Annotated in this window: 47 protein-coding genes (1 of these 47 running past the window's edge); 25 read left to right on the top strand and 22 right to left on the bottom strand. The window is 72.8% G+C overall.

Translation table 11 applies throughout. The features are described 5' to 3' along the window. Together AF1_RS06100 and rfbB are read left to right on the top strand one after the other, a co-directional pair. Positions 1–28 carry the 3' end of a glucose-1-phosphate thymidylyltransferase gene (locus tag AF1_RS06100; protein WP_067794010.1) on the top strand. 1,040 nt of this gene lie to the left of the window's left edge, so only the last 28 of its 1,068 coding nucleotides appear in the window; the start codon falls outside the window, past its left edge; its stop codon occupies positions 26–28. Next, positions 25–1,011 carry a dTDP-glucose 4,6-dehydratase gene (rfbB, locus tag AF1_RS06095; protein ID WP_067794009.1) on the top strand — a complete coding sequence of 329 codons (987 nt, stop codon included), beginning with the start codon at positions 25–27 and terminating at the stop codon, positions 1,009–1,011. Before AF1_RS06100 ends, rfbB begins: the two co-directional genes overlap by 4 nt. Here the strand turns inward: rfbB and AF1_RS06090 are convergent. Continuing rightward, positions 989–1,741: an SDR family NAD(P)-dependent oxidoreductase gene (locus AF1_RS06090; RefSeq protein WP_067794008.1), complete on the bottom strand. Its 753-nt coding sequence runs from the start codon at positions 1,739–1,741 to the stop codon at positions 989–991. The genes rfbB and AF1_RS06090 overlap by 23 nt on opposite strands. A gap of 61 nt (positions 1,742–1,802) precedes the next feature. Then, a complete protein-coding gene (locus AF1_RS06085) occupies positions 1,803–2,966 on the bottom strand; it encodes a sensor histidine kinase (protein WP_131732570.1) in 1,164 nt (387 codons plus the stop codon). 242 nt (positions 2,967–3,208) lie between these two features. On the opposite strand from AF1_RS06085, the gene AF1_RS06080 reads away from it, so the two are divergent. Next, complete coding sequence (locus AF1_RS06080; RefSeq protein ID WP_067794006.1) at positions 3,209–4,237, top strand: methyltransferase domain-containing protein; 1,029 nt, start codon at positions 3,209–3,211, stop codon at positions 4,235–4,237. Positions 4,238–4,293: 56 nt separating this feature from the next. Here AF1_RS06080 and AF1_RS06075 read toward each other — a convergent pair whose 3' ends face one another. From AF1_RS06075 to AF1_RS06055, 5 genes are all read right to left on the bottom strand, one after another. After that, positions 4,294–9,387, bottom strand: coding sequence for a type I polyketide synthase (locus AF1_RS06075; RefSeq protein ID WP_084262495.1), 5,094 nt, complete (start codon positions 9,385–9,387; stop codon positions 4,294–4,296). Positions 9,388–9,428: 41 nt separating this feature from the next. After that, positions 9,429–9,722: an antibiotic biosynthesis monooxygenase family protein gene (locus AF1_RS06070; RefSeq protein WP_067794005.1), complete on the bottom strand. Its 294-nt coding sequence runs from the start codon at positions 9,720–9,722 to the stop codon at positions 9,429–9,431. 95 nt (positions 9,723–9,817) lie between these two features. Beyond that, on the bottom strand, positions 9,818–10,441 hold the full coding sequence (locus AF1_RS06065) for a response regulator (protein WP_242608766.1): 624 nt from the start codon (positions 10,439–10,441) through the stop codon (positions 9,818–9,820). A 236-nt stretch (positions 10,442–10,677) separates the two neighbouring features. Next, complete coding sequence (locus AF1_RS06060) at positions 10,678–11,904, bottom strand: nucleotide disphospho-sugar-binding domain-containing protein (protein WP_242608770.1); 1,227 nt, start codon at positions 11,902–11,904, stop codon at positions 10,678–10,680. A gap of 116 nt (positions 11,905–12,020) precedes the next feature. Then, positions 12,021–13,625 carry an MDR family MFS transporter gene (locus AF1_RS06055; RefSeq protein ID WP_165488363.1) on the bottom strand — a complete coding sequence of 535 codons (1,605 nt, stop codon included), beginning with the start codon at positions 13,623–13,625 and terminating at the stop codon, positions 12,021–12,023. Positions 13,626–13,726: 101 nt separating this feature from the next. Between AF1_RS06055 and AF1_RS06050 the strand changes: the two genes are divergently transcribed. The 3 genes from AF1_RS06050 (at position 13,727) to AF1_RS06040 (ending at position 16,763) form a co-directional block, all read left to right on the top strand. Next, entirely contained in the window at positions 13,727–14,380 is a 654-nt protein-coding gene (locus AF1_RS06050) for a TetR/AcrR family transcriptional regulator (RefSeq protein ID WP_067794001.1), read from the top strand. 68 nt (positions 14,381–14,448) lie between these two features. Next, positions 14,449–15,516, top strand: coding sequence for a ketoacyl-ACP synthase III family protein (locus AF1_RS06045; RefSeq protein ID WP_242608767.1), 1,068 nt, complete (start codon positions 14,449–14,451; stop codon positions 15,514–15,516). Positions 15,517–15,518: 2 nt separating this feature from the next. Then, positions 15,519–16,763, top strand: a complete 1,245-nt coding sequence (locus AF1_RS06040) for a nucleotide disphospho-sugar-binding domain-containing protein (protein WP_067794000.1) — start codon at positions 15,519–15,521, stop codon at positions 16,761–16,763. Between the two features lie 6 nt (positions 16,764–16,769). On the opposite strand, the gene AF1_RS06035 is transcribed toward AF1_RS06040, so the two are convergent. Next, entirely contained in the window at positions 16,770–17,369 is a 600-nt protein-coding gene (locus AF1_RS06035) for a dTDP-4-dehydrorhamnose 3,5-epimerase family protein (protein ID WP_067793999.1), read from the bottom strand. Positions 17,370–17,487: 118 nt separating this feature from the next. On the opposite strand from AF1_RS06035, the gene AF1_RS06030 reads away from it, so the two are divergent. Next, a complete protein-coding gene (locus AF1_RS06030; RefSeq protein ID WP_067793998.1) occupies positions 17,488–18,426 on the top strand; it encodes an NAD-dependent epimerase/dehydratase family protein in 939 nt (312 codons plus the stop codon). Next, the gene (locus tag AF1_RS06025) at positions 18,423–19,400 is read left to right on the top strand and encodes a Gfo/Idh/MocA family protein (RefSeq protein WP_067793997.1); all 978 of its coding nucleotides are present in this window, start codon (positions 18,423–18,425) and stop codon (positions 19,398–19,400) included. Before AF1_RS06030 ends, AF1_RS06025 begins: the two co-directional genes overlap by 4 nt. A gap of 3 nt (positions 19,401–19,403) precedes the next feature. On the opposite strand, the gene AF1_RS06020 is transcribed toward AF1_RS06025, so the two are convergent. Continuing rightward, positions 19,404–20,738, bottom strand: coding sequence for an NDP-hexose 2,3-dehydratase family protein (locus AF1_RS06020; RefSeq protein ID WP_067793996.1), 1,335 nt, complete (start codon positions 20,736–20,738; stop codon positions 19,404–19,406). A 269-nt stretch (positions 20,739–21,007) separates the two neighbouring features. Between AF1_RS06020 and AF1_RS06015 the strand changes: the two genes are divergently transcribed. The 4 genes from AF1_RS06015 to AF1_RS06000 are packed head-to-tail and all read left to right on the top strand — an operon-like array spanning position 21,008 to position 28,713. Next, the gene (locus AF1_RS06015; protein WP_131732571.1) at positions 21,008–23,914 is read left to right on the top strand and encodes a peroxidase family protein; all 2,907 of its coding nucleotides are present in this window, start codon (positions 21,008–21,010) and stop codon (positions 23,912–23,914) included. Between the two features lie 10 nt (positions 23,915–23,924). Next, a complete protein-coding gene (locus AF1_RS06010; RefSeq protein WP_067794028.1) occupies positions 23,925–25,337 on the top strand; it encodes a hypothetical protein in 1,413 nt (470 codons plus the stop codon). Next, on the top strand, positions 25,334–27,043 hold the full coding sequence (locus tag AF1_RS06005; RefSeq protein ID WP_067793995.1) for a thiamine pyrophosphate-binding protein: 1,710 nt from the start codon (positions 25,334–25,336) through the stop codon (positions 27,041–27,043). The genes AF1_RS06010 and AF1_RS06005 overlap by 4 nt, the downstream gene beginning before the upstream one ends. Before the next feature lie 20 nt (positions 27,044–27,063). Further along, positions 27,064–28,713, top strand: a complete 1,650-nt coding sequence (locus AF1_RS06000; protein WP_084262492.1) for a DUF2235 domain-containing protein — start codon at positions 27,064–27,066, stop codon at positions 28,711–28,713. 21 nt (positions 28,714–28,734) lie between these two features. Here the strand turns inward: AF1_RS06000 and AF1_RS05995 are convergent, their stop codons facing one another. Continuing rightward, the gene (locus AF1_RS05995; protein WP_067793994.1) at positions 28,735–29,196 is read right to left on the bottom strand and encodes a hypothetical protein; all 462 of its coding nucleotides are present in this window, start codon (positions 29,194–29,196) and stop codon (positions 28,735–28,737) included. A 111-nt stretch (positions 29,197–29,307) separates the two neighbouring features. Next, positions 29,308–29,901, bottom strand: coding sequence for a dihydrofolate reductase family protein (locus AF1_RS05990; protein ID WP_067793993.1), 594 nt, complete (start codon positions 29,899–29,901; stop codon positions 29,308–29,310). 172 nt (positions 29,902–30,073) lie between these two features. Here AF1_RS05990 and AF1_RS05985 point away from each other — a divergent pair, with 172 nt between their 5' ends. Continuing rightward, the gene (locus AF1_RS05985) at positions 30,074–31,771 is read left to right on the top strand and encodes an alkaline phosphatase family protein (RefSeq protein WP_084262498.1); all 1,698 of its coding nucleotides are present in this window, start codon (positions 30,074–30,076) and stop codon (positions 31,769–31,771) included. Positions 31,772–31,792: 21 nt separating this feature from the next. Next, entirely contained in the window at positions 31,793–33,475 is a 1,683-nt protein-coding gene (locus AF1_RS05980) for an ArnT family glycosyltransferase (RefSeq protein ID WP_084262491.1), read from the top strand. A gap of 46 nt (positions 33,476–33,521) precedes the next feature. Here the strand turns inward: AF1_RS05980 and AF1_RS05975 are convergent, their stop codons facing one another. From AF1_RS05975 to AF1_RS05960, 4 genes are all read right to left on the bottom strand, one after another. After that, on the bottom strand, positions 33,522–34,070 hold the full coding sequence (locus AF1_RS05975) for a carboxymuconolactone decarboxylase family protein (protein ID WP_067793992.1): 549 nt from the start codon (positions 34,068–34,070) through the stop codon (positions 33,522–33,524). Positions 34,071–34,129: 59 nt separating this feature from the next. Further along, entirely contained in the window at positions 34,130–34,945 is an 816-nt protein-coding gene (locus AF1_RS05970; RefSeq protein WP_067793991.1) for an SAM-dependent methyltransferase, read from the bottom strand. Between the two features lie 116 nt (positions 34,946–35,061). Further along, a complete protein-coding gene (locus tag AF1_RS05965; RefSeq protein ID WP_067793990.1) occupies positions 35,062–35,559 on the bottom strand; it encodes an inorganic diphosphatase in 498 nt (165 codons plus the stop codon). A gap of 145 nt (positions 35,560–35,704) precedes the next feature. Next, a complete protein-coding gene (locus AF1_RS05960; protein ID WP_084262490.1) occupies positions 35,705–37,219 on the bottom strand; it encodes a M20/M25/M40 family metallo-hydrolase in 1,515 nt (504 codons plus the stop codon). Between the two features lie 500 nt (positions 37,220–37,719). Between AF1_RS05960 and AF1_RS05955 the strand changes: the two genes are divergently transcribed. Genes AF1_RS05955 through AF1_RS05940 form a run of 4 tightly spaced genes read left to right on the top strand, consistent with a single transcriptional unit; the run spans position 37,720 to position 41,461 of the window. Beyond that, complete coding sequence (locus tag AF1_RS05955) at positions 37,720–40,059, top strand: sensor histidine kinase (protein WP_067793989.1); 2,340 nt, start codon at positions 37,720–37,722, stop codon at positions 40,057–40,059. After that, complete coding sequence (locus tag AF1_RS05950; protein ID WP_067793988.1) at positions 40,056–40,496, top strand: roadblock/LC7 domain-containing protein; 441 nt, start codon at positions 40,056–40,058, stop codon at positions 40,494–40,496. Before AF1_RS05955 ends, AF1_RS05950 begins: the two co-directional genes overlap by 4 nt. A 7-nt stretch (positions 40,497–40,503) precedes the next feature. Beyond that, on the top strand, positions 40,504–40,881 hold the full coding sequence (locus tag AF1_RS05945) for a DUF742 domain-containing protein (protein ID WP_067794025.1): 378 nt from the start codon (positions 40,504–40,506) through the stop codon (positions 40,879–40,881). Beyond that, positions 40,862–41,461: a GTP-binding protein gene (locus AF1_RS05940; protein ID WP_067793987.1), complete on the top strand. Its 600-nt coding sequence runs from the start codon at positions 40,862–40,864 to the stop codon at positions 41,459–41,461. Before AF1_RS05945 ends, AF1_RS05940 begins: the two co-directional genes overlap by 20 nt. Here AF1_RS05940 and AF1_RS05935 read toward each other — a convergent pair. Continuing rightward, complete coding sequence (locus tag AF1_RS05935; RefSeq protein WP_067793986.1) at positions 41,458–42,033, bottom strand: TetR/AcrR family transcriptional regulator; 576 nt, start codon at positions 42,031–42,033, stop codon at positions 41,458–41,460. The two genes, AF1_RS05940 and AF1_RS05935, sit on opposite strands and share 4 nt — an antisense overlap. Before the next feature lie 72 nt (positions 42,034–42,105). Between AF1_RS05935 and AF1_RS05930 the strand changes: the two genes are divergently transcribed. Further along, on the top strand, positions 42,106–43,248 hold the full coding sequence (locus tag AF1_RS05930) for an acyl-CoA dehydrogenase family protein (RefSeq protein WP_067793985.1): 1,143 nt from the start codon (positions 42,106–42,108) through the stop codon (positions 43,246–43,248). 18 nt (positions 43,249–43,266) lie between these two features. On the opposite strand, the gene boxB is transcribed toward AF1_RS05930, so the two are convergent. From boxB to AF1_RS05915, 3 genes are all read right to left on the bottom strand, one after another. Continuing rightward, positions 43,267–44,682: a benzoyl-CoA 2,3-epoxidase subunit BoxB gene (gene boxB / locus AF1_RS05925; protein WP_067793984.1), complete on the bottom strand. Its 1,416-nt coding sequence runs from the start codon at positions 44,680–44,682 to the stop codon at positions 43,267–43,269. A 3-nt stretch (positions 44,683–44,685) separates the two neighbouring features. Further along, on the bottom strand, positions 44,686–46,341 hold the full coding sequence (boxC, locus tag AF1_RS05920; protein ID WP_067793983.1) for a 2,3-epoxybenzoyl-CoA dihydrolase: 1,656 nt from the start codon (positions 46,339–46,341) through the stop codon (positions 44,686–44,688). A 120-nt stretch (positions 46,342–46,461) separates the two neighbouring features. Continuing rightward, complete coding sequence (locus tag AF1_RS05915; RefSeq protein ID WP_067793982.1) at positions 46,462–48,066, bottom strand: benzoate-CoA ligase family protein; 1,605 nt, start codon at positions 48,064–48,066, stop codon at positions 46,462–46,464. Positions 48,067–48,226: 160 nt separating this feature from the next. Here AF1_RS05915 and AF1_RS05910 point away from each other — a divergent pair, with 160 nt between their 5' ends. The 5 genes from AF1_RS05910 to qcrB all read left to right on the top strand — a co-directional run bounded on the left by AF1_RS05910 (position 48,227) and on the right by qcrB (position 53,794). Beyond that, positions 48,227–49,087, top strand: coding sequence for a PaaX family transcriptional regulator (locus tag AF1_RS05910; protein ID WP_067793981.1), 861 nt, complete (start codon positions 48,227–48,229; stop codon positions 49,085–49,087). 175 nt (positions 49,088–49,262) lie between these two features. Next, on the top strand, positions 49,263–50,153 hold the full coding sequence (locus AF1_RS05905) for a 4Fe-4S dicluster domain-containing protein (protein ID WP_067793980.1): 891 nt from the start codon (positions 49,263–49,265) through the stop codon (positions 50,151–50,153). Continuing rightward, positions 50,150–51,196 carry an NrfD/PsrC family molybdoenzyme membrane anchor subunit gene (gene nrfD / locus AF1_RS05900; RefSeq protein ID WP_067793979.1) on the top strand — a complete coding sequence of 349 codons (1,047 nt, stop codon included), beginning with the start codon at positions 50,150–50,152 and terminating at the stop codon, positions 51,194–51,196. The genes AF1_RS05905 and nrfD overlap by 4 nt, the downstream gene beginning before the upstream one ends. Positions 51,197–51,353: 157 nt before the next feature. Beyond that, complete coding sequence (locus AF1_RS05895; protein ID WP_067793978.1) at positions 51,354–51,983, top strand: hypothetical protein; 630 nt, start codon at positions 51,354–51,356, stop codon at positions 51,981–51,983. Positions 51,984–52,108: 125 nt separating this feature from the next. Then, positions 52,109–53,794, top strand: coding sequence for a cytochrome bc1 complex cytochrome b subunit (gene qcrB, locus AF1_RS05890; protein ID WP_067793977.1), 1,686 nt, complete (start codon positions 52,109–52,111; stop codon positions 53,792–53,794). Here the strand turns inward: qcrB and AF1_RS05885 are convergent. The 3 genes from AF1_RS05885 to AF1_RS05875 form a co-directional block, all read right to left on the bottom strand. Beyond that, complete coding sequence (locus tag AF1_RS05885; RefSeq protein ID WP_242608772.1) at positions 53,742–54,440, bottom strand: Crp/Fnr family transcriptional regulator; 699 nt, start codon at positions 54,438–54,440, stop codon at positions 53,742–53,744. The genes qcrB and AF1_RS05885 overlap by 53 nt on opposite strands. Positions 54,441–54,596: 156 nt before the next feature. Further along, complete coding sequence (locus AF1_RS05880; RefSeq protein WP_067793975.1) at positions 54,597–55,382, bottom strand: DUF427 domain-containing protein; 786 nt, start codon at positions 55,380–55,382, stop codon at positions 54,597–54,599. Positions 55,383–55,391: 9 nt separating this feature from the next. Next, positions 55,392–56,687 carry an erythromycin esterase family protein gene (locus AF1_RS05875; protein WP_242608768.1) on the bottom strand — a complete coding sequence of 432 codons (1,296 nt, stop codon included), beginning with the start codon at positions 56,685–56,687 and terminating at the stop codon, positions 55,392–55,394. 259 nt (positions 56,688–56,946) lie between these two features. Here AF1_RS05875 and AF1_RS05870 point away from each other — a divergent pair. Further along, a partial coding sequence (locus AF1_RS05870; RefSeq protein ID WP_157419138.1) for a DUF2637 domain-containing protein occupies positions 56,947–57,671 on the top strand: 725 nt, incomplete at its 3' end.

The raw sequence follows: 57,671 nt of genomic DNA, 5'->3' as shown, positions 1-57,671 counted from the left end.
CGCGGGCGTCGAGGTGACGGCCTCATGAGGGTGCTCGTCACCGGCGGCGCCGGCTTCATCGGCTCGCACTTCGTCCGCACCATGCTGGCCGGGGGCTACCCCGGTCACGAGGACGCCGAGGTGACGGTCCTCGATCTGCTCACCTACGCGGGCAACACCGCGAACCTGCCGCCGGCCCACCCGCGGCTCACCTTCGTCCGCGGCGACGTCTGCGACACCGAACTGCTGGCCGGGCTCGTGCCCGGCCACTCCTGCGTCGTGCACTTCGCCGCCGAATCCCACGTCGACCGCTCGATCTCGGGCGGCGCGCAGGACTTCGTCCGGACGAACGTCCTCGGCACCCAGGCCCTGCTGGAGGCGTCGCTGCGCGCGGGCGTCGAGCGGTTCGTGCAGATCTCCACGGACGAGGTGTACGGCTCCATCGCGCAGGGATCCTGGACCGAGGACTGGCCGCTGCGTCCGAACTCCCCGTACGCGGCGTCCAAGGCGTCCGCCGAGCTGATCGCGCGGTCCTACCACCGCACCTACGGGATGGACATCCGCATCACGCGGTGCTCCAACAACTACGGGCCCTACCAGTACGTCGAGAAGCTGATCCCCCTGTTCATCACCAACCTGCTCAGCGGCACGCCGGTGCCGCTCTACGGCGACGGGTCGAACGTGCGGGAATGGCTGCACGTGGACGACCACTGCCGGGCCGTCCACCTGGTGCTCGCGCGAGGGCGCGCCGGGGAGATCTACAACATCGGCGGCGGCCGGGAGCTGACCAACGTCGCGATGACGAAGCTGCTGCTGGAGCTGTGCGGCGCGGACGCCGCCATGGTCCGGCACGTGGCCGACCGCAAGGGCCACGACTTCCGCTACTCGGTGGACGGGTCCAAGATCCGGGACGAGCTGGGCTACCGGCCGCGGATCGGGTTCGAGGAGGGCCTCGCCGACGTCGTCGCCTGGTACCGCGACAATCCGGGCTGGTGGAAGCCGGCCGCCGTCAGCGACCGCCCGACACCGTGACGACCTGGCCGGTGATGTTGCCGTTGGCGGCCGAGCCGAGGAACAGCACGGCGGCGGCGACGTCCTCGGGCGCGCTGAGCCGCCCGCTGGGCGTCGCCGCCGCCTCGCGCTCGGCCGTCCCGGCGGGCAGCCGCGCCGCGACCCGCTCGGTGAGCGTCAGGCCGGGCGCCACCACGTTCACGAGGACGCCGTCCGGGCCGGCGTCCCACATGAGGCTGCGGGCGAACCCGTGCAGGCCCGCCTTGGCCGCCCCGTAGAACTCCATTCCGGGACGGCCGCCGGCCACCAGGTGAGAGGAGATCAGCACGATCCGGCCCCAGCCGCGGCGCCGCATCCCGGCCGCCGCGAGTTGGACGGTGCGGATCGTGCCGGCGAGGTTGTCGGTGAGGAGGCCGCCCCATTCGCTCATCGGGGCCTCGGCGAAGTACCCGGCGTCCGGGCGGCGTCCGCCGAGGCGCGCCGCCGCGGCCACCAGGACGTCGGGTCCCCCGCATTCGGCCTCCACGGCGGCGACGGCCGCGGCGACGGAGTCCGGGTCGGACAGCGAGTAGCCGACGCAGAACGCTCCCCCGCCGAGCCGTTCCGCCAGCTTCCCGGCGGCCTCGGCGTCGTGGTGCCACGTCACCGCGACGCGCGCCCCCGCGTCCGCGTAGGCGCGGGCGACGGCCCGCCCGATGCCGCCGGTGGCACCGGTGACCAGTACGGAACGTCCTTCGAGTCCAAGCCGCATGGCGCCCTCCCCGTGATACCGCCGAGCACGGCCATGGTGCGGAACCGGGTTCGAGGCTCCCTCAAGCCGCCGCCGAGGCGTGCAGCCGCGGGGCGCCGCCGGGCACCGGTGCCCGGACCACGAGCCGGTACCCCCCGCCGTGGACGGCCGCGGCCTGCAGCCCGCCCCCGGCCGCGGCGACGCGCTCGGCGAGCCCCTTCAGCCCGTTGCCGGGCAGGCCGGACGGGCCGCCCCCGGTCCCGTCGTCGGTGATCCGCAGCGTGACGCCGGCGGCGTCGCGCCGCACGAGGATCTCGCACCGGCCGGCCCGGCTGTGCCGGATCACATTGGTCACGCCCTCCCGGACGGCCCAGCCGAGCAGCGTGTCGGTCTCGGCGGGCAGCGGCAGCCGGTCGTGCTCGACGACCACCGCGATGCCCGCCTCCGCGAGCAGCGCCCGCGCCTCGGCCAGTTCGGCGCCGAGGCCCCTCTCCCGGTAGCCGGTCACCGCCTGGCGCAGCTCGGTCAGCGCCCGCCGCCCGGCGGCGTCGATGTCCTGGGCGAGGCCCCGGACGGCGCCGGGATCGCCGCCGGCGGACCGGCGCACCGACTCGGCCTTGATGAGGATGAGCGCCATCGTGTGCCCGAACAGGTCGTGCAGGTCGCGGGCGAACCGCAGCCGTTCCCGCGCGACGGCGATCTCGGCCCGTTCCCGGCCGCCCTCGCGGAGCCTGACCACCTCGGCCAGCAGCCAGCTCAGCAGCCCGGCCACCATCGCGCAGACGAGGGCGGTCACCACCACCTCGGAGGCGTCGAGGACGCTCCCCGAGCGCCACCAGTCGATGCCGCCGCCCGCCCCGGCCACCGCCCCGGCGCCGAGGAGGAGGACCGGCGTGCACCGCCACACGGCGATGGCCGCGAGCAGCGACAGCACCGGGTCGAAGAGATCGAACATGTGCCCGCCGAACGCCGCGCTGAGGGCCACCGTCAGCAGCACGGTCGCGGCGGGGAGGGACAACGCCTTCAGGTGCCCGGTGGAGTGGCGGCGGGCCAGCAGGACCGCGCCCAGATAACAGGCCAGGTAGGCGGCGAGGCCGAGGCCGGCGAGCCAGGCGGGCCGGTCCCGCCCGCCGAGCACGTCGGCCAGCGCGCCGGGAGCGGGCAGCAGCAGCGGCCAGGGGACGAGCACCACCGGGAACAGGCGCCGGCCGATCGGCTCATGGGAACACGCCCCAGCGTGGCGCATCGAAACACCTCCGAGAACGCCCGAGAGGGCTCAAAGAGTGATCATTATGCTCCGCAGGCTAAAGTTTTCCGGCTTTCATATCAAGTACAGTATTTTGTTCAATATAATTTTTGCCCCGGTCTCCGTTGACGACCTGCTCCCCCGCGAATTCTCCGGCCGGTTCAGGACAGCCCGGAACCGCCTCGACCGTGCGTCGAGCCCCGCCCGCGAGCCTGTCGGCGTCGCCGACAGGAGGAGGCACGGTGCCCCACGTTTCGGACGCGGCCCCGCTCACCCGCGCGGAGCTGCTCGATCTCATGCAGGGATTCAAGAAGACCGCGGTGCTGCGCGCCGCCGTCCGGCTGGGCGTGTTCGACGCCCTGGCCGGCGGCCCGGCGAACGCCGCGGAGCTGGCCACACGGCTCGCCGTGCAGGCCCGCGGGCTGCGGCTGCTGCTGAACGCGCTGACCGCGCTGCGGCTGCTGGAATGCGACGGCCACCGGTACCGGCTCGGCCCCGGAACCGGGCCGCTGCTCGTCAGCTCGGAACCCGCCTATTGCGGCGGCAACGTGTACGTCGCGTCGAGCGACCGCGAATGGGCCGCCCTCGGCGACCTCGCCGGCACCGTCAGAAACGGAGGACCGATACCCGGTACCGACGCGACGGCACCGGGCTTCGACTACTGGGTGGATTTCGCCGAGCACACCACGATGGCCACGCACGGCGGGGCGCACATGGTCGCCGACGCGCTGGAGCCGTGGGCCGCGCACCGCACCGGCCTGCGCGTCCTCGACGTCGCCTGCGGGCCGGGCGTCTTCGGCTTCGCGCTGGCCCGGCGGCATCCGGACGCCCGGGTCGTCGCGCTGGACCGGCCGGACGTGCTGGAGAAGGCCGAGGAGCACGCCCGCGCCATGGGCGTCCTCGACCGGGTCGAGTTCCTGCCCGGGGACATGTTCGACATTCCGCTCGGCGGCCCGTACGACGTCGTCCTGGTCGCGAACGTGCTGCTGCACTTCTCCGCGGCCGCGAACGTGCGGCTGCTGCGGCGGCTGAGGGGCGTCCTGAAGCCGGGGGGACGGCTCGTCATCGCCGGGTTCACCGCCGAGATGCCGCCCGATCAGCTCCATCCCCACCTGCTCAGCCTGCTGATGCTGTCATGGACCGCCGAGGGCGAGGTCCCGTCCGCCGCGGACTGCGAGCGGATGCTCGCCGACGCCGGGCTGCCCGGCGCCGAGTCGCACGGCCGGCCGGGGCTGCCGATCCGCGCCTTCGTCGCCGCCGCGCCCGGCTGAGCCCGTCCCGCCGCGCGGCGCGGGCGGTGTCCACGGCCGTGGACACCGCCCGCCCGTCATCCGGCGTCCACCAGTTCGGCCAGGTGGCCGGCGACCGCGAGCACGGTCGGGCGCTGCCACAGCAGGGTGGGCGGCAGCTTCACGCCGAACCGCCGCTCCAGCCGGCGCCGCACCGCCACCGTCATCACCGAGTCGAGCCCCTGGTCGGCGAGCGGGCGCCGCGGGTCAAGGCTCTCCGGCGGCAGCCGCATCTCCGCCGAAATCTGCGCGCCGACGTCCGCGCGGAGCCGCTCGGCCAGCAGTTCGGGGGACAGCCCGGAGAACCCGGCGAGGCCGGACCCGTCCCCGTCCGCCGCGACGTCCTCGGGCTCGGCCGCGCCGACCTCGCTCAGCAGGGGCGCCGCGGCTCCGCCGGCCGGCGGCCGGACGACCGCGTAGCAGCCCGCGCCGTACCGGTGGGCGTGGCCCCACGCCTCCAGCACCTCGTCGGCCGAGACCTCCGACCAGGCGAGGCTCAGCGCGTCCCGGCGCCCGCGGCTCCGGCGGTGCAGGACGAGCGCGTCGTGGGACGCGGCCGTGACCGCGGCCCGCATCCGGCCGGGCGTCCCCGTGAGGTGGTCACCGGGCGCCATCAGGACGAAGAAGTCGACGTCGCCGGGGAACGCCTCGTGCAGCCGCCACGCGGTCGCCGCGCCGGACCCCGCCGGCTCCGGGGCGATGTGGACGATGCCGCGGACGGGCGGCAGGCCCAGCTCGTCCGTATCCGGCGGCTCGCCCCCGGTGGCGGGATCCAGCGTGACGACCCGCACGGTGACGCCGGCGGCCTCCAGCGCCTGTACCGCCGCGACCCGCCTCCGCGTCTCCTCGTCGGTGACGTCCTCCCACTGCGGCCTCTCCGGGAACGGGGCGTCGTCGGCCAGCACCAGCCTCCGGGCGCCCAGCCCGGCCAGATGGCGGGCGGCGCGCAGGCCGATCTCGCCGAAGGCTCCCGACACCAGGTAGGTGCCCGCGGCCGCGCATTCCAGCGGGGCGCCGCCCGGCGCCCCCTCCAGCCGGGCGAGCCGGGCGCGGGACGCGGTGCCGCCGCGCAGGGCGATCACGTCCTCGTGCGCGGCCCCGTCCGCCGGGGCCGCCGCCGCCCGGGCGAGCACGTCCGGGATCAGCGCGGCGGTTCCGTCCAGGTCGTCCGGATCGAGGTCGAGCAGTCCGCCCCACACCGCGGGCGACTCGTTCGCGAGCACCCGGCCCGCGCCCCAGAACGCGAGGTCGGGCACCCGGTCCGGCGCCGCCTCCGCGGCGCCGGCCGTGATTCCCCACAGGCGCGCCTCGCCCGCGGCGAGCCGGCGGGCGATCCCGGTCAGCAGCGCGGCCTCCTCGCCGGGCGCGGCGACGGCCAGCACGTCGGCGGGCCCCGCCGGCACCACCAGGTCGTCGGGGCCGTCGAAGACCGGGCAGGCGAGCCGGCCGCCGACGCGGTCGCGCGGTTCGCCGGGCGGGCCGACCAGCACGACGGGCCGGCCGGGTCCGGCGGCCCGCTCCAGCTCCATCGGACGCCACACCGTCTCATGCACCAGCCGCCGCGGACCGGAACCGGCCGCCGGGTCGCCCACCTCCGCGTACTTCAGGCCGGAGAGGCGGGCCACCACGCGGCCATCGGCGTCGGTGACGACCGCGTCCGCCAGGCCGCCCGCCGCGTCGTCCACCACCACCTCGATGGTCGCCTCCGCCACCGGGTCGCCCCGCGTCCACACCTCGGCGGCCTGAACGACCATCCGCAGCACGGGCGGCCCCGGATAGGCGGCGGGCGCGACCGTCATCACGGCGTCGAAGACCGGCGCCCACGCCGGGGCGCCGTCCGGGCCGGGCCGGAACCGGACGCGGGCGCGCAGGATCCTGGTGTCCCCGCGCAGCTCCTGGATGTCCCAGAAGAAGCCCGTGGTGGGGACGCCGACCTCGCTGAGCCTCCGCATCACGAAGTCCGGCTCCATGAGCGGCAGCTCCCGGTCGCCCGGCGGCGGGGGCGCGATGGCACGGCGCTCGGACACCCGCGCGCTCGCGTGCTCGGTCCAGGCGGCCTCGCCGGAGTCGTCCCGTCCGGCCTCCTCCGGGCGCGAGGAGATGCGGACGCCCGCCTCGTCCAGGACGACCTGGACCTCGCGCAGGCCGCCGGTGAAGAGCGGACGGCGCATGGCGACGTCCGTGAGCACCGGCCGGTCGCCCGGACGGCCCTGCGAGGCCGCCGCCACGAACGTCTCCAGCAGGACGGCCGCCGGGACGATCTCGACCTCGTTGATCGTGTGGCTTCCGGGATAGGGGCGGTTGGAGTCGTCCAGGAACGTCCGCCACAGCCCGAGCGCACCGCCCGCGACCGGCACGCGGTCGCCGAGCAGCACGTGCTCGTCCACGTCGTGCCCGCCGCCGGTGCCCGCGCCCCGGATCTCGGGATCGCGCCAGAACGGCCGGTGCCGCCACGGCGTGCTGGGCAGCGCGGCGAGCCCGCCGGACGGCCGCAGCCGGTCCCACGCCACGGCCACGCCGTGGCAGTGCGCCGCGCCCAGCGCGGTGAGGAAGGCGGCGCGCTCGGGCCGGTTGCGGCGCAGCGTCGCGCCGACGAACGGCTCGTCGACGCCCTCCTCGAGCAGGGTCTCGGTGACCGAGTGCGTCACCACCGGATGCGGCGAGATCTCCAGGAACGCGCGGTGCCCGTCGGCCGCCGCGGCCGCGACGGCCCCGGCCAGCCGCACCGGGTTGCGCAGGTTCGCCGCCCAGTAGGCGCCGTCCAGCGCGACCCTCGGCACCGGGCCGGTGAGCGCGGACGGGTCGGCCAGCGCGGTCGAGTACATGGGCAGGAACGGCTCGGCGGGCTCCAGGTCGCCCGCCGCCACCGCCAGCTCGGCGGCGATCGCGTCCATCTGCGGGCTGTGGAAGGCGACGTCCGAGGCGACCCGCCGGACGGTGATCCCCTCGCCGGCCCACCGCTCGGACACCTCGGCGACGGCCGCCGGATCGCCTGCCACGACCGACGACGCGGGCGAGGAGCAGATGGCCGCGACGACGTCGCTCCGGCCGGCCAGCCGCTCGGCGGCCTCCTCGAAGGGCAGCCCCGCCATCGCCATGGCGCCGCCGCCCGCCACCCGGCGCAGCAACCGCGACCGGCGGCAGCTCAGCCGGGCGCCGTCGGCCAGGCCGAGTCCGCCCGCGGTGACCGCCGCGGCGATCTCGCCGACCGAGTGGCCGATCACCGCATCCGGGGTCACCCCGCGCGAGCGCCACAGCTCCGCCAGCGCCACCTGCATCACGAAGATCATCGTCTGGACGCGGTCGACGCCGGTGAGGTCGCCGCCGGTGAGCACCTCGCGCGGCGAGAAGCCGATCTCCTCCCGGAAGATCGGTTCCAGCCGGTCGACGACCGCGGCGAACGCCGGCTCGGCCGCGAGCAGCTCGCGGCCCATCCCGCTCCACTGCGAGCCGTGACCGGAGAACACCCAGACCAGGCCGCCGCCCTCCCCGGCCGGCACCGGCGCGCCCGTCGCGATCCCATCGGACGGCTCGGCGGCGGCCAGTCGGCGCAGCCGCCCGCTCAGCTCACCGGCGTCCTGCGCGACGACCACCGCGCGCCGGGAGAGATGGGAGCGCCGGACGGCCAGCGTGCGGCCCACCGCGTCCAGGGGCGCGGACGCTCCCGCACCGTCCAGCCAGTCGGCGAGCCGCTCCGCCTGCTTCCGCAGCGCGGGCTCGGACCCCGCCGACAGCGGGAAGACCGGGTCTCCGCTCCCCGGAGCGCCCGCCGGTTCCGCCGCCTCGGCGGGCGGCTCTTCCAGGATGACGTGGCCGACCGTCCCGCCGTACCCGAACCCGGACACGCCGGCGCGGCGCGGACGGTCGCGCCGGGGCCAGGGCATCGCCTTCGTGACGAGGCTCAGCCCCGACTCCTCCCAGGAGATGTCGGAGGCGCGCTCGGTGGCGACCAGGCTCGCGGGGATGACGCCCTCCCGCAGCGCCAGGACCGCCTTGATCAGCCCGGCCACGCCCGCGGCGCCCTCCAGGTGCCCGATGTTGGACTTGACCGACCCGACCAGGCACGGGTCCGCGGCGTCGCGTCCCTTGCCGTAGGCGGTGGCGAGGGCCGCCGCCTCCATCCGGTCACCGAGCCGGGTGCCGGTGCCGTGCGCCTCGACGTAGTCGACCGTCCCGGCGGGGATCCCGGCGTGCCGGCAGGCCCGCTCGATGACGTGCTCCTGGGCGGCGCCGCACGGCGCCATGATCCCGTTGGTGCGCCCGTCCTGGTTCACCGCGCTGCCCCGGACGACGGCGAGCACCGTGTCCCCGTCGCGCCGCGCGTCCCGCAGCCGCTTCAGCACCAGCACGCCGCAGCCCTCACCACGCCCGTAGCCGTCGGCGGCGGCGTCGAACGGCTTGGAGCGCCCGTCGGGGGCGAGCGCGCCCGCCTGCCCGAGGGTCAGCGTCATCCCCGGCGAGATGATCAGGTTGACGCCGGCCGCGAGCGCGACCGGGCACTCCGCGAGGCGCAGGCTCTGGCAGGCCAGGTGCACCGCCACCAGCGAGGCCGAGCAGGCGGTGTCGACCGCGAGGCTCGGGCCGCGCAGGTCGAGCGCGTGCGAGATCCGGTTCGCCGACGCGCACACCGCGCCGCCGATGCCCGTCCACGCCTCGATGCCGGGCAGCGCCTCCAACTGGCGCCGGCCGTAGTCGTCGGTGCAGATCCCGACGAAGACGCCGGCGTCACCTCCCGCCAGGCCCGCGGGCGGCAGCCCGGCGTTCTCCAGCGCCTCCCACGCCACCTCCAGCAGGATCCGCTGCTGCGGGTCCATCAGCTCCGCCTCGCGCGGCGAGATGCCGAAGAACTCGGCGTCGAACCCCTCGATGTCGCGCAGATGGCTCCCGCCCCGGACGGCGGACCTCAGCGCGGCCGTGTAGCCGTGCCCGAGACCGCGGTAGAAGTCCCACCGCTCCCCGGGCAGTTCTCCCACGGCGTCGCCGCCGTCGAGCAGGAGGTTCCAGAACTCGCCCGGCGAGTCCGCGCCGCCGGGAAACCGGCAGCCGAGCCCGATCACCGCGATCGGTTCGGCGCCGGCGCCCGGGTCCTCGTTGTGATCGTCGGCCCTGCGATCGGCCCTGTGCTCGGACATCGTCCGTCCCCTCGTTCCAGCGCCCCGGTGCCGTCCGGGCCTCAGCCGTTCTCCGCGACGCGCAGGACGGTGTACGCCTCGCGTTCGAACTCGGCGTGCGCGCGCAGCGCCTTGGCCCTCTCCAGGAACTCGGGGTTCCGCACGGCCTTCAGGTGCAGTTCACGGCTCTCCCACTCGGCGACCTCGACGAACTCGTCCGGGCGGTCCGGGGACTGCAGGAGCTGGAAGCGGCGCGCGCCCGGCTGGGCGTGCATGAACTCCTCGATCTCCTTCTGGGCGCGCTCGAAGGCGTCGCGGTCGCCGACGACGGTGACCTTGTTGATCAGCGTGATCATGGTGGTGTCCTCTCTGGCCGCGGGCGACGCGGGGCGGGCCGTCCGGCGGGCCCCGCGGCGCCGGTCTGCATGGCCGCGACCGTAGGAGCACCGGCTCAAGGCTCGCTGGAGCCCCGGGCGCGCAGCAGGCCCGCCGCGCCGGCCTTGTTGACGGCGTCGATGCGCGAGAACGCCTTCAGCTTGCCGAAGACGTTGCTGAGGTGCCTTTTGACGGTGCCCTCCGCGATGAAGAGGCGGTCGGCTATCTGCGCGTTGCTGAGCCCTTGGGCGACCAGGTCGAGGACGTCGAGTTCGCGTTCCGACAACTCGGTCCGGGGCTCCCGGACGGGCTGCACCAGGCTTTCCCGGGAGACCGAGAGGATGATCCGCCGATCGTGCGCGCGGACGCTGCGGATCGCGGAGACGAGTTCCACCCTGGAGATGCTCTTGAGCAGGTAGCCGCGGATACCGCGTTCGAGGAGCCCGCGGACCAGCAGCGGGTCGTCGTGCATGGTGAGGATGATGACCCGGGACGCGGGGGAGACGGCGGCGATGCCGCGCAGCCGGTGCACGACGTCCTGGCCGGGCATCTCGATGTCCATCAGGACGATGTCGGGTTTGGTACGTTCCGCCAGGGCGAGCGCCGCCTCGCCCGTGCCCGCCTCCCCGACGACGGACAGGTCGTCCTCCCCCTCAAGGCTCTCCCGCAGCGCCTCGCGGAGCAGCGTGTGATCGTCCACCAGCAGAATCGTTATCGCGGCGTCGTACGCCCCCACGTGCAACCCCCGGACCTCCGTGGCTCACAGAATGGCCATCACGGCGGAACTCCCGGTCCCCGGCGCCGCGCTCGGTGCGTGCCCGACCGACTGGACGCGGCGGCGTTTCACCTTTCCCCGATCCCGCCGTCTCACAATTTTATACGGAGATCAAGTACCGGAAGCCGATGACCGCATCCGGTCAGTTGTTTAATCCGATACTATATGTGAATCCCATTGTTTCCAGAATGCGCATCGGCCGCATTATCAGAATTCGATTCCAGAACCGGCCCGGCGGCCGCGAGCCGGCGCAACCGGGGCACGATCCGCGCGGGCGCCGGCCGGGCCGCGATCTCGGCGGCCAGCGCCGCGGCACCACGGCGATAACGCGGCTCGGCGAGCAGTTCCGCGCACGCGGCGAGGACCGCGTCCATGCCGCCGTCCCCGCCGGTCACCTCCGGCGGCAGCGCCCGGCCCGCCCCCGCCGCGGCCACCCGCTCGGCGTTGTCGATCATGTCGACGGCCGGCCGCGGCAGCACCAGCTGGGGCACCGACGCGGCGAGCGAGGTCAGCGTCGACCCGCCGCCGCCGTGGTGGATCACCAGGTCGCAGTGCGGCAGCACCCGGGAGATCGGCAGCCAGCCCGCCAGCCGGACCGCGGGCGAGGCGGCCGGCAGCAGCTTCGCGCGGTCGGGCGCCATCGCCACGACCAGCTCGATGCCGAGCGCCGGGAGGGCGCGAACCAGCCGTGACAGCAGGTCCGCGACCGGCTCGCCGCCGAAGCGGGGCAGCAGGCTGCCCATGGTGAGGCACACCCGCGGGACGGCCGGCCTGTCCCACAGCCAGCCGGGCAGCGGCGCCGACCCGTTGTAGGGCGTGTACCGCATGGCGAGCCCGGCCGCCGCCCCCGGACGCTGCATGCTCGGCGGGCACACGTCGATGACGGCGGACGGGTCCGGAAGCGCGGGCAGGCCCAGCTCGTCCAGCTCGGGCGCGAGTTCCTCGCCGCCCGCCCGCCGCAGGATCGGGTGCAGCGCCATCCCCCAGCCGTGCTCCACCCAGGGGACGCCGTGCCGGGCGGCGGCGACGGGACCGGCGTGCTCGCAGGGTTCGCTGATCACCAGGTCCGGGCGCCAGCCGCGCACGGCGTCGAGCATTCCGGGCAGCACCCGCGCGGCCAGCCGCCCCCACGCCCGGCCGCTGACCGCGAGCCGGCCGTCCATCTCGGCGGGCCGCTCCACGGGCCGGCCGGCGCGATCGCGGAACATGAAGTCGCCGAAGTCGGCCTCGTCCACCGTCGCGTGCGCGCAGAGGCCCGTGCCGGTGACGGCGGCGGAGAAGTCGCCGGGCGCGGCGACGAGCACCTCGTGCCCGGCCGACTGCAGCGCCCAGGCCAGCGGCACGAGCGGGAAGAAATGGCCGTGCATGGGAGCGGTGGTCATGAGCACGCGCAAGGGAGCCTCCTCCTGAGGGCCGGGCAGTGCCCCCGCAGGGTGGCAGCGGGGGCTGGCCCGGCGGTCGGGCCACGCTCGACGCGGATTCGAGCGCGGCCCGGACGGGAGGGTCAGCGGGACGGGCGGGCCGCCGCGTCCTGCCGGGCCTCGCGGGCGGCGCCGGCGGCGGGCGCGTCCTCGTCCAGGTCCTCCAGGGGGACCTCCCGGATGAAGAAGGCCAGCACGAACGCCACCGTGAGGATCACCGTCGCCACCACGAACACGGCGCTGGTGCCCGAGACGAACGCCTTCAGCACGTGGTCGCGGACGTCGGCGGGCAGCGCGTGCAGCATGGCGGCGGTCGGCCTGCCGTGCACGGACGCGGCGCGGTCCAGCCCGGCGTCGAACCGCCGGGTCAGCAGCGCGCCGAGGACGGCGGTGCCGACGGCGGCGCCGATGGTGCGGCTGAACGTGGTGGAGGAGGTCGCCACCCCCATGCTCCGCACGGGCACCGCGTTCTGCACGGCGAGGATGGTGATCTGCATCGTCGGGCCGAGGCCGGCGCCGAGCAGCAGCAGGCCCCCGTTCAGCGCCCACCAGGACGCGTCGACGTCCAGGGCGGCCAGCAGGGCGGTGCCGAGCGCGGCGGCGCCGAAGCCGACGACCAGGAACCACCGGTAGCGGCCCAGCCGCGCGATGAGCCGGCCCGTCACGATGGAGGTGACCATCAGGCCGAGGGCCATGGGCAGCAGGTGCAGGCCGGCGGCGGTCGGCTTCACCCCCTGCACGATCTGCATGTAGAGGACGACGTAGACGACCGATCCCATCATCGCGAAGCCGCTGACGAAGATGAGCGGGCTGGCGATCCGGAACACCGCGTTGCGCAGCAGGGCGAGCGGGAACAGCGGCTCGGGGGTGGCCGCCTGCCGCCAGACGAACGCGGACAGCAGGACGGCGCTCGCCGCCATCAGAGCGAGCATCCGCGCGTCCGACCAGGCGTACTCGCCGTTGCCGCCCAGTTCGGTCACCAGCAGGATCGCGGACGCTCCGGCGGCGGCCAGCACCGCTCCGAGGTAGTCGATCCGGTGCGGCACGACCTCACTGGGCAGGCGGAGCGAGGTCGCGACGGCGATGAAGGCCGCGGCGCCGAGCGGGACGTTGACGTAGAACACCCAGTGCCAGGACAGGTGCTCGGTGATGTAGCCGCCGACCAGCGGCCCGAGCAGGGTTCCGAGGGCGATCAGGATGCCGCCCATCCCGGCCTTCTTCGCGCGCTCGTCCGGCGGCGCCAGCCGGGCGGCGATCACCAGCGTGATGCTCATGAGGCCGCCGCCGCCGAGGCCCTGGACGAAGCGCAGGACGATGAGCTCCACCATGTTCTGCGCCAGGCCGCAGAGCATCGAGCCCGTCAGGAAGAGCCCGACCGCGAAGAGGAACACCTTGCGCGGGCCGTGGACGTCGGTCAGCTTCCCGTACAGCGGCTGCGTGGCGGTGGAGGCCACCAGGTAGGCGGTGACCAGCCAGGGAAGCCGGTCCAGGCCGTGCGCGGCATCGAGGTCCCGGGTGATGGCCCAGGCGGCGGTGGTGACGATGTTCTGGTCCAGGATCGCCAGGATCATCGTCAGCAGCGACCCGATGAGCACGATCCGCGCTCTGACCTGGGTCATTCCGGGTGGCAGGAACGTCCCCGGGGCGCCGGAGGCGGCCGGCGGCGGGCCGTCTTCGTCCAAGGTCATGACACCCTCCATTTCATTGACTTGCTCCAACCTTAGACAGCAAAAATATTTGTAGCAAGTCAATCTTTGAATCAGGTACATGCCGAGCTAGACTGCGGGCCATGACCAAGGAACTCGGGTTGCGGGAGCGCAAGAAGATCAAGACCAGGCGGACGATCTCCGCGGCCGCCATGCGCCTCTTCGTGGAACGCGGCTTCGAAAACGTGTCGATCGCGGAGGTCGCCGAGGCCGCCGAAGTCTCGAAGATGACGGTCTTCAACTACTTCGGCACCAAGGAGGACCTGGTCTTCGACCGGCAGGACGAGGTCGTCCACGGGCCGAGCCGCACGGTGCGCACCCGCCCGCCGGGCATGTCGGCGGTCACCGCCCTGCGCGACGCCTACCTGGACGACCTGCGCAGCCGCGATCCGCTGGTCGCCTTCAGCGAGGGCATCGAGACGTTCGCGCGGCTGCTGGACAGCAGCCCCGCCCTGCAGGCCCGCACCCGGGAGATCTTCGAGCGCCGCGAGGCCGAGCTCGCCGCCACGTTCGCCGAGGAGGACCGCGTCGGCGACGGCGGCCTCACCGCCCGGCTCGTCGCGGGACAGGTCACCGCCGTCCACCGGGTCCTGTTCCACGAGAGCTGCCGGCGGCTGCTGGACGGCCAGGACCCGGACGAGATCGCCGGACGGCTCGCACAGGCCGCGCAGAACGCCTTCGACCTCCTGGAGGCGGGAATCGGCAAGGACTACTGCGTCCGGCGCGAAGGCGAGTGACCCGGGCGGGGAGCGCCCCCGAGCGAGGGTCGAACCCGCCTTGAGCACGGGCCGCCAGCGTGGCGACCGTGGAAGCCGACAACATCGACTCGCCCGCCGTCCACGTCAGCGGGATCGGGGTGGTGGTCCCCGAACCGGTGAGCGTCGAGGACGCCGTGCGGCGGGGCCTTTACCCCGCCGAGGAGGCCGGGCTGCACCAGCTCGGCGGGGCCGCCGTCGCCGGCGAGGTGCCCGCCCCGGAAATGGCGCTGCACGCCGCCCGGCAGGCGTTCGAGCGCTGCGGCCGCCGGCCGCGGGACATCGACCTGCTGCTGTACGCCGACACCTGGCACCAGGGACCCGACGGCTGGCTTCCGCACTCCCACCTGCAACGCCACCTCGTGGGCGGGGACGCGCTGGCCGTCGGGGTCCGGCAGGGCTGCAGCGGGATGTTCTCCGCGCTGGAGCTCGCCGCCGCCTACCTGAGGGCGTCGCCCGGCCGGAGTGCCGCGCTGCTGGTCACCGCCGACAACTACGGCACCCCGCTCATGGACCGGTGGCTCGTCAGCCCGGGGGCCGTGCTCGGGGACGCGGCCACCGCCGTCGTCCTGACGAAGGAGCCCGGCTTCGCCCGGCTGCTCGCCGTGTCCTCCGGGACGGTCCCCGAGGCCGAGGGCCTGCACCGGGGGAACGAGCCGCTGTTCCCGCCGGGCATCACGGTCGGGCGTCCCATGGACTTCCGGACCCGCGCCGACCAGTTCCGCCGCGCCGCCCTGTCCCGTCCCGGCGGCACGGCGGCGTTCGAGGCCATCAACCGGCGGATCCAGGAGGTGGCCCGCGGCACCGCCGAGGCCGCCGGGATCAAGCCCGCCGAGATCACCCGGGTGGCCTTCACCCACACCTCCCGCGAGATCTTCGAGCAGAAGGCGGTGCGGGGCCTCGGCCTGCGTCCCGAGCAGGCGACCTGGGACTTCGCGCGGGAGGTCGGCCATCTCGGGGCCAGCGACCAGTTCGCGGCGTTCGACCGGCTGCTGAGTGCCGGGGAGCTGCGTCCCGGCGACCACATGCTCATGATCGGCATCAGCCCCGGCTTCACGGTCTCGGCCGCGGTGCTGCGGGTGTCGTCCCCGCCCCCGTGGCTCGACGGAAGGACCTGACGATGCGCGTGCTGTTCACCTCCTCCCATTTCGCGGCGCACTTCCAGCCGCTGGTGCCGCTCGGCTGGGCGCTGCGCGCGGCCGGGCACGAGGTGGCGGTCACGGCCGGCCCCGGCATCGCCGCCGCCGTCACCGGGGCCGGGCTGACCGCCGTGCCGCTCGCCGAGGACGTCGACATGATCACCCTCGGCCGCTTCAAGCTGTACCGCGACGCCCTGCGCCGGGCGGGACGCGGGCCGCTCGCCGGCCTCCCGGTCATGCATCCGCTGGAGGACCGGGTGCTCGCCTCGCTCGACGAGTTCGACCCCGGCGCCTTCATGCGCGAGTACGGCCCGGGGCTGGCCAAGCTGGTCGACGCGCGGATCGACGCGACCGTGCGGTTCGCCCGCCGCTGGCGCCCCGACCTGGTGGTGACCGAGCTGATGTGCTTCGACGGCGTCCTCGCCGGGGCGGTGCTCGGCGTGCCCGTCGTCCGCCATCTGTGGGGGCCGCTCGGCACCGCGGAACCGGACCCGGACGTGGCCGACATCGTCGGGGACGACATGACCGGCGCGGCGGCGCGGTACGGGCTGGAGCCCGTCGAGAACGGCGCCGGCTGGGTGCTGGACGTGTGCCCGCCGTCGGTCCGCCCGCCCGTCCGGGAGGAGCGGATCCCGATGCGGTACGTGCCGTACGGCGGGCCCGCGTCCCACCCCCTCGACCCGGCGGACGGCACCGGCCGCCCCCGGCTGTGCGTGACCTGGAGCAGATCGGCGCCGCGGCTGTTCGGCCCGCGGTCGCTGCTGGTCAACGAGATCTTGCAGGCGGCCGCCGGCATGGACGTCGACGTGCGGGTGGCGGTCGGCGACGAGCAGCGGAGCGCGATCCGGATTCCGGAGGGACGGCGGGCGCGCGTAACGGTGGGGCGCGTGCCGCTGGAGCACGTCCTGCCGTCCGCGGACGCCGTCGTGCACGCGGGCGGGGCCGGGGTGACGATGACCGCGCTCCGCCACGGGGTCCCGCAGCTCGGCCTCCCGCTCAGCAACGAGTTCGCCGTGAACGTCGAGCGCGTCGCCGCGGCCGGCGCGGCCGTGCTGCTGCCTCCGGCGGACGCGGGGGTCCCGCAGATCCGGCGGTGCCTGCGGGAACTGCTGGAGGACCCGGCCTGGCGGGAGAGCGCCGGCCGGCTGCGCCGCGAGTCGCTGGAACTGCCCGCCCCGGCCGCCGTGGTCCCCGTCCTGGAGGAGATCGCGGCCTCGCCCCGCTGACGCGGGTCACGCCATGACGGCGCGCCGGTACAGTGCCGCGCACTCCTCGTACGTCGCCAGCAGCCCGGCCGCGGCGGCCTGCGCGACGGTCGGCGCCCCGGCGTCCTTGGCCGAGACGACCGGCTCCCCGTCCAGGTCCCAGGGCAGGGCGAGGTCCGGGTCGAAGGGGTCGATGTCGAGCTGCGTGCCGGGGACGTGGGCCGTCGAGCACAGGTAGCTCACGCACGTGTCGTCGGTGAGCGCGACGAACGCGTGGCCGAGCCCCTCGGCGACGTAGGCGCAGCGGCCGGACTCGGCGTCCAGGAGCGTGCTGTCGTACTTCCCGAACGTGGGCGAGCCGACCCGCAGGTCCACCACGAAGTCGCGGATCGCGCCGCGCGGGCAGCCGACGAGCTTGGCCTGGCCCGGCGGCAGCAGCACCCCGTGGACCCCGCGCACCACGCCGCGCCGCGACACCGAGTGGTTGACCTGGACGGGCCGGAACCGGTGGCCGTGCGTGAGCAGTTCCTCCTGCTTGAACGACTCGTAGAAGCAGCCGCGCCCGTCACGGATCGGCTCGGGGGTGAGGAGGAAACCGTCCGGGACGGCGAGCGGATCGATCTTCATGGCGGCCGAGCCTACGGAGCGGTGTTCGAGGCGCGGTCGGGGTCGATCGGAGCTGGACGCGGCCTCGAACGCGCCGCGTCACGATCACGGGCACCGGCAGGCGAAGGACGGGAGGGCCATGCGCGCAGTCGTGCTCGGCGGCGGAGGTTTCGTCGGGTCTCATCTCTGCTCCGCGCTGGCGGCGGCGGGCCACGAGGTGGTGGCGGCGGTGCGGCGCCCGCCCGCGGCGATGCCCTGCGCGGACGTCGCGGTCCTGGACGCGGCCGACCCCGGCGCCCTGCGCGGCCTGCTGCGCCGCACGGCCCCCGACGCGGTCGTCAACGCGGCCGGCGCGGTGTGGCGCGCCGACGGGGCGGCGATGGAGGCGTCCAACGTCGTCCTCGTCGAACGCCTCCTCACGGTGCTGCCCGAGCTCGGCCGGACGCCCCGGCTGATCCAGCTCGGCACGATCCATGAGTACGGGTCCGCGCCCGGGGGCGGCGTCCTCAGGGAGGACACGGTCCCGGCGCCGCTGACCCCCTACGGCCGGACCAAGCTGCGCGCCACCGAGGCCGTCCTCGCCGCGGTCCGCGCGGGACGCGCCGACGCCGTCGTACTGCGGGTCGCCAACGTCATCGGGCCGGGCGCCCCGGCCGGCAGCCTGCTCGGCATGGTCACGGAGCTGCTCGCCGGCGCGCGGGCCGCCGGGCGGACCGCGACGATCCGGCTGGCGTCCCTGGGCGGGCACCGGGACTTCGCGGACGTCCGGGACGTGGCCGGCGCGGTGCTGCTCACGGCCGTCCCCGGCACGCCGGCGCCGCGGCTGGTCAACATCGGCGGCGGGCGGGCGGTGAGCGTCCGTTCCCTGGTCGAACGGCTCATCGAGATCAGCGGGGTGCCGGCCGAGCTGGTCACCGGTACGGCCCCGCCGTCCTCCCCCGGCGCGGCGGCGGGATCCCAGCGCCTCGGCATCGATCGCGCGCGGACCGCCCTCGGCTGGCGGCCCCGCCGCTCCCCCGAGGAATCCCTCCGGGCGCTGTGGGCGGCCGCCATGGAGCAGAAGGAGGCGGTCGGATGAACCGGCGGGACGGGAGGCTCCGCTTCGGCGTGCTCGGGTGCGCCGACATCGCGTGGCGGCGCGCGATCCCGGCGCTGTGCGGCGACCCGCGGGCCGAACTGGTCGCGGTCGCGTCCCGCGACATCGCGAAGGCCCGCCGGTTCGCGGATCGCTTCGGCTGCGCGGCCGTCGAGGGCTACGGCCCGCTGCTCGCCCGCCCGGACATCGACGCCGTGTACGTCCCGCTGCCCCCCGGCCTGCACGCCGAGTGGGCCGGCGCGGCGCTCGACGCGGGCAAGCACGTCCTGTCGGAGAAGCCCCTCACCACGGGCGCGGCGGAGACGGCCGGGCTCGTGAGGGCGGCCGAGGCGCGCGGGCTGCTGCTGATGGAGAACTTCATGTTCGTCCACCATCCGCAGCACGCCGAGGCGCGCCGCCTGCTGGCGGAGGGGGCGATCGGCGCCGTCCGCGCGTTCCACGCCTCGTTCACCATCCCGCGCAGGCCCGACGGCGACATCCGGTACCGGGCCGGGCTGGGCGGCGGCGCCCTGCTGGACGTGGCCGGATACCCCGTCCGCGCGGCCCGGCTGCTGCTCGGCGGGCCGCTGGCCGTGGCGGGCGCGGTGCTCGGGCATGACCCCGCGCTCGGCGTCGACACCGGCGGCGCCGCACTGCTCCGCACCGCGGACGGGATACCGGCGCAGCTCGCCTTCGGGCTGGACGACGCCTACCGGTGCGAGTACGAGGTGCGCGGAAGCGAAGGCGTCCTGCGCGTGGACCGGGCGTTCACCCCGCCGGACGATTTCCGGCCCGCCCTGCGGGTCGAGCGGGCGGGCGAGGTCACCGAGCCCGCGCTGCCGCCCGCCGACCAGTTCGGGCGCGCGGTCGGCCACTTCGTCACCACCGCGCTCTCCGGGGAGGGCTATGGGGCGTCCGCCGCGGACGCGCTGGAGCAGGCGACCCTGGTGGACGGCATCCGCCGTGCCGCCTCGTGACCGTCACCCGCGCACGCCCGGCACAAGGTTCATGCAGGCGATCAGGCTGCGCGCCTGCACGTTCACATAGTGGCCGTGCTGGAGCATGGGCGTGAATTGGTGCAGGGCGATCCAGCGGAAGTCCCCGGGCACGTCCTCGGGGAAGTCGCCGGGCACCTCGACCACCCGGTAGCGGGCGTCGCCGTGGTAGAAGCGCCCGCCCTCCTCGGACAGGACGGCGTCGTACAGCACGCGTGCGGGATCGGCGTCGAGCACGTCCGCGAGGAACTGCGGCGGGTCATCGGCCCGGTTGGCCGGCACGCACTGCACGGTGGGACCGAGTTCGATCACGTCCCGGAAACCGATCTCGGCCCGCGCGCGCGCCAGCACGTGCGGGACGCCGCGGAGACGTTTCAGCAGGAAGGCGACGATCCCGCCGGCGCGCGGCGCGAAGATCGGCTGCGTCCACCCGGTCACCTCCCGGTTCCCGGCCTCGACCGCGACCGCGATGACCGTGAAGAACCGGCCGTCCGGGCGCCCGATCCGGCCGGGGCCGACCGTCCAGTCCGCGAGGGCGGCCAGCGGGACCCGCGACCGGCGCAGGGTCGCCCGCGCGCGCAGGTCGCAGAGCCAGCTCCGGATCTCCAGGCCGGAGTGCCGGGCCGGGCCCGCCCCGGCGAACGGCAGGCAGGACAGGACGGTCCGCGCGTCCATGTTGACGAACCGCCCGAGCCGCAGCAGCTCGCCGATGCGGCCGAGCGTGAGCCAGCGGAAGTCGGGATGGTCCGGGACGTCCCCGACGGCCTCGACGACCATGTTCCTGTTCCGCTTGCCGAGGAACCACGAGCCGTGCTCGGACTGCAGGACGTCCACGAGGACCCGGCCGCGCCCCGGCCCGGTGAAGTGCTCCAGGTAGCGCACGTCCGCGCCCCGGTGGACGCGGGTGTAGTTGCTGCGCGTCGCCTGGACGGTCGGGGACAGCTGCAGCAGGTTGGAGTTGCCCGGCTCCATCTTCGCCTGTATGAGGCAGTGCAGGACACCGCCGAACTCCTTGACCAGGATGCCGAGGATGCCGACCTCGGGCTGGTCGATGATCGGCTGGCTCCAGGACCGGCCGTCCTCGTCGTCCGCGCGCACGCCCTCGACGGTGAAGAACCGGCCGGTCTCGTGCCGGAGGGCGCCCGTGTCCCCGTCGAACGACCAGCCCTTGAGCCCGTTGAACGGGATCGGCTCGACGCGGAACGGATGGGCGCGCCGGCGCTCCTCCCACCAGCCGAGGAGCGCGTCCGTGGACCGGCCGCCGGCCTCCAGGGAACGCGCGACCCGGGCCTCGTCGCGCTCCGCCGGTTCTCTCGTCACGCGTCCAAGGGTCGCCGCCCCGCTTCGAGGCGGCCTCGACGGAGGCTTGAGAACCCGCGCCGGAGCCGCGTGCCCGCGGGAGCGCGGGCGTCAACTGCGGTCGCCTTGTTTTTGGGTAATGCGATAGCGGTTTTTACTTGAAATGCAAATTTCAAGGATGATTTTCGGCAACTTGGGCCAACGTTATTTGGATTCGTTTCGCCGCATGCAAGTATCGGCGGTGACGAATTGGAAATGCTGACCGAATGAAATGATCGGCAGGGGGGCGGATGTACGAGACCAGGCGGCAAGAGCGCACTGTCGGCAGGGCTCTGTCGGTGGCCGGGTACGAGCGCTATGTGGGCGGCAGCCCCGAGGCCGAGCGGGTGCACTTCGAGAAGCTCGCCCGCGACATCATGCGCGTCCAAGTGAAGATCAGGAAGCGCGGCGGCGCGGCGGGGATCGAGCGGGCCTTCCACGCGAAGGCGATCCTCGGCATCGAGAACGCCCGCCTGACGTTCCGTCCGGATCTTCCCGACGACCTGCGCGCCGGCTTCGCGCAGCCCGGTGCCGACTACCCGGTCATCGTCCGGCTGTCCAACGCCGCCGGCGCGCGGCAACCGGACTTCACGCCCGACCTGCGCGGGGCGGCGCTGCGGATCCAGGTGGGTCCCGACGAGGCCCATGACCTCCTCATGACGAACTATCCGGTCTCCCATGCGCGGAACGCGCGCGAGTTCGTCTCGTTCGCCCAGGCGATGGCGGGCGCGGACACGAACCTGCGCAAGGCGGTGGGGCTGTTCGTGAAGCTGCCCGCGGCCGTGGGCTGGTCCACCGCCACCCGCATGCGGCGGAACGTGACCGCGGGTACCAGGCACAAGGTGCGGAGCCTCGCACTGGAGACGTACTGGAGCCGCGGCGCGATCCTGTGGGGCGAGGCCGGGCCGGTGCGTTTCCGGCTCCGCCCCGCCGCGGGGGCGCCGGCGGCGCCTCCCCCATCGCAGACCGATCCCGACTACCTCACGCATGAGATCTCCGCGCGGCTGGCCGGCTCCGACATCGTCTTCGAACTGGCCGTGCAGCGCTACGTGGATCCCGCCCGGACGCCCATCGAGGACGGCGCGGCCGACTGGGCGGACGAGGACGCACCGGCCGTCCCGGTGGCGACGCTGACGATCCCGCGGCAGGACCTCGACACCGCGGAAGCGCGCACCATCGCGGCCGGGGTCGACGGGATCGCGTTCGACCCCTGGAACACCACGGACGAGTTCCGGCCCCTCGGCAACATGAACCGCGCCCGCAAGGCGGCGTACGAGGCGTCCAGCGCCCATCGCCGGGGGTTCCGGTTCATCACCCCGACCCCGAAACGCAACGTCGCCGCCTCGGGGCTCCTGCGGGCCGGGTTCCGCGCGCTCAACAGGCGCGTTCCCTGGCACAGGCTGCCGACCGCGGTCGGCCTCCTCAACGTCGAAGCCCTCCGGCAGGAGCTGCGCGAGCGCAACCTCATCGATACCGAGGTCCGCGAGGCCCCACCGGCCGCCCGGCCCGTGCCCCCGCCCATCGATGAGGAACTGCGGGTCAGGCGCAGCTATGACGGCACCTACAACGATCTGTCCGCGCCGGCGATGGGCTCCCTCGGCTCGGCGTTCGGCCGCAACCTCGCCCCCGTCCATCAGCCCCGGCTCTTCAACGAGCCCAACCCGGTGATCGTGAGCAGGGAACTGCTTCACCGCAGGACCTTCATCCCGGCACGGTCGCTGAACATCATCGCCGCCGCATGGATCCAGTTCCAGGTGCACGACTGGGTCGCGCACAAGCGGTACTCCCCCGGGACGAAGGACGTCGAGGTGCCCTTGCCGCCCGGCATGACGTGGCGCAACACCCCGGGCGGGGAGGCCGAGAGGGTGATGCGCTTCGCCGGCGACGAGGGCGTTCACCCCGACGAGGCGGGCGGCCCGCCGGTCCTGTTCTCCAACACCGCCTCCCACTGGTGGGACGGCTCAGAGGTCTACGGCGGCGACGAGACCATGGCGCGGTCCCTGCGGGAGCCGGACGGGGGCGCCGCGCTGCGCCTGGAGAGCGGCCACCTGCCGGTCGACGCGACCGGCATCCCGGTCACCGGTTTCAGGGAGAACTGGTGGTTCGGCCTCAGCGTCATGCACACCCTCTTCGCCCGTGAGCACAACGCCGTGTGCGACGCCCTGCGGAGCGAGTACCCCCGCATGGACGAGGACAGCGTCTACCACACGGCGAGGCTCATCGTCTCCGCCCTCATCGCCAAGATCCACACCGTCGAGTGGACCCCGGCGATCCTCGCGACCGACCTGATCAAGATCGGGCTGACGGCCAACTGGTCGGGGCCACCGCGGAACTGGCTGACGCGGCTGGGGCTGTGGCTGGTCGATGAGCACGCGCTCACCGGCATTCCCGGGACGCTGCCGGACCACCACACCGCGCCCTACTCGCTCACCGAGGACTTCGTCACCGTCTACCGGATGCACCCGCTGGTCCCGGACGACTTCGAGATGGCCGATCACGCGTCCGGCCGGACGCTCCGCACCCTGGGCTTCAACGACGTGCAGGGCAGCGCGACCGAGGGGGTCGTCCGCGACCTCGGCCTGACGAACTCGCTCTACTCGCTCGGCACCGCCAACCCGGGTGCGATCACCCTGTACAACTATCCGCGCGCGCTCCAGGCGTTCGAACGGGACGGCGAGGTGATCGACCTGTCCGTCGTCGACCTCGTGCGGACCCGCCGCCGCGGCGTCCCGCGCTACAACGACTTCCGCGCCGGCCTGCACAAGCCCCGGATACGGCGTTTCGAGGAGCTGAGCGCCGACCCGGAGACGGTGGCGCGGCTCAAGGACCTCTACCGGACGGTCGACGACATCGACACCATGGTCGGGCTCTTCGCGGAGAATCCGCCCGAGGGCTTCGGCTTCAGCGATACGGCCTTCCGCATCTTCATCCTCATGGCCAGCCGGCGGCTGCAGAGCGACCGCTTCCTCACCGTCGACTTCCGGCCCGAGATCTACACGCCGCTCGGCCTGGACTGGATCGAACGCAACGGCATGACGAGCGTCATCCTGCGCCACTGCCCCGAACTGGCCGCCGTTCTGCCGAGGACCACCAGTGCGTTCGCGCCATGGCGCCCCGCCGCGGCGGACGGGCACGCACCCGACATCCGACGCGGCTGAGGAGGGCGGCATGTCCCTGGATCACATGGTCGGCCACGAGGGCCTGGAGGCCCTGCTCTCCCAGTCGGTGCTGGAGACCATCTGGAGGCGCCGGACCCACCGGGTCAGCCGCGGCGCGTCGGTCCCCGCCGGTTCGATGAGCTACCGCTCCCCGCACCGGCCGATGCCGCTGGAGGAACTGGAAGAGGCGGTGCTCATCGCGCTCACCGGCTGCTCCGGCCTGACCATGCCGGACCGCCTGTTCGAGGACCCGCGCGACGGGGCGCCGATCATGGCCAAGCCGAACCTCGCCATGGCCGGGCGGACGGCGGGCAGCCCCGACAACGCGCAGGGCACCCACTTCTTCATGATCAACGACACCGGCACCTACTACCTGCGGAAACTGCCGCCCGCCCCGGACCGGCCGTTCGACGCCGCCACACTGATCGACCGGGCGCGCCAGGCCAGGGTGAGGGTTCTGGACCATCGGCTCGACGTCGCGGAGGGCAAACGCGACTTCCCGGCCTACCTGGACTCCAACCGCTTCCTGTCCAACATTCCGGGAACCACGGTCTTCCTGCCGGTCGTCGACCTCTCCCACCAGTACATCAACGCGCTGATGTATCTGCTCACCCAGCCGGACGGGGCCAGGCCCGTCATCCTCGACGACCGCAATTTCTACCGTCCGGCGGGCGTACGGAAATGGGTGCGGAACGGTTTCCTGAACGCCGACATCAAACTTCCTCTCGGTGCGCTGGGGCCGATGCGCACCCAGATCGAGGCCGACCTGCTCCTGCAGAACATGATGCTGGTCGCCGACGCCATGGGCCTGGGCGCCTGGATCCACGCCACGATCAACCCGCTCATCGCGCTGGGCGACCCGAAGTTCTCCCGCGCCTACGGCCGGATGCTGGGATTCGACTTCGTCACGCCGCGTTTCCGTCCCGCCGACATCCTGCGCTGGCAGATACCGCTGCCGAAGTACGCCTCGGCGCGTTCCCATCCGGTGGGGCTGCGCGCCGGCGGAGAGCACCTCATCAAAGCCGCCTGCCCGCCCAACTACCCGTCCATGCAGAAGGCGGTCGACGCAGTTGTCGCGGGAAAGTTCGGGCCGAACGGCATCTACACCGACAGGGACCTCTTCGCCCGCATCTACAAGGGCGACTACGGGCAGCGGTACCTGACCGAGGCGAGTGCGTACGACCAGCGGGTGATCGACTGCGCACGGGACATCTGCACGTACATCCACGACACGCACGGGCGGTTCCCGGCCCATGCCGACGCCATTCACGTGCCCGGCATATGGCTGCAGACGCACCATATCGAGCCGGAGTACTACGAGCGCTTCTTCGTGAACGGCACGACCGACGCGCACGCCCGGCATTCGGCACGGTGGCATGGCGCGGGTGACGGCGGCCGCCGCTCGTCCCGGGAGGAACGATGAGGGTTTATGAGGCCATCGTCGAAGGTCTGGAGGACATCGGCGTCGAGGCCGCCTTCGGCGGTGCCGGGGAGAACGCCGCCGGGCTGATGCTGGCGCTGAAGCACTCGGGGCGGATCAGGCCGATCATCACGCGGCACGAGCAGGCCGCCTCCTTCATGGCGTGCGGCTACGCGATGTACACCGGCAAGCTGGGCTTCTGCTTCGCCACGGCCGGACCCGGGGCCTTCAACCTGTTCTCCGGCCTGGCCGTGGCGATGTCCGACTCCTACCCGGTCCTCGCCGTCTCGGGATACTCCTCCCGGAAATGGCAGGGATGGGGGGCGCTCAACGAGACCTCCGGCCTGAACCGGACGCCCGACTCCCAGGCCATGTTCGCGGCCACGACCAAGAAGTCGTTCCTGCTCACCGACGCCGCCGACACGTGCGAGGTGTTCGAGGAGGCGGTCAACATCGCGTTCACCGGACGGCCCGGTCCGGTGCACATCCACGTGCCCGAGGATCTGACCGAACGCGGGGTCGAGGTCGAGAAGGCAAGGCCCGTACGGCTCGACGTCGCGCCCGTCCTGCCCGATCCGGACCGCGTGGAGGAGATCGCCTCCGTCCTGGCGGACGCCATCGCGAACCGCAGGCGCATCGTGGCGCTCGTGGGCTTCGGCGCCGTGCTCAGCGGGGCGGGAACGGAGATCAGGCGGCTCATCGAGCGGTTCCAGATTCCGCTGCTGACCACGCTCGACGGCAAGGGCATCGTGTCGGAGGGGCATCCGCTCTCGGTGGGCGTCTTCGCCGACAGCGGCCACGCGAGCGCCTGGAAGGCCTTCCGGGAAGCCGACGTCGTGCTGTGCATCGGGAACTCCCTCAACCAGCACGCCACGTTCAATTACCGCGAGGGCCTGTTCGACGGAAAACTGCTCATCCACGTGAACATCAGCGATACCGAATTCCGCAAGGCGTTCAAGCCCGACCATGAGCTGCTGTCCGACGCCCGGCCGGCGGTGGCGGCCCTGGTCGGCGCCCTGGAGCAGAAGGTGGGCGAGGTACCGGCCGCCGAGGTCCACGGCAGGGACTGGGAGGCCCGGCACATCGTCCACCTGCCCGGGAAGATCCACCCCGGAGAGCTCGCGCAGGCGATCGGCCGGATGCTGCCCGAGCGCGCGATCCTGCTCGCCGACGCCGGCGCGCACCTGGCCTGGCTGGGCTACTACGTGGAACTCCAGGACGGGCAGAACTTCCGCAAGGCCGGGTCGTTCGGGCCGATGGCCGGGCACGTCAACGGCGCCATCGGGCTGAAGGTCGCCCACCCCGACCGCACGGTCGTCGTCGGCTGCGGCGACGGCTGCTACTCGCTGTCCGGCTTCGAGCTGATGACCGCGGTCGAACACGACATCCCGGTGATCTGGATCATCTTCGACGACCGGGAATTCAAGCTGATCAAGATCTTCCAGGTCGCGACCTATGGCGAATCCGGGCTGGTCGAGTTCGAGAACCCGGACTTCGCCGCGTACGCCCGGGCATGCGGCGCGGACGGCCACCGCGTGGAGACGCTCGAGGAATTCGAGGACGCGTTCCGGCAGGCGCTGGCCTCCGGCCGCCCCACGGTCATCGACGCCGTCATCACCCGATGGGCCATACCGCACTACAGCCCCTCTCCCGAGGGCGTGATCGACGGCCTGGTCGAAACCTTCGAGCAGCGCTTCCGTGACCGATGACGTCATTCACGGGGGAAGGCATGCGTCATCTCATCATGTGCTGCGACGGCACATGGAACACGCCGGAAATGGAGTCCGTCACCAACGTGCGGCGGCTGTACAACGCCCTCGACCGCACGGACCAGGACGGCCGCCCGCAGTCGTCCTGCTATCAGCCGGGTGTGGGCACCCTGCGGAACAGGCTGCTGGGAGGCGCGTTCGGGCTGGGACTGTCGGACAATGTGATGGACGCCTACCGCTGGCTGGCCGGCGCATACCGGCCGGGCGACCGCATCTGGCTGTTCGGCTTCAGCCGCGGCGCCTACACCGCGCGCAGCCTCGCCGGAATGATCTCGGCCTGCGGGCTGATCGACACCGCCGCGATGGACGAGGCGGCGGTCCGCGGGAAGATCGAGCACATCTACGATCAGGGCTACCGGAAGCGCGGTGCCGGCCGGGAGTGGCGGCAGGGCTTGGACTTCCGGTACGACCCGGACGACCGGGAGCAGATCCCGGTGCACTTCGTCGGTGTGTGGGACACCGTCGGCTCGCTCGGCGTCCCCGACTACATGGGCTGGCTCAACCTGCTGGACCCGTCCCGCGGCCACGACTTCCACGACCTGAGACTCAACCCCTACATCAAGCACGCGCGGCACGCGGTGGCCATGGACGAACGCCGCAGCCCCTTCACCCCCACCCTGTGGACCGGGCCGTTCCCCGAGGGACAGGACGTCAAGCAGGTGTGGTTCCCCGGCAGCCACCAGGACGTGGGCGGCGGCCACCTCCGCACGGGCCTGAGCGATGGGGCGCTGCGGTGGATGGTCGACGAGGTGCGCGGGGTGGAACCCCCGCTCGGCTTCCGCAGGACGACGCTGGACCAGATCCGGCCCGACCCTCTCGACGTCCTGCACGACGACGACCGCGGCGTGATCGGGGTGGCCGAGCCCCTGGCCGACCTCGAAATGAGGCCGTTGCTCGAGATCGCCTTTCAGCCGCGACCGCGTGCGGTGCCCAGGATCGACCCGAGCACACGCGCGCCGGACGTCCACCAGTCGGTGTACGACCGGCAGCGGACCCCGCCCATCACCGCGGGACCGTACCGGCCCACCAAGGTCCTCACGCCGGGGCAGGCGGAGACGGTCGAGGTGTTCGCCGGCGAGCCGTGGAACGAGACGGGGCTCTACCTGGAGGCCGGCGAGTACGACTTCACCGCCGAGGGCGAGTGGCTGGACGGCCGCATCGTGTCGGGCCCCGCGGGCACCGGCGGGCTGCGCCGATTCAACCCGCTGACCGAGCGGCTCCGCCTCGTGCGGACACTGTTCGGCGAGGCCGAGCGGCTCTTCTGGGCGGCGACCGGGAACCGGGCGGCCCGCTCGCTCGCCGCATGCCGCGAGGTGAACCTGCCGTGGATGTCGCTCGTGGGCGTCGTCGCCAACGACGCGATCCCCGTCAAGGGCGAGGTCACCGACCACGAGCGCATCGCCATCGGCGCGGGAACCCGCGGGCCGGTACGCAAGAGCGGCTATCTCTACACGTTCGCCAACGACGCCTGGGGCTCCAGCGGAAACAACCGGGGCAGTGTGCGTCTCACCGTGACCATGCTCTCCGCGAGCCGTGGCGAACGCCCCAGCACGCCCCTTGTCGGCCTCGCCTCGGAGCGTGCGCCGTCCGCCCATGAGCCGGTCAGGTGACGTCGCCGTCGAAGCCCGCGGTCACCTCGCCAGCGTGGCGGACCGCTCCAGCAGCCGCGTCACCTCGGCGTCGGGGACGGGTGAGTCGTCCAGGTAGTAGTCGCCGATCGCGCCGAAGAAGGTCGGGGTCAGGGGGCGCTCCACCTCGTCCGCGACCTCCTGGAGGGCGTCGACGGCCTCGGGCGCCCCGACCGGGACCCCCAGCACGAGCCGGCGCGGCCCGCGTGCGCGCGCGGCCTCGCACGCCGTGCGCGCCGTCCGGCCGGTCGCCACGCCCTCGACGACGACGATCGCGGTCCGGCCGGCGAGCGGTCCGGCCGGGGTCCGGCCGAGGAGTTCCAGCGGCGCCTCCAGCGCCGCCGCCACCTCGTAGGCCACGGGCACGGCGCCGGGCCGGGCCGCGATCACCACGGCGTCCTGGGAGCGGTACCGGCGCAGCCGCCGCCCGAGCCACCGTCCCGCCTCGCTTCTGTCGGAGTACATGCCCGCCCTCTTCCAGATGGGTCGCTCCGGTCCTCCCGGCTCTTCCAGTCTGGGGCCGGTCTCCTCCGCTTCCCACGGGCGACGGGCCCCGACCGGTGAGGACTTAGGTCCTCACCGGACGATCCGGTAGGTCAGGTGCATGACCAGATCGGTACGGGAGACCTCGGCCGGTTCCAGGCGGAGATCCCCGGTGCCCTCGAACAGCCGCTCGCCCGCCCCGAGGACGACCGGAGCGACGTGCAGCCGCAACTCGTCGATCAGGCCCGCCGCGAGGTACTGGTTCACGGTCCGCACGCCGCCGGCGATCGCGACGTCCTCGTCCCCCGCGGCCTTCCGCGCCTGCGCCAGGGCCCGCTCGATGCCGCCGGTGACGAACGTGAACGTCGTCCCGCCCTTCATCGTCACCGTCTCGCGGGGGTGATGGGTCAGCACGAACACCGGCGCGTGATAGGGCGGCTCCTCCCCCCACCAGCCGTTCCAGTCCAGATCCCAGGCGCCGCGACCGGGGCCGAACATGTTGCGTCCCATGATGTACGCGCCGGCCGAGGTGATCTTCTCGATGACCTCGGCGTTGGCCTCGGGCTGCTCGAACACCCATCGGTGCAGCCGGTCGCCGCCCTCCCCGAGCGGCGCTTCCAGCCGCTGGCCGGGCCCGGCCCCGTATCCGTCCACGGAGATCGAGATGTCACAGGTGACCTTGCTCATGCCGGTGCCTCCTTCCGGGCGCCCCTCCGGCGCCTCTCACCAGGAGATCGGAGCCGCCCCCGCGTCCTCGACATTCCGGCGGCGGGACGCGGGCCCGGTCGCCGCCCGGCGCCGCTGAGACCGCGGGACCGGGCAGGCTTGAACCGGCGGGCGCCGGACGGACGTGCTGTGGGTGTCGCGTTCGCGGCGGAGACCGAGCCTGGAGGACGAGCTGACCACCGAAAGCCGCGCGGAGCGGGTCACAGATGAGAATGCGCCGGGCGGCGGGCGGCGCCGGCGGGTCGCGGCGCGGGCGGTGAGCGCCGCGGCGTTCCTGTTCGTGCTGGGCGCGCTGATCACACCGGACGAGTTCGCGCTGTTGACGCCGGGGGCGTTCGTGCGCATCCCGATCGAGGGCGTGCTGGGCGTCGCCCTGATCCTCGTGCTGCCGGCGAGGGGGCGGCGGTACGCGGCGGGGACGGCGGGGGCCGTCCTGGGCGTCCTGCTCGTGTTGAAGGTGCTGGACATCGGGTTCGACGCCGTGCTGGTCCGGCCGTTCGACCTGGTGCTCGACTGGCCGCTGCTGCGCCCGGCCGTGGAGTTCGTGGACGAGTCGGCGGGACGGGCCGCGGCGATCATCGCCGTGGTCCTCACGATCGTGCTGGCCGCCGGTGTCGTCGCGCTGACGGCGCTGTCGGCGCTGCGGCTGAGCCGGGTGGCCGCCGGGCACCGGGGGGCGGCGGCCCGCGCCGCGGGGGTGCTCGGGACGATCTGGGTCGTGTGCGCGGTACTCGGCGCGCAGCTCGTCCACGGCGTGCCGGTCGCGTCGCGGAGCGCGGCGGGGCTCGCCTACGACCACGCGCGGCAGGTGCGGGCGAGCCTGAACGACCGGGAGGAGTTCGCCAAGGCCGCCGCCGTCGACAAGTTCCGCGACACGCCCGGCGACAAGCTGCTGGCCGGGCTGCGCGGCAAGGACGTCGTCCTCGCGTTCGTGGAGAGCTACGGACGGTCGGCGGTGGAGAGCCCCCAGTACGCGCCGCAGGTCGGCGCCGTCCTGGACCGGGGGTCGGAGCGGCTGCGCGAGGCCGGGTTCTCCGCGCGCAGCGGCTGGCTCACCTCGTCCACGGCGGGCGGCGGCAGCTGGCTCGCGCACGCCACCCTGCTGTCCGGATTGCGGGTCGACAACCAGCAGCGGTACCGGACGCTCGTGAACAGCGACCGGCTGACGCTGAACCGGGCGTTCCGCGGGGCGGACGCGCGGACGGTGGCGCTGATGCCGGCGATCACGCGGGCGTGGCCGGAGGCGAGGTTCTACGGCTACGACAAGGTGTACGACAACCGGAACCTCGGGTATCGCGGGCCCCGGTTCAGCTTCGCGACGATGCCGGACCAGTACACGCTGTCGACGCTCCAGCGCACCGAGCTGGCGAAGAAGGACCGTCCCCCGGTGATGGCGGAGACGGCGCTGGTGTCGAGCCACGCGCCGTGGGCGTCCATCCCCAGGCCGGTCCCGTGGGACGAGGTGGGGGACGGCTCGGTCTTCGACGGGATGGGCAAGGGCTACGACGCGCCCTGGCCTGCGGGCGGGCAGATCCGCACGGAGTACCGCAAGTCGATCGAGTACACGCTGAGCACGCTCGTCTCGTACGTGGAGAGGTACGGCGATGACCGGACGGTGCTGGTCTTCCTCGGCGACCACCAGCCGGCACCGCTCATCACCGGGCCGGGGGCGAGCCGGGACGTGCCGATAACGATCATCGCCAAGGACAGGGCCGTTCTCGACAAAATTTCCGCCTGGGGGTGGCAGGACGGCCTGCGTCCCGGCAAGAACACTCCGGTGTGGCCGATGAGCGCCTTCCGGGACCGTTTCTTCACGGCTTTCGGAGGCTGACCGCGTTTCCGGAGGTGGACCATGATCGGTACCGAACCGTCGACCGCGACTCCCGGCGAGGCGCCGGGCGACCGGTTCGGGAGGCTGCGCCGGCACCGGCGGGCACTGGTCGTGGTCATCGTGGTGGCGCTGCTCGGCGAGATGGCGTTCGCGATGGTCTCCACGGCCGTGCGGCAGTCCCCCACCACCGACGAACCCGTCTACGTCGTCACGGGCGTGGTCTACCTGCGCGAACACGACCTGCGCCACAACCCGGAGCATCCACCGTTCAGCAAGCTGCTCATCGGGGCGGGGGCGGCGCTGACCCGCCCGCACCTGGACGCCGGGTTCACCGGGTCCGACCAGAGGGCGGGGCAGCGTTTCCTGTACGGGTCGCACAACGACGCGCAGCGGATCATGCTGGCCGCGCGGCTGCCCGTCATCGTCCTGACGCTGCTGTTCGGGCTGGTGGTGTTCGCGTTCGCCCGCGACCTCGCCGGGAACCGCGGCGGGCTGGCCGCCCTCACCCTCTACGCGTTCTCCCCGGACGTCATCGCGCACGGGTCGCTGGCCACGCTGGACGTGCCGACGGCCGGATTCCTGCTGACCTCGGTGTGGCTGCTGTGGCGGGCGCGGGAGCGGCCCCGGCGCCACCTGCCGCTCGCCGGCCTGGCGCTCGGCGCCGCCCTGGCGAGCAAGATGAGCGCGCTGCCCGCCGTGCCGGTACTGGCGGCCCTGGCGGCGCTGTCGGTCTGGGCGGCGCGGTCGTTCCGCCGGGACCGGCGCACCGTCGCGGCCGGGGTGCTGGCGGCGGCCGGTGTCGCCGTCACGGCCGGCGCGGTCGTGTGGGCGGCCTACCTGGCGGTGGACCCGCGGCTGCGCTGGACGGCCCCCGCCGGCGTCCCGGCGGCGAAGGGGCTGCACGGGCTCGCCGCCGACCTGATGCCGTTCCCGCGGCCCTTCCGGGACGGGATGCTCATCCAGTTCCGCTTCGAGCACATGCGGTGGGGCGGCTTCCTGTTCGGGGAGTCCTACCGCGGCCACCTCTGGTACTACCTGCCGGCCGCGCTGCTGGTGAAGACGCCGCTCGGGATGCTGGCCCTGTGGGCGGCGGGCATCGTCGCGATGGTGGCGCTGCCCCGGCCGCGGGCCGCCGCGCCGTACGTCCTCCTCCCCGCGGCCGTGCTGTTCGCGGCGGCGATGACCGGCTCCCGCGACCTCGGCGTCCGGTACGCCATCTTCGTCCCGATGTTCCTGGCGGTGGCGGCCGGCGGGGTGCTGCTCGTCCGGTGGCGGTGGGCGAAGATCGCCACGGGCGCGCTGCTGCTGTTCGTCGCGGTCAGCTCGGTCCGGACCTACCCGTACTACCTGCCGTACTCCAACGAGGCGTTCGGCGGCCCGTCCAGGACGCATCTGCGGCTGCACGACTCCAACGTGGACTGGGGCCAGGACCTGGCGCGGCTCGCCGACCGGCTCCGCGACCGCTACCCCGGCGAGAAGGTGTGGCTCGTCGTCAAGGGCGGCGGCGTCCCGTCCTACTACGGCATCCACGCGTCCGACCCGCGCGAGGTGCCCCCGGACCGGGTGCGCGGGCTGCTCGTGGTCTCCGACAGCTGGATCGCCAGAAACGATCGGCGGCTGGTGCCGCTGATCGCCTCCAGCGAGCGGATCGGCGAGGTCGGCCACTCCATCACGATCTTCCGCCGGCCCGCCCGGCGTCCGTAGCTCCCCGCCGCCGGCCCCCGCCGCCGCCCGTCCGGTCCGGCGGGTTTCAGCGGGGGCCGGCGGCGGCGCCGTAGCCGTGGGCGACGAGCCGCTCGGCCATCCGCGCGTACGCGGCCGGATTCTCCGGGGCGCTGGTGCCGAGGCCGTCCACGTACCGGTTGTACATGCAGAACGCGGCGGCGATGAGGACGGCGTCGTGGATCTCCACGTCCGTGGCGCCGGTGTCGCGCGCGGCGGCGATGTGCTCGCCGCCGACCTCGTGGCCGCCGCGCTGCACGGCGGCGGCGATGCGCAGAAGGGACCTGAGCTTGGCGGACACCGGCGCGGCGGCGGGATCGGCGTGCACCTGCCGGACGAGCGTCATGCCGCCGGGCAGTTGCGCGGCGGCGCACGCGCCGTGGGAGGAGGCGCAGAAGCGGCAGCCGTTCAGCTCGGACACATAGGCGGCGATCAGCTCCCGCTCACCGCGTTCCAGCGGGCTCGGGCCGCGCAGCAGGGCCTCCGCGAGCGCGCTCAGCGGGCCCGCCGTCTCCGGCCGGAACCGGAGCAGTGACGGCAATCCGGGAACATCGTCGTCCAGTTCGATATGCGCCAAGGATTTCCTCCGGAAGAACGGTGTCGGTCAATGCGCACCCGATCCTCTAACGAATATCCTCACGCGGGTAGTTTTCTCGCCACTCCACAAAAGGTCATGGTCTCCAGCGGCTCGCCCCACGGATTGGGGTCGGGACGCCACTGCGAACACGACACGACTCCCGGCTTGAGCAATTCCAGTCCGTCGAACAGCGCCTCGATCTGCGCGGTGGTCCGGGCCTTGAGCGGATGCGGGGTGCCGCTTTCATTCCACGTGCTGACGGCGGTGCGCGTCACGTCCACGTCCAGGCAGGCGTGCGACAACGCCACGAAACTGCCCGGGGCGAGCGCGCCGACGAGCCGGTCCAGAATGCTGCGCACCTCGTCGTCGTCGGTGACGAGATGCAGCAGGGCGAGCATCATCAGCGCGACGGGCTCGCCGAAGTCGAGTGTCCTGGCGGCCTCGTCGAGAATGCGCTCGGGATCGCGGGCATCGGCGTCGATGTAGCTGGTCACGCCCTCCGGGGAACTGGTGAGCAGCGCACGCGCGTGGACGAGCACCAGCGGATCGTTGTCGACATAGACGACGCGCGACTCCGGCGCGACGCGCTGCGCGATCTCGTGCGTGTTGTCGGCGGTCGGCAGCCCGGTGCCGATGTCGAGGAACTGCCGGACGCCCTCCCCGCCCGCCAGGTGGCGCACGCACCGGCCGAGGAACAGCCGGTCGGTGCGCGCGGCGGCGACGATGCCGGGCACCTCCCGCGCGACCTTCTCGCCCGCGATCCGGTCCGCCTCGTAGTGGTCCTTGCCGCCGAGCCAGTAGTTCCAGACCCGCGCCGACACCGGCCGGTCCGCGCGGATGCCGTCCTCCACGTTCCCACCGCCGACGGTGCTCATGCGCTCTCCCCCCATGGAGATCAGGACGCGTCCGCCCTGGAGGATCTTGAACGCTACACGGCGGATCTCGGGCGCGGCGGGTGAGGTCCGTCACGTGCCGCCGCGGGCGCCGCCGGTCAGGCGGTCGGGCTCGCCGTGGTCCGGGCCCGTTCGACGGCCTCGGTGATCGTCCGGTCGGCGACCTCACGGTTCTGCCAGCCGCGCACGTCGGCGGACTTGCCCGGTTCGAGGCTCTTGTAGATGTCGAAGAAGTGCGAGATCTCGTCGAGGACGTGCGCCTGCACGTCGGGCAGGTCGTTGATCCCCGCGTAGCGGACGTCCCGCGACGGGACGGTGAGGATCTTCGCGTCCGGGCCCTTCTCGTCGAGCATCCAGAACACGCCGACGCTGCGGACGGTGATCTGGCAGCCGGGGAACGTGGGCTCCTCCAGCAGCACCATCACGTCCAGCGGGTCGCCGTCCTCCGCGCAGGTGTCCGGGATGTAGCCGTAGTCGTGCGGGTAGCGGGTCGAGGTGAACAGCATCCGGTCGAGCCGGATGCGGCCGAGCCGGTGGTCCATCTCGTACTTGTTGCGCGATCCTCCGGGGATCTCGACGACCATTTCGATCTCCATGAGTACCTCCCCGCCGAAGCCCTACCCACCAGGGGGAGCACGTGACCGCGGAGCCGGTGCCGGCCCGGACGGGCGGCTCGCCGCACGCTCGTGGAACGGGGTGAGGGACGCGCCCGGGGCCGGGCGCGTCCCTCACGGAACGGACTCACCGGGTGGCGTAGCCGCCGATCCCGGCCGGCGTCATGCTCTTCCCGGGCTGCGTCTGCCGCCTGGCCAGCTCGTTGCCGTTGACGGTCAGCGTGCTGTGCGCGAACAGTTCGGTGACCGCGGCCGTGGCGTCGATCATCTGGTCGAAGCCCGTGAGGTCCACGTTGTCGTAGCGGTCGCACGCCTGGTGGTAGCACGGGTCGTACGCCGTCCCGGCGGTGCCGCCGTACACCTTCGCCTGCTCGGGGGTCTTGATGCCCTCGGCGCCGGTGAACACGCCGCCGGCGGGGATCCCCACACTGATGAAGGCGTCGTAGTCCGACCGCCCGTTGAAGGGCGTCGGGTCGGTGGCCAGCTTCCGGTTCGCGAAGTAGTCGTTGAACGCCTTCTCGATCGCGCCGGATCCGGCGGGCGCCGCGACGTTGTTCTGTCCCGCGCTGTTGTCGCCGTCATAGACGAACCGGACGTAGTTCGGGGAGGCGAGCATGTCGAAGTCGAGCATCAGCGCGACCTTGTCGCGCTCGGCCTGCGGGAGGTTGTCCACGTAGTACTGCGAGCCGAGCAGTCCCTCCTCCTCGGCGCCCCAGAACGCGAACCGCACCTTGTTGCGGACCTTGGAGCCGAGCTTGTGGATCTGCTTCGCCATCTCCAGCAGCGTCGCGGTGCCCGAGCCGTCGTCGTTGATGCCGGGGCCCGCGGCGACACTGTCGTTGTGGGCGCCGACGACCACGACGTTGTCGGCCCGGCCGCGTCCGGTGTCGGCGATGACGTTGGCCGCCTCGCGCTTCTGGTTGAGCGTGTCGGTCTTCACCCGCAGCGTCACGCCGCCGTTCTGCGCCTGCTCGACCAGGGCCTTGCCGATCGCGTTCGTCGGCCCGATCACCGGGATGTCGTACGGCTTGGTCAGCGTGCCCGAGACCGGGCCGGTCTGGCCGGGGAGCTGGTAGATGACCACGGCGGACGCGCCGGCGGCGATGGCGTTGCCGGCCTTGAGGGAGAAGAAGCAGCCGCCGCGCTGGATCAGCGCGATGTGGCCCTTCGGGAAGCCGGCGAAGTCGCCGGCCTCGCATCCGCTGCCGGTCCCGGTGGCGCCCGGGTCGACGGGCGTCGCGGCCGCGGTGACGTCGCCGGAGCCGGAGTACTGGAGCGTCGCGAAGTCGGTGTCCGGCGCGAACGTCTTCTGCTCGGGCGCCGTCTCGGCGAAGACCGGCGCGGACTTCTCCTGCCAGAAGTCGAACGAGAAGGTCTGGATCGTGGGGCTGTAGCCGGCCCGCTTGAGCTGGTCCGCGAGGTACTTGATGGTGATCTTGTTGCCGGGGAGCCCGGCGGCCCGGTTGCCGCCGTTGGCGTCCGCGATCTTCTGCAGGTTCAGCTGGTGGTGGCGGACGTTCTTCAGCGTGACCAGGCCGGCCAGCTTGGCGTGCGCCGGTGCGGCGGCCTGGGCGGGGACCGCGGCCAGGGGGGCGGCGGCGAGTGACAGCCCGGTCAGGGTTGCTAGCGCGGCTCTGCGCATGACTCGGTCTCCGTTTGTGGGGGACGAAGTAACCGGAAGCCTGACACGCGTCAATTCCCGCAACAAGACACGACTTAGCATCAAAACGGCCAATATTGGCCTCCTATCGCACCCCCATCCCCAAGATCGTCAACTTTTCCGCGATTACCGTCCGTCCCGGATACCTGCACCACAGGTGGCGATCATGACGGGCCGGCGGTAAACGCCGGCTCCCCGTCCAGCACCGCAATGGCCGCCCGCGCGCCTGTGGTGACCTGCGGAAACGACGGAGAGGCAAAGGCGGGCCCGCGGCGCCCGCGGGAGCCCCCCGGGGCGGGCGCCATCCGTACCCGAGCGTAGTTCTAGCAGGTGAGACCCCTGGCTTCGGACAAATCGGCGTGAGTATGCTTCGTGACCCTTGAAGGTGGCCGGCGACGATCAGGAGTGGGGCCTTGTCCAGTCCCGAACAGGTGCATAGATCCCACGGGCGTCCGCGTACACGTCCGATCGGGCGGCGGATCGTGCTGCTGCTGACGATTCCACTGGCGTCGCTCGTGGTCCTGTGGGCGTTCTCGGCCGTCCCGGCGGTGAACGACGCGCTCCGGCGGATGCAGTACGCCGACAACCACGACCGGGTCAGCCAACCGGCCAATCGCGCCATGCAGGCGGTGCAGGAGGAACGCGCGGCGGGGATCGCCGCGCTGATATCGCCGTCCTCCGCCAGCGTGCAGAAGTTCGAGGAGGCGGTCGGCAGGACCAGCCGCGAGGTGGCCGCCTTCCGCAAGTCGGCGCTCTCCCCCGAGGCCACGAAGCACATGGACGAGGACGCGGTGCAGCGCACCCGGAACGTCGCCAACCAGTTCGACCTGCTGGCCAGCATGCGGTCGCAGGTCACCACGCAGAACGTCACGGTGCTGGAGGCCATCAACGCCTACAGCGACGCGTTCGACGAGACGGTCCGGCTGCTCAGCACGCTGGTGGACATCGACGACCTCGACGTCTACCAGCAGACCAACGGCCTGCTGTACATGTACTGGGCGCGCGACTTCATGCTGCGCGAGGACCTGCTGCTGGCCGGCCTGCGCCGCGGCCGGCTGACGCCCGGCGCCCGCGCCGCGTTCGCCGAGTGGGCGGGCGCCCGCACCGAGCTGCTCGACCTCGGCCGGATCGGGCTCAGCGGCAACATCGCGCAGACCATGGGCGGCCTGGTGAACTCCCCCATCTACGGCGAGTTCGTCGAACTGGAGAACGCCACCATCCGGCGCGGCCGGGCACCCGCCCCGCAGCGGTGGCAGGCCGCCACCAAGGCGGCCGGGCAGCTGTGGCTCGACACCACCTACAAGGCCGGCGAGCAACTCCAGCGCGAGCAGGTCGAGCCCGCCGGCCACCGGATCATGATGCGGGTCTACCTGGCGGGCGGCGTCGGGCTGCTGGCCGTCATCCTCTCCATCGCGCTGTCCCTGCTGTTCGCCCGCCGGCACGCCGACGAGCTGCGGAACCTCCAGCGGTCGGCGCAGGAGCTGGCGAACGAGCGGCTGCCCCGCGTCGTCACGCGGCTGCGGCGCGGCGAGCGGGTGGACCTGGATGCCGAGACGCCCCGTCCCGAGGCCGGCAGGACCCGCGAGGTCGCCCTGGTCAGCGAGGCGTTCGAGACCGTCCAGCGGCAGGCGATCAGCACCGCGATCGACGAGGCGGACCTGCGCGCGAGCATCAACCGCGTCTTCGTCAACCTGTCGTGGCGCAGCCAGTCGCTGCTGCACCGGCAGCTGCGGCTGCTGGACCAGATGGAGCGGCGCGCCTCCAGCCCCGAGGAGCTGGACGACCTGTTCCGCCTCGACCACCTGACCACCCGCATGCGGCGGCACGCCGAGGGCCTGGTCATCCTGTCCGGCTCGCCGACCGTCCGCGCCTGGGACCACCCGGTCGCCGCCGAGGACGTGGTGCGCGCCGCGATCGCCGAGGTCGAGGACTACACCCGGATCGAGGTGGCCGGCGTGTCGTCGACCGCGGTCACCGGGGAGGTGGTCGCCGACGTCATCCACCTGCTCGCCGAGCTGATCGAGAACGCCACCGCCTACTCCCCGCCGACCACCGAGGTCACCGTCAAGGTCGAAACCGTCGCCAACGGGCTCGCGGTGGAGGTCGTGGACCGCGGCATCGGCCTGCATCCCGACGAACTGGAGTCGCTGAACCAGCGCCTCGACAACGCCGTCGAGTTCGACCTCGTCGACACCGAGCGGCTCGGCCTGTTCGTCGTCGCGCGGCTCGCGGCCCGGCACGACATCAAGGTCTCGCTCCAGCCGTCGGCGTACGGGGGCACGACCGCGGTCGTCCTCATCCCGCATGCCCTGGTGGTCGTGGACGACCAGTGGCAGGCGCACACCGAAGGGGCGCCGCAGGCGGTCACGTCGGGGGCGCCCGGCGCGGGCGCGGCCCGGCTCGGCCGCCCGATCCGTCCCGCGCTGCCCGGCCCCGCCAAGCACGCGCGGCCGGCTCCCCCGCCGGACACTCCGGCACCGCCCGTATCCTTCAATCCGCCGGTCGCCTTCGACCAGCCCGAACCCACCAATGGCCAGACCCGGCCGCAAAAGGAGGATCCGGAACCGGCGATGGAGGACAGCGAGGCCACCGGCCGGCTTCCGCGCCGGGTCCGGCAGCGTAACCTCGCTCCCGAGCTGCGTAAGCACTCGGTGACCAGGCATGCTGAGCCGGACACCGACGACGAAGACGACTTCGAGGAGCCTAGTCCAGAACTCAGCCGGAACCTGATGGCCTCGCTACAGTCGGGATGGTTGCGCGGCAGGGTCGAAGACGACGAACCGGGTGATCTCGATCCACGTGATGAATGGGGAGACGCATGACGCGGCAGGGGCATGCCACCGGCGAGCTCGACTGGCTGCTCGATGATCTGGTGCAGCGGGTAGGCGAGGTCCGCCAAGCCGTTCTGTTGTCCAGGGACGGGCTGGTCATGGGCGCCTCGGGTGACGTCACCCGCAGGGACGCCGAGTTCCTCGCTGCGCTGTCGTCGGGCTTCCACAGCCTGGCCAACGGCGCCCGCGAGCACTTCTCCGCCAGGCAGGTGCGGCAGACCGTGGTGGAACTGGACGACAAGCTGTTCTTCGTCATGCCGGCCGGCAACGGAAGCTGCCTGGCGGTGCTCAGCGACGCCGGCGGCAACGCCGGGCTCGTCGCCTACGAGACCACCATGCTGATCAAGCGGGTGCGGCGGGCGCTGTCGACCTCGCCGCGCGCCGCCGAGTCCGAGGACGCGTCCCTGCGGCCGGGTGCCCCGGGCTGAGGCGACCGTGGAGAATCCGAGAGAACGCTGGATCGGGCGGGAGGCCGGCCCGGTCGTGCGCCCGTACGCGGTCACCCGCGGGCGCACCCGCCCCCGCGGTCTCGTCGTCGACCTGGTCACGATCCTCGTCGCGACCGGCCGCACCCCGGGCGACCGGGTGTGGCTGTCCCGCGAGCAGCGGCGGCTGCTGGAACTGTGCCGGCGGCCGTCGACGCCCGCCGACCTGGCCTCGGAGACCGACCTTCCGTTCCGGGTCGTGCAGATCCTGCTGGAGGACCTGCACCAGTACGGCCTGATCGAAGAGGTCCCGCAGGCGGCGGAACCGTCCGAACGTCCCGACCCCCGCATCCTGATGAGAGTGCTCGATGAACTTCGCCGCCTCTGAGTCCTCGGTGTCTCAACGGCAAGACGACGACGTCCCCCTGCACACGCTCAAGGTGCTGGTGGCCGGTGGCTTCGGCGTCGGCAAGACGACGCTGGTCGGCGCGGTGAGCGAGGTCCGCCCGCTGCGCACCGAGGAGACCCTCACCGACGCCTCGGTGGGGGTGGACGATCTCGGCGGCATCGAGAGCAAGACCACCACGACCGTCGCGATGGACTTCGGCCGCCTGACGTTCTCCGGCGGTGTCCGGCTGTACCTGTTCGGGACGCCGGGCCAGGAGCGGTTCTGGTTCATGTGGGACCAGATCGCCTACGGCGCGGTCGGCGCGATCGTGCTGGTCGACACCCGCCGGCTCAGCACGAGCTTCGCGTCCATCGACTTCTTCGAGGAGCGGGGGATCCCGTTCGTCATCGCCGCGAACCAGTTCGAGGGCGCCCGCCGCTACAGCGCGGATGAGATCCGCGACGCGCTCGACCTCGACTCGGACGTCCCGGTGCTGATGTGCGACGTGCGGAGCCGCGAGGTGGCACGGGGCGTGCTGGTCGCCCTGGTCGAGCACGCGCTCCAGCTGGCGCAGCGTTAGCCGGCGGTCATGCGGGCGACGATGAGGGACGCCAGCGCGGCGTAGGCGGCGGAGTCGTCCAGGCCGGTCTGCGCCTTGATCTCGCCGCGGTGGATGGACTCCATCACCTGCCCGGCGACGGCGCCGACGAACGCGGCGTCCGTGCCGGGCGCCGCCTCCCGGACGAGCCCCCGCACGCGGCGCACCGCGAACGCGGTGTTGCGCTTGTAGATCTCGCGGGCGGGGGCGAAGGCGTCCAGGTCGGCGAAGAAGGCGGGGGACGCGGGGGCGAGTTCCGCCGAGATCGCGCGCAGGTAGGCGCCGACGCGTTCGCGCGGGTCCGCCTGCGAGTCGAGGACGGCCTCCACCCGCCCGGTCGCCCGGCGGAAGAACGCGCGGACCACCGCCGCGATGATCTGCTCCCGGCTCGACGCCACCGTGTACAGGGTGCTCTTCGAGCAGCGCAGCAGGGCGGCCAGGTCGGCGACGCTCAGCTCGGCGAACCCGCGGTCGAGGAACACCTCCATGAGCCGCCCGATCAGCGCCTCGCGCCGCCGCGCCGCCCGCGTCCCGCGTTCGTCCGGCGAGGTCATGCCGGGAACAGTACCAAAATGGGTTCGCCAGTACTGGTTTTGGTACTGTCGGCGTACCGAAAGGAGCCCGCCATGCCCGCCACCCGGCACCTGCCGACCCCCGAGTCCGCGGACCTGATCGCGCTCACCCGCGAGATCGCGGCCAAGGAGCTGGCGCCGCACGCCGCCGGCGCCGAGCGCACCGGGACGTTCCCGCGCGAGGTGTTCACGACGCTGGGCCGGGCGGGTCTGCTGACGCTGCCGTACCCGGAGGAGTTCGGCGGCGGCGCCCAGCCGTACGAGATCTACCTGCAGGTCCTGGAGGAGATCGGCGCGGCGTGGGCGAGCGTCGGCGTCGGCGTCAGCGTCCACGCGCTGTCCTGCTTCCCGCTGTTCGCCTACGGCACCGACGAGCAGCGCGCGCGGTGGCTGCCCGGCATGCTCTCCGGCGAGCGGCTCGGCGCGTACTGCCTGTCCGAGGCGCACGCCGGCTCCGACCCCGCCGCGATGCGCGCCAAGGCCGTCCGGGACGGCGACTCCTACGTCCTCAACGGCGCCAAGGCGTGGACGACCCACGGCGGCGAGGCCGACTTCTACACCGTCATGGCCCGCACCTCCGACGACGGCGCCCGCGGCATCTCCTGCTTCCATGTCCCCGCCGGCACCCCCGGCCTGGAGTTCGACGAGCCCGAGGACAAGATGGGCCTGATGGGCTCCACCACCGCGACCGTCCGCCTGGTGGAGGCGCGCATCCCCGCGGCCAACCTGATCGGCCGCGAGGGCCAGGGTCTCTCCATCGCCCTCGCGGGCCTGGACGCCGGCCGCCTCGGCATCGCCGCCGTCGCCACCGGCCTCGCCCAGGGCGCCCTTGACACGGCCGTCGCGTACGCCAAGGAGCGTGAGGCGTTCGGCAAGGCGATCATCGACCATCAGGGCCTCGCCTTCGTCCTCGCCGACATGGCCGCCGCCGTCGAGTCGGCCCGTGCCACCTACCTGTCCGCCGCCCGGCTGAAGGACGCGGGCCGCCCCTACGGCCGCGAGGCGTCCATCGCCAAGCTGGTCGCCACCGACAACGCCATGAAGGTCACCACCGACGCCGTCCAGGTCCTCGGCGGCGCCGGCTACACCCGCGACTTCCCGGTGGAGCGCTTCATGCGCGAAGCGAAGGTGATGCAGATCTTCGAGGGCACCAACCAGATCCAGCGCCTGGTCATCTCCCGCCACCTCGCCCGCTGACCCGGCGGCGAGCCGGGTCTAGAGCCGGACGTACTCGTAGTCGAACGGCTTGCCGTTGACGCCGCTGCGCGGCGGCGCGATCCAGCCGGCGATCTTGCCGCGCTGGTGGACCGGCCGCATCAGCGACCGGACGTGGGTCTTGTCGACCTCCGTCGGCAGCCAGGCGCCCTTGCGCCCCTCCCATTCGGCGGCGCTCAGGATCTCGCCGTCCGGGGTGGTCTCGATGCCGGCGAACGCGCCGACCTTCCGGTTGAAGGCGATGCTCGGCAGGGAGAGGCGCTGCGGCAGGCCCGCCTCGGACAGGATGCGGTTCCACCGGTTGACGCCGCTCTGGCAGTCGGAGACGTACTCGCGGCGCAGGTCGGTGTTCAGGCCGGTGAGCGCGGCGACCTCGGTCCGCCCGATGGCGCCGTCGACCAGGGCGTCCACCATGATCGAGTCGTCGGTGAGACGGTGGTCGTCCCGGCGGCGGCCCTCCATCCAGCGTCCCTTGAGGCCGGCCGTGTAGTAGTTCGCGACGTTGCCGGACGTCTCGGAGCCGAACAGGTCGAGCGACACCGAGTAGTGGAAGTTCAGGTACTTCTGGATGACGTCGAGCGAAATCGCGCCGTGCGGGGTGACGTCGTCGGTGTCGTGCTCCTTCATGAGCTGGACGGTCCGCTCCACCACCCGGTCGACGCCCGTGGTGCCGACCATCATGTGGTGGGCCTCTTCCTTGAGCATGAACTCGCACGTCCGTGACAGCGGGTCGAACCCGGACTCCTTCAGCGTGCCGAGCTGGTACTTGCCGTCCCGGTCGGTGAAGTAGGTGAACATGTAGAAGGACAACCAGTCGGGCGTCTCCTCGTTGAACGCGCCGAGGATGCGGGGCGACTCCTCGCTGCCGGAGTTGCGGTGGAGCAGTTCCTCGGCCTCCTCGCGGCCCTCACGTCCGAAGTAGGCGTGCAGGAGGTAGACCATCGCCCACAGATGACGGCCCTCCTCGACGTTCACCTGGAACAGGTTGCGCAGGTCGTAGAGGCTGGGCGCGGTGGCACCGAGGTTGCGCTGCTGCTCGACGGACGCGGGCTCGGTGTCGCCCTGGATGACGATGAGACGTTGCAGGTCGGCGCGGTACTCGCCGGGAACCTTCTGCCAGGCGGGCTCGCCCTTGTGCGCGCCGAACCCGATGCGCCGGTCGCCGTCGCGTTCGGCGAGGAAGATGCCCCACCGGTAGTCCTTCATGGCGACGTGCCCGAAATGCGCCCAGCCCTCGCGGCCGACGTTCACGGCGGTCCGCAGGTAGACGTCCTGCGTGGGCAGGGACGGGCCCATCGACTCCCACCAGGACAGGAAGTTCGGCTGCCACGACTCCAGGGCGCGCTGGAGGCGCCGGTCCTCGCGCAGGTCGACGTTGTTCGGGATCTTCTCGGTGTAGTCGGCGGTGATCGCCATGGGTCAGGCTCGCTTTCGGTCGAAGTCGGCGCGCCGCCCGGTGCCGTAGCGGCGCAGCGCGCCGTCGGGGCCGGACGCGTTCGGGCGGGTGAAGATCCAGTTCTGCCAGGCGCTGAGCCGGCCGAAGATCTTGGTCTCCAGGGTCTCCGGGCCGGGGAAGCGGCAGTTGGCCTCCAGCCCGGTGAGCGCGTCGGGGCTGAAGCCGGCCCGCTCCTCCAGCGCGATGCGGATCTCCTCGTCCCAGTCGATGTCGTCGGGCGCGAAGGTGACCAGGCCGAGGCGCTCGGCGTCGGCGGCTTCGAGCGGCTTGCCGGCCGCGTCGCGGACGGCGGCGAGCGCCTCGTCGTCGCCGAGGAAGCGGGTCTCCAGACGGGTGAGGCCGTTGCTCATCGGGAGCGGGCCGAGGTTCATCGCGTCCACGGTGATCGCGGCGGGGTCGGCGCCGGGGTCGATGTCCTCGAAGACGCCGTCGAGCTGGTAGGCGCGGTCGGCGGCGAGCACGATCTCCAGGAGCGAGCCGGCGAAGCAGCCACCCGGCTCGATCAGCGCGATGAGGCTGCGGCTGGTGACGTCCAGGCGCTTCAGCGTCCGCTTGAGGTAGTGGACGATCTCGTTGGCGAGCCAGTCCCCGGCGTTGTCGAGCAGCAGCCGGTCATGGGCGAGGACGTGCCCGGCCGACCCGGTCGTCCGGAACGTCCACGTGCCGAGCCCGAGTTCGTTGGTGCGCAGGTCGAGGATCAGGTCGTCCAGCTCGCGGGCCATGGCGAGCGTCCAGAAGTCCGCGCCCTGCCCGTGGACGTCGCCGGGCTCGGCGTCCGGTCCGGCGACGGTGATCTCGACGACGCCGGCGGCGCGGTCCAGCTTCGCCGACACGTGCCGGTAGGTGATGGACGTGCCGGTGCGCTCCTTGGTGAGCGGCGTCAGCGCGATGCCCTCGGCGCCCTGCGGCCGGGACGAGCGGGCCGCCAGTTCCCTGGCGCGCTCCGCGACCGTCGCGTCCCAGGCCGTGCGGGGCACCGCCTCGTCGACCAGCCGCCACGCGACGGCCTTCTTGCCGCCCAGCCCCTCGACCTTGGTGCAGAAGTAGTCGGCGCGGTCGCGGCGGACGCGCCGCTTGTCCGACACGCGGGTCAGTCCGCCGGTGCCGGGCAGGACGCCGAGCAGCGCCACCTCCGGCAGCGACACCGCCGAGGACCGGTCGTCCACGAGCATGATGTGCTCGCAGGCGAGCGCCAGCTCGTATCCGCCGCCGGACGCGGTGCCGTTGACCGCCGCCAGGTAGGTCTGGCCGGAGTTGGCCGTCGCGTCCTCGATGCCGTTGCGGGTTTCGTTGGTGAACTTGCAGAAGTTGACCTTCCACGGGTGCGGGGACGCGGCCAGCATCCGGATGTTGGCGCCCGCGCAGAAGACCTTCTCCCTGCCGCTGGTGATCACGACCGTCCGTACCCCGGGGTGCTCGAACCGGAGCCGCTGGACGGCGTCGTACAGCTCGATGTCCACGCCGAGGTCGTAGGAGTTGAGCTTGAGCTCGTAGCCGGGGACCAGGCCGCCCCGCTCGTCCACCGCCATCGTGAGGGTGGCGACGGGTTCCTCGACGTCCAGGCTCCAGTGCCGGTAGCGGGACGGGTCCACACGGAACTCCACGTGCGGTGTGGTCATGAGCTGTCCTTCCCCCCGGTGCCGTCTCCACCATGCTCTACAGATATTGTTTTATGCGTCAAGGATTTGTAGTACATCAACCGGCCGGGCCGTCCCGGGCGGCCATGGCCCGGCGCCCGCTCAGGGCGTGTTCAGCAAGGTCGCGGCCAGTTCCCGGACGGCGAAGCGGCGCAGCTTGCCGGTCGGCGTCGTCGGGAGCCCGTCCACGATCAGCACCTCGCGGGGACGCTTGTAGGACGCGAGCCCGGCCCGGCAGAAGTCGATCAGCTCCCCCGGCTCGGCGGCCGTCCCCTCCTTGAGGACGACGGCCGCGACGGGCCTGTCCAGGCCGTCGGCGTCCGGCAGCCCGACGACCGCGGCCATCGACACCGCCGGGTGCTCCAGCAGCCGTCCCTCCACCTCGGACGGCGACACCCAGATCCCGCCGGCCTTGAGCATGTCGCCCGTCCGGCCGAGGCAGGTGTAGTAGCCGTCGTCGTCCACCACATAGGTGTCGCCGGTGCGCAGCCACTCCCCCTGGAACACCTTCCGGGTGGTGTCCGTGCGGCACCAGTAGCCGGTCGCGATCGACTCGCCCTTCACCATCAGCGTGCCCGGCGTGCCCGGCGCGACCTCGGCGCCCTCGGCGTCCACGATCCGCAGCTCGTAGCCGGGCACGGCGGTGCCGGTCGTGCCGGGACGGACCCGCCCCGGCCGGTTCGACAGGAAGATGTGCAGGCACTCCGTCGAGCCGATCCCGTCGAGGACCTCCACGCCGTACCTCGCGGTGAAGCGGCGGCACAGCTCGGCGGGCAGCGGCTCGCCCGCCGACACCGCCAGCCGGACGGACGCGAACGCCTCCACCGGCACGTCCGCGTTCAGGAGCGCGGCGTAGAAGGTGGGCACCGCGAAGAACAGCGTCGGACGGTACTCGATCAGCCGTGCCGCGACGGACGCGGGCGTCGGCCGGTCCGGATCCAGGATCGCGGTCGCGCCGGCGGCGAGCGGGAAGAACAGCGAGTTTCCGATCCCGTAGGCGAAGAACAGCTTGGCGACCGAGTAGCAGCGGTCCTCGGGGGTGATGCCGAGGACCTGGCGGCCATAGGTCTCCACCACGTGCCGGATGCCGGCGTGCCGGTGCATCGCGCCCTTCGGCCTGCCCGTCGTGCCGGACGTGTAGAGCCACAGCGCGCTGGAGTCGTCCGAGGTCAGGTAGGGGTCGCGGGGTTCGCCGCCCCGGGCCCGCCCCGCGGCGATCAGGTCCGCGAAGGGGCTCACCCGCACGCCGGGCGGCGCCTGCAGGCCGCCGTCCCCCTCCACCGCCACCTGCCGGACGCCCGGCGCGTGCGCGAGCGCCGCCTCCGCCGCCGCCGCGAACCGGTCGCTGACCAGCAGCACTCTGGCCCGCGCGTCGTTGAGCAGCGCGGCCAGCTCGGCCCCGGTCAGCATCGTCGACACCGGCACCGGCACGGCGCCGAGCCGCATCGCGCCCAGGATCGCGGCGGCCATGAACGGGCCGTCCGCCATGAACAGGACCACCCGCTCCTCGCCGCGCAGGCCCCAGCCCTCCAGCCCGGCGGCGACATGCCCGGCCAGTTCGGCCAGCTCGCCGTAGCCGAGATCGCCGCCGGGACCGGTGAGGGCCGTCCGTCCGGCGGTCTCGTCCTCGGACGCCGCCCGGAGCAGGTATTCGGAAGCGTTGAACGTGGCGGGCACAGCCGGTGCGGCCGCCGTTTCAGCGGTCATCGGGATCTCCAGTCTCCGGGAACCGTGACACTAATGCTCTACATATATGAAACGTTAGTCAATGGACTTGTCGAATGATGGCCGAGCGGGTGAGAGTCGCGCAATACTGGACAGCGTTCCACGGACGGCCGCGCCCCAGAAGGGCTCAGGAGGAGAACACATGGCCCGAAACGGCGAGGACGCGGCGCACCCCAGGCCCCAGTTTCGGCGCCGGCGCGAGCTCGGCGCGGCGAGCGCCCGCTCGCTGCTGCTGACCCTGCTGGGCGAGTTCGTCCTGCCCGCCGGCGAACCGGTCTGGACGGCGACGTTCCTGCGCGCGCTCGGGCTGCTCGGCGTGGAGGAGAAGGCGGTCCGGCAGGCGCTCGCGCGCAGCGCCGCCGAGGGCTGGCTCGCCGGGGAACGGCACGGCCGCCGCACCGCCTGGCGGCTCACCGCGTCCGGCGAGCGGCTGCTCACCGACGGCACCGAGCGGATCTACGGCTTCGGCTGCCCGGTCGGCGAATGGGACGGGCGGTGGCTGCTCGTCCTCGCGACCGTCCCGGAGACCAACCGCAGGCTCCGCCACCTGCTGCGGACGCGGCTCGCGTGGAACGGGCTCGGCAACCTCTCCCCCGGCGTGTGGGTGAGCCCGCGTCCCGAGCGCGAGCCGGAGGTGCGCGGGGTCCTCGGCGAGATCGGTGTCGCGGACACCTCCACGCTGTTCACCGGGCGGCTCGGCGACCTGGCCGAGGCGCGGCGCGTGGCCCGGCAGGCGTGGGACCTGGACGAGATCGAACTCGCCTACGAGGACTTCCTGGACGCCGTCCGCACGCTGCGTCCCGGCGACGACCCGGGGACGTTCGCCGCGCACACGAGGCTCGTCCAGGAATGGCGCCGGTTCCCGTTCCTCGACCCGGGCCTCCCGGCGGAGCTGCTCCCGGACGGCTGGTGCGGCTCACAGGCGTTCACGCTCTTCCACGAGCGCCACGACACCTGGCGTCCCGTCGCCGACCGGCAGTGGAAGGCGATGACCGCGGACTGAGCGGCCGGCGACTGAGCGGCCGGCGACTGAGCGGCCGGCGACTGAGCGGCCGGCGACTGAGCGGCGGCCGGTCGAGCACGGGCCGCGATCAGTGTCGACCGGGCAGGGCACGTGTAGGAAACGCCCCGCTGGGAAATCGGAAAAGGATCGGCGCCGCGACGGGAGGTCCTGTGGGATGAGCAGCTTGATCGGACGGAATCTGCTCGCGGGGGCCGAATCCGACGTCGCCGCCGACTCCGGCTGCACCGACCATCCGCCGAGGATGGGCTTCTTCACCGACACGTCGGTGTGCATCGGCTGCAAGGCGTGCGAGGTGGCCTGCAAGGAGTGGAACGCCGTTCCCGAGGACGGCCTGGAGTTCACCGGCATGTCCTACGACAACACGCAGGGCCTCAGCGCCGACACGTGGCGGCACGTCGCGTTCATCGAGCAGAACAAGCCCATGGGGCACGCCGAGACGGGCGCCGGCCACGGCGACGGCACCGATCTGCGCTGGCTGATGGCGTCCGACGTGTGCAAGCACTGCACGCACGCCGCCTGCCTGGACGTGTGCCCCACCGGCTCGCTGTTCCGCACCGAGTTCGGGACGGTCGTCGTCCAGGAGGACATCTGCAACGGGTGCGGCTACTGCATCCCGGCCTGCCCGTACGGGGTCATCGATCAGCGCAAGGGCGACGGCCGCGCATGGAAGTGCACGATGTGCTACGACCGGCTCGGGGCCGGCCAGGAACCGGCGTGCGCGAAGGCGTGCCCCACCGACTCCATCCAGTACGGGCCGCTGGAGGAGCTGCGCGAGCGGGCCGCGTTGCGCGTCGAGCAGCTCCACGACATCGGCGTCGCGGACGCCCGCCTCTACGGCCACGACCCGCAGGACGGCGTCGGCGGCGACGGCGCGTTCTTCCTGCTGCTGGACGAGCCGGAGGTGTACGGGCTGCCCCCGGATCCGGTCGTCACCACGCGCGACCTGCCGGCCATGTGGAAGCACGCGGGTCTCGCCGCCGCCACGCTGCTCGGCGGCCTCGCCGCCGTCTTCGCCGTCCACGGCCCCCGGGGAGGTGCCCGATGAGCGGTTCGGACGTGGGCGGGGAGGGCGTGCGCGGCGCGCGGCCGGGCCGGGAGGCGCAGGTCGGCAAGGGGCTGCGCCGCGGGGACGGCGGACGGCGCGGCAGGCGGCGCGGCGGACGCGGCGAGAAGGCGATGGTGCCCGAGGCCGAGTTCACCTCCTACTACGGCAAGCCCATCCTGAACCCGCCGGTCTGGAAGGCTCTCGACATCGCCGGGTACTTCTTCCTCGGCGGGCTGGCCGGCGCCGGGTCGGTGCTGGCGGCGGGTGCGCAGCTCACCGGGCGCCCCGCCACCGCGCGGGCACTGAAGATCTCCTCGCTGGCCGCGATCGGCGGGTCGGCGGCCATGCTGATCCACGATCTCGGACGGCCCGGCCGGTTCTTCAACATGCTGCGGGTCATGAAGCCGACGTCCCCGATGAGCGTGGGCTCCTGGCTGCTGGCCGCGTACGGGCCGGCCGCGGGCGCCGCCGCCGTCCTGGACGTGGCGGGACGCTTCCCGCGTCTGGGCGGGGCCGCGACCGCCGGGGCCGCCGTGCTCGGCCCCGCGGTGGCCGCCTACACCGCCGTCCTGGCCGCCGACACCGCGGTGCCCGCCTGGCATGAGGCGCACCGCGAACTGCCGTTCGTCTTCGTCGGCTCGGCCGCCGCCGCGGCGGCGGGGATGGCGATGGTCGTGGCACCCGTCCGCGAGACCGGCCCGATGCGCACCGCCGCCGTGTTCGGCTCCGCCCTGGAGCTGGCCGCGGCCAAGGTGCTGGAGCGCCGGGCCGGGCTCGCCGCCGAACCGTACAAGCGGGGCGGGGCCGGCCGGCTCATGCGCGCGGGCGAGGTCCTGGCGGCCGCGGGCACCGCCGGGGGCGTCCTGCTCGGCGGACGCAGCCGCGCGGCGGCCGTGGTCAGCGGGGCGGCGCTGCTGGCGGGTTCGGCATGCACGCGTTTCGGCGTCTTCCAGGCCGGGATGCAGTCGGCGCGGGACCCCAAGTACACCGTGGTTCCGCAGCGGGAACGCCTCAACGCGCGCGCCGCGGAGGCGGGCGTCTGAGGCGGGCGTCCAGAGCCGCCCTCCCCCGCCCCTGCCGCCGCATACATCATCCTTCGTGGGGGAGGTCACAGAAGTCGGGCCCGGATCGCGTCACACTCCGGGGTGTCCGGCGCATCTACCTCTGTGGTGGCACCTGCGCGAAGGCTTGGGAGACGGCATGGAGAGCGTGGCCAGACGGTACGACCTGACGATGCTGTACGCCGCGTACGACGCGTTCCGCCGCGACACGGCCCGGCTGGAGGCGGCGGCCGGACCGGACGGCCCCGCGGTGGCCAACGGCTGGGCGCTGTTCAGCCTCCACTGGCATCTCCAGGACGCCGCGGAGAAACAGACCCTGTGGACGGTGATGTACGCCAAGGACGCCGACGCCCCCGGACGGGTGGGCGCCGTCCTCGACTCCCTGGCGCTGCGGACCGTGCGGGTCGTCCCGCTGGTCGACGGCGTGGACGCGGCACTGGAACACCGTGACCGTTTCATGTTCGCCCGGTACACCCGGGATCTCCGCGCGGCCGTGGACGCGCTGCTGGACTTCAAGGAGTCGGCCGTCCTGCCGCTGATCCAGGAGACTCTCACGCCGTTCGAGTGGGGCACGTTCGACGTGGAGTTCCGGCGCGGGCTCGGCGTCCGCGGGCTCGGCGTGTTCCTGCCCTGGCTGCTGGACGGCGCCCCGGAGGCCACCCGCCGCGCGGTGCTGCGGCTGCTGCCGCCGCCGATCCGGCTGTGCTACCGGGTCGGCTGGCGGCCGCGCTACCAGCGCCGCAGCCACCTGGCGCGCCCCGCCCGCTGACCGTCTCCGCGAATCCGCGCGGTGTGACGCGGTGCACATCACCCGATGTCACACTCCTCCGTTCTCGCCGGTCTTATCCCTGAGAGCACGACAGGCGCGAGCGGCGCGACGGAGGGATGCGGACGATGGCGGGATTGACGGGCGCCACGGCACAGGCGCTGGACGAGCGGCTCGGCACCACCGGGTTCGCCCGCAAGGCGCTGCGCAAGGCGTTCCCGGACCAGTGGAGCTTCCTGGTCGGCGAGATCGCGATGTACTCGTTCGTGATCATCCTGCTGACCGGGGTGTACCTGACGCTGTTCTTCAAGCCGAGCATGCACGAGGTCGTCTACCAGGGCTCCTACGCGAAGCTGCGGGGCGTGGAGATGAGCGAGGCGTACGCCTCCGCGCTCAAGATCAGCTTCGATGTGCGGGGCGGGCTGCTCGTCCGGCAGATCCACCACTGGTCGACGCTCATCTTCATGGGCGCGATCCTCGTCCACCTGCTGCGCAACTTCTTCAGCGGCGCGTTCCGCAAGCCCCGCGAGCTGAACTGGCTGATCGGCATCCTCATGTTCATCCTGGTCATGTTCAACGGCCTGTTCGGGTACTCGCTGCCGGACGACCTGCTGTCGGGCACCGGCCTGCGGATCGTGGAGGGCGTCACCGCGTCGATCCCGGTGGTCGGCACCTACCTGGTGATGTTCCTGTTCGGCGGGGAGTATCCGGGCACCGACGTCATCCCGCGCCTGTACATCATCCACGTGCTGCTGATCCCGGGCGTCCTCGCGGCGCTGATCCCGCTGCACGCGATCGTGCTGACCTGGCGGCAGACGCACACCCAGTTCCCCGGCAAGGGCAGCTCGAACAGCACCGTCCGCGGGTACCCGTTCTTCCCGGTGTTCATCGCCAAGACCACCTCGCTGTTCCTGTGGGTGCTGGGCGTCACGACGCTGCTGGCGGCCTTCTTCCAGATCAACCCGGTCTGGCTGTTCGGCCCGTACGACCCGGGCGCGATCAGCTCCGGCTCGCAGCCCGACTGGTACATGGGCTGGCTGGAGGGCGCGCTGCGGATCATGCCCGCCTGGGAGATCACCGCCTGGGGCCACACGGTCACGCTGAGCGTGGCCGTCCCGGCGCTGGTGGTCCCCGGACTGCTGTTCACCGGCCTCGCCCTCTACCCGTTCCTGGAACGCTGGGTGACCGGCGACCACCAGATCCACCATCTGCTGGACCGGCCCCGCGACGTCCCCGCCCGGACGGGCATCGGCGTCGGCGGCATGGTCTTCTACGGGACGCTGTGGCTCGCGGGCGGCAACGACGTCCTCGCCGACCGGTTCCACGTCCCGCTGTTCTGGACGACCTGGTTCTTCCGCTTCCTGATCGTCCTCGGGCCGGTGCTGGCCTACATCGTCACCTACCGCATCTGCGTCGGCCTGCAGCGCCGCGACCTCGCCCTGGCCCGGCACGGTCTGGAGACCGGCGTCATCCGCCGGTCGCCGGACGGCGGCTTCAGCGAGGTCGAGCGGCCACTGCCGGACGAGGCGATCGCCGCCATCACCGACCCGCGTCCGGCGCCCGCCGTGGACCTGGACGTGCCGCCGCCCATCGACGACGTCGCGAGCCCGCGCGGCAGGACCGCCTCCGGCCGCGTCCGCGCCGCCCTCAACCGCCGCTTCCGGGCCGACCTCGCCGTCGTCCCCGCACGCGCCCCGGTGGACTCCCCCGATGACCGCCCGGCGATCGACGAGCCGGCGCGGGCCGCCGGGGCCGGAGCGGTCAGTCGGCCTCCTTGGCGAACTCGCGGAGCCGGGGCAGGTCCACCACGGTGATCCGGCGCCAGCCGGTGCGGATCAGGCCGGCGCGGCGCAACCCGTTGAGTGCACGCGCGACGGTCTCCCGGGAGGCGTCCATCCAGCTGCCCAGCTCCTCCTGGGACAGCGGCGGCCCGATCTCGATCGATCCGTCCGGCGCGGGCGGGACGTGGTGGGCCGACAGTTCCGCGAGGTGCGTCAGCAGTGACGCCAGGCGCTGCGGGCCGCGGCTCGCGACATGCGCGGTGAGCCGCCGGTCGGAGTCGTCCATGCGCTGGACGAACGTTCCGGTGACGAGCATCCACACGTCCGGGTGCTGGTCCAGGAACCCGGTGAAGCGGGCGGCGGGCACGACCAGTGCGCGGACCGGCGACAGCGCGGTCACGGTCGCGGCGCGCGGCCGGCCGCCCAGCACCGCGCTCTCGGCCAGCAGGTCGCCGGGGCCGCGGACGGCCAGGACCACGTCGTGGCCGTCCGCGGTGGCCGAGGTGACCTTCGCCCAGCCGCGCTCGATGATGATCACATGGTCGGACTCGTCGCCCTGGTACACGAGCGGCGCCTTCACCGGGTACTGCCGGGGCCGCGCGGCGCCCCGCAGCGCGGCCTGCTGCCCGGGGTCGAGCGCGGCCCAGAATCCCGGCCGCGGGGAGGACGCCGCGTACACTGCCAAGAGCCGTCTCCTTTGCCCGCCGTCACCGCTCCCGGTCAATCAAAACTGTAAACCGGGAGCCGCCCGCCTGTGCACCGCGAGAACCCGGATAAGCCTCCCGGCCGGCACGGGTCACGGCCCGCGGCCGGTTCCGGACGGCGTGCGGGCCCGCTACGCCCGCGGCGGCGCGGGTTCGATCGTCAGGGCCCCGTGGTCGAAGCTCAGGTAGCCGGCGATCTTGGCGGCGTCCGCCAAGGGATCCTCGTAGGACCAGGCGGCGTTCTCGGCGCCGTCCAGGGACCAGTACGTCGCCTCGCCCTTGTACGGGCAGACGGTCCGCTTGTCGCCGCGGGTCAGCAGGTCGCGGCGGACGTCGTCGGCCGGGATGTAGAAGCGGTTGGGCAGCCCCGTCTCCGACAGCAGAAGCGGACGCCGGGTCTCCGCGATCACCTCCCCGTCCCGCAGCACCCGGACGTGCCGGGAGGTGCGGCGCGCGTCGACGCGGTGGAACGGGTCCCGCAGGTGCCCGTGGACCTGCTCGTCCTCGTCGAACCAGGCGTCCATCGGGTGCCAGTAGAACGCCATGTACCCGCGCAGCCACGACGACTCGGGCTTCGGCTCGGGATAGGCCCAGACCGCGTTCTCCGCGGCCCGGTCGCCGACCCGGACCGTCCAGTAGGCGGCGTCGCCCTTGAACGGGCAGTACGTGGAGTGGGTGGTCTTCTCCAGCAGGCCGGTCCGGACGTCCTCCTCCGGGACGTACAGGACGGGCAGCAGCCCCGTCTCGTGCAGGAGCTTCCCGCGCTCGGTGTCCAGGACGGTCTCGCCCGCGAACCTGGCCCGGACGCGGCGCGGGAAGTCCTGCATGAACAGCCGGTGCTCCGGCCCCTTGATGGTGAAGTTGACCTCGTCGCCGGGCGAGCCCGCGAGCGGTCCCGGGCCCATGGTCAAGGACATGGCGGCTCCTCATACTCCCGTCGGCATCGTCTCCAGTTCACCACGGCGCGCCGCCTCCAGGTGCAGCGGCTGGAGCGCGGAGGTGATCCGGAACCAGCACAGCGCGTCATAGCGGTCGGCGAGCCTGGTCGGGACGTACTGGCGCCGGTCGCGGTCCATGTCGTACACGACGCCGATCGCGCGGTGCCCGAGCGTCCGGGTGAGGAAGGACGGCTTGTCCGCTTCGGGCGGCACGATGAACAGCCCGCGGTGCAGTTCCGACTCCGCCAGCACCTCCTCCAGCGAGCCGCGGACCGGCGGCGGAACGTGCATGACCTCCATCGGGGCTCCCCAGCCCGGCGCCGCGACGACCTCGCCCGGCCCGCCGGCGAACCCGATCGCCACGACCCGGTCCCGGCCGTGCCGCTCCCGCGCGAGCTGGCCGAGGCTGACCATCCCCGCGTCGGCCATGTTGGTGGCCCGCGCATCGCCGATATGGGTGTTGTGCGCCCACACGACCGCCTTGCCGCCGTCACGCTCCGACTCGTGGAACTCCATGAGCCGGTCGAGGGTGTCGGCCATGTGGACGTCCCGGACGTTCCACGCCTCCGGGCCGCCGCCGATCATGGCGCGGTAGTACCGCTCGGCGCCCACCGCCACCTCGGCGTTCTGCCGGGCGTCGAGCTCCTCCGCCGGGTCCCCGGCGTCCGCCGGCCGGCGCAGCCCGGTCAGCAGCGCCAGGACCTCCTCGGCGCACCCGCCCGGGACCAGCGCGGCCGACCGCCCGTAGGCCCGCGGGTCCTCGGCGTGCGGCTCGAAGCAGCGGTACGCCTCCAGCGCCGTCTCCAGATACTCCGGACGGTTGTCCGCCAGATGGCCGACGACCGCGCGCAGCGACTCCCACAGGCTGTAGACGTCCAGGCCGTAGAAACCGGCGCGCTCGCCGGACGGCAGGTCGGCGTTGTGGCCGCGCAGCCATCGGCAGAACTTGACGGTCTCCTCGTTGGCCCACATCCACGTCGGCCAGCGCTCGTAGGCGTCCAGGACGTCCCGCGGGTCCTCCGGCGAGCCCTCCGCCAGCGTCACGCAGCGGCCGACGCGCCGGCAGTCCGGCCAGTCTCCCTCCACCGCGACGAACGAGAACCCGCGCTCGGCGATCAGCCGCCGGGTCAGCGCCGACCGCCACGCGTAGTACTCGTGCGTGCCGTGGCTGGCCTCGCCGATCAGCACGCACCGGGCGTCCCCGATCCGGTCCAGCATCGGATCGAGGTCCTCCTCGTACTCCAGCGGCAGCGCCGCCCCGAGCACGTCATCGGCATCGCTCACGGCGATCCCCCTTCTGTAGTAATTCGGGGGGTTTGTCGGTATTCGTCCCGTACCCGCGGAACGGAACCGCACCCGTGGGAATCAGCGGGGACGCCCGATGCCGCGGCCCCGGTGCGGCCCCGGCGCGACCGCCGCGGGCCGTCATCTCGGCGAATGCGATCGAGACGTAATGCGAATCGGCCACAGAACGCCAAGAGAATGGATAGTCTCCCAGCGATCACTATTGGTCGAGTAAAGAACTCTTGGGAGCACACGCCGCATGAGCGCTGCCAACCGGGCTCAGGTCATCACACGGTGGGGGGCCATCGCCTTCATGGCGGCCGCGGTCCTGACCGCCACCGCCGGTGGCTTCGCCCAGTCCTACGCCGGCCTTTACCACTGGGCCCTCGAACACGGCCTGCGGGGCTGGAAGGCCGAGTCGTTCCCCCTGCTGGTCGACCTTTTCATCATCGTGGGAGAGCTCGGCCTCTTCCTGCTCGCCATCGACGCCTTCGTGCTGCGCCGCCGGACCCTGCTGAGCTGGCTGGACTTCTGCCTGCCGCTGACCATCGCCCTCGCCGGGTGGACGGCCAGCCTCATCTTCAACGTCGGCCACGTCGGCCACAAGACGTTCTCCTACCAGGCGACGGCCGCCGTCCCGCCGATCGTGTCGATGCTCGGCCTGTTCGTCCTGCTGCGGACGCTGCACCGGTACGTGTCGCAGGAGTTCGAGAAGGAGGAGAAGGCCAAGCAGCCGGAGCCGCCGCAGCCGCGCGCGATCGCCGGTCCGGTCACGCTGAACCAGATCACGCTGATGCCGCTGCGGACCACCGGGCCGTTCCCGCAGATCCAGGTCCCCGGCTACTCCGGCAAGGCGCTCGAATCCGGCACATCGGCCGCCGCGGAGCCCGCGGCCAAGACGGAGGCCGCCGAGCCGGCGCCCGAGCCCGCGGCGAACGCGTCCGCCCAGGCCACCGCCGCCGCACCGGAGCCGCCCGCCCCCAC

Source organism: Actinomadura formosensis NBRC 14204 (assembly GCF_001552155.1).
In the GTDB taxonomy this organism is placed as follows: Bacteria; Actinomycetota; Actinomycetes; order Streptosporangiales; family Streptosporangiaceae; genus Spirillospora; species Spirillospora formosensis.
This window is presented reverse-complemented; position numbering and strand designations above follow the sequence as displayed.

Excerpts from the sequence above, each read along its gene's own strand:
- rfbB (WP_067794009.1), top strand. The coding sequence starts at position 25 with ATGAGGGTGCTCGTCACCGGCGGCGCCGGCTTCATCGGCTCGCACTTC.
- AF1_RS06090 (WP_067794008.1), bottom strand. The coding sequence starts at position 1,741 with ATGCGGCTTGGACTCGAAGGACGTTCCGTACTGGTCACCGGTGCCACC.
- AF1_RS06085 (WP_131732570.1), bottom strand. The coding sequence starts at position 2,966 with ATGCGCCACGCTGGGGCGTGTTCCCATGAGCCGATCGGCCGGCGCCTG.
- AF1_RS06075 (WP_084262495.1), bottom strand. The coding sequence starts at position 9,387 with ATGTCCGAGCACAGGGCCGATCGCAGGGCCGACGATCACAACGAGGAC.
- AF1_RS06070 (WP_067794005.1), bottom strand. The coding sequence starts at position 9,722 with ATGATCACGCTGATCAACAAGGTCACCGTCGTCGGCGACCGCGACGCC.
- AF1_RS06055 (WP_165488363.1), bottom strand. The coding sequence starts at position 13,625 with ATGACCTTGGACGAAGACGGCCCGCCGCCGGCCGCCTCCGGCGCCCCG.
- AF1_RS06050 (WP_067794001.1), top strand. The coding sequence starts at position 13,727 with ATGACCAAGGAACTCGGGTTGCGGGAGCGCAAGAAGATCAAGACCAGG.
- AF1_RS06040 (WP_067794000.1), top strand. The coding sequence starts at position 15,519 with ATGCGCGTGCTGTTCACCTCCTCCCATTTCGCGGCGCACTTCCAGCCG.
- AF1_RS06035 (WP_067793999.1), bottom strand. The coding sequence starts at position 17,369 with ATGAAGATCGATCCGCTCGCCGTCCCGGACGGTTTCCTCCTCACCCCC.
- AF1_RS06030 (WP_067793998.1), top strand. The coding sequence starts at position 17,488 with ATGCGCGCAGTCGTGCTCGGCGGCGGAGGTTTCGTCGGGTCTCATCTC.
- AF1_RS06025 (WP_067793997.1), top strand. The coding sequence starts at position 18,423 with ATGAACCGGCGGGACGGGAGGCTCCGCTTCGGCGTGCTCGGGTGCGCC.
- AF1_RS06015 (WP_131732571.1), top strand. The coding sequence starts at position 21,008 with ATGTACGAGACCAGGCGGCAAGAGCGCACTGTCGGCAGGGCTCTGTCG.
- AF1_RS06010 (WP_067794028.1), top strand. The coding sequence starts at position 23,925 with ATGTCCCTGGATCACATGGTCGGCCACGAGGGCCTGGAGGCCCTGCTC.
- AF1_RS06005 (WP_067793995.1), top strand. The coding sequence starts at position 25,334 with ATGAGGGTTTATGAGGCCATCGTCGAAGGTCTGGAGGACATCGGCGTC.
- AF1_RS06000 (WP_084262492.1), top strand. The coding sequence starts at position 27,064 with ATGCGTCATCTCATCATGTGCTGCGACGGCACATGGAACACGCCGGAA.
- AF1_RS05995 (WP_067793994.1), bottom strand. The coding sequence starts at position 29,196 with ATGTACTCCGACAGAAGCGAGGCGGGACGGTGGCTCGGGCGGCGGCTG.
- AF1_RS05990 (WP_067793993.1), bottom strand. The coding sequence starts at position 29,901 with ATGAGCAAGGTCACCTGTGACATCTCGATCTCCGTGGACGGATACGGG.
- AF1_RS05980 (WP_084262491.1), top strand. The coding sequence starts at position 31,793 with ATGATCGGTACCGAACCGTCGACCGCGACTCCCGGCGAGGCGCCGGGC.
- AF1_RS05970 (WP_067793991.1), bottom strand. The coding sequence starts at position 34,945 with ATGAGCACCGTCGGCGGTGGGAACGTGGAGGACGGCATCCGCGCGGAC.
- AF1_RS05965 (WP_067793990.1), bottom strand. The coding sequence starts at position 35,559 with ATGGAGATCGAAATGGTCGTCGAGATCCCCGGAGGATCGCGCAACAAG.
- AF1_RS05960 (WP_084262490.1), bottom strand. The coding sequence starts at position 37,219 with ATGCGCAGAGCCGCGCTAGCAACCCTGACCGGGCTGTCACTCGCCGCC.
- AF1_RS05950 (WP_067793988.1), top strand. The coding sequence starts at position 40,056 with ATGACGCGGCAGGGGCATGCCACCGGCGAGCTCGACTGGCTGCTCGAT.
- AF1_RS05940 (WP_067793987.1), top strand. The coding sequence starts at position 40,862 with ATGAACTTCGCCGCCTCTGAGTCCTCGGTGTCTCAACGGCAAGACGAC.
- AF1_RS05935 (WP_067793986.1), bottom strand. The coding sequence starts at position 42,033 with ATGACCTCGCCGGACGAACGCGGGACGCGGGCGGCGCGGCGGCGCGAG.
- AF1_RS05930 (WP_067793985.1), top strand. The coding sequence starts at position 42,106 with ATGCCCGCCACCCGGCACCTGCCGACCCCCGAGTCCGCGGACCTGATC.
- boxB (WP_067793984.1), bottom strand. The coding sequence starts at position 44,682 with ATGGCGATCACCGCCGACTACACCGAGAAGATCCCGAACAACGTCGAC.
- boxC (WP_067793983.1), bottom strand. The coding sequence starts at position 46,341 with ATGACCACACCGCACGTGGAGTTCCGTGTGGACCCGTCCCGCTACCGG.
- AF1_RS05915 (WP_067793982.1), bottom strand. The coding sequence starts at position 48,066 with ATGACCGCTGAAACGGCGGCCGCACCGGCTGTGCCCGCCACGTTCAAC.
- AF1_RS05910 (WP_067793981.1), top strand. The coding sequence starts at position 48,227 with ATGGCCCGAAACGGCGAGGACGCGGCGCACCCCAGGCCCCAGTTTCGG.
- AF1_RS05905 (WP_067793980.1), top strand. The coding sequence starts at position 49,263 with ATGAGCAGCTTGATCGGACGGAATCTGCTCGCGGGGGCCGAATCCGAC.
- nrfD (WP_067793979.1), top strand. The coding sequence starts at position 50,150 with ATGAGCGGTTCGGACGTGGGCGGGGAGGGCGTGCGCGGCGCGCGGCCG.
- AF1_RS05895 (WP_067793978.1), top strand. The coding sequence starts at position 51,354 with ATGGAGAGCGTGGCCAGACGGTACGACCTGACGATGCTGTACGCCGCG.
- qcrB (WP_067793977.1), top strand. The coding sequence starts at position 52,109 with ATGGCGGGATTGACGGGCGCCACGGCACAGGCGCTGGACGAGCGGCTC.
- AF1_RS05880 (WP_067793975.1), bottom strand. The coding sequence starts at position 55,382 with ATGTCCTTGACCATGGGCCCGGGACCGCTCGCGGGCTCGCCCGGCGAC.